Source organism: Ruegeria marina, assembly GCF_900101475.1.
Taxonomy (GTDB): Bacteria; Pseudomonadota; Alphaproteobacteria; order Rhodobacterales; family Rhodobacteraceae; genus Ruegeria_B; species Ruegeria_B marina.
This window is the reverse complement of record NZ_FMZV01000015.1, coordinates 1-57,272: the sequence shown is the minus strand read 5'-3', so window position 1 is coordinate 57,272 and position 57,272 is coordinate 1. Positions and strand designations below refer to the sequence as shown.

Annotated in this window: 49 protein-coding genes (1 of these 49 running past the window's edge); 24 read left to right on the top strand and 25 right to left on the bottom strand. The window is 63.3% G+C overall.

Going from position 1 to position 57,272, the window contains the following annotated elements; all coding sequences use genetic code 11:
* Together cobS and BLT75_RS18050 are read right to left on the bottom strand one after the other, a co-directional pair.
* Window positions 1-274 carry the 5' end (the start) of a cobaltochelatase subunit CobS gene (cobS, locus tag BLT75_RS18055; protein WP_093035108.1) on the bottom strand. Its footprint begins 713 nt before the window's first position, so only the first 274 of its 987 coding nucleotides appear in the window; it begins with the start codon at window positions 272-274; the stop codon falls past the left edge of the window.
* 165 nt (window positions 275-439) lie between these two features.
* Window positions 440-1,444: a helix-turn-helix transcriptional regulator gene (locus BLT75_RS18050; protein WP_093035105.1), complete on the bottom strand. Its 1,005-nt coding sequence runs from the start codon at window positions 1,442-1,444 to the stop codon at window positions 440-442.
* A gap of 257 nt (window positions 1,445-1,701) precedes the next feature.
* Here BLT75_RS18050 and BLT75_RS18045 point away from each other — a divergent pair, with 257 nt between their 5' ends.
* Window positions 1,702-3,156 carry an arylsulfatase gene (locus BLT75_RS18045; protein WP_342727873.1) on the top strand — a complete coding sequence of 485 codons (1,455 nt, stop codon included), beginning with the start codon at window positions 1,702-1,704 and terminating at the stop codon, window positions 3,154-3,156.
* Between the two features lie 67 nt (window positions 3,157-3,223).
* Here BLT75_RS18045 and BLT75_RS18040 read toward each other — a convergent pair whose 3' ends face one another.
* Window positions 3,224-3,832, bottom strand: coding sequence for a methyltransferase family protein (locus BLT75_RS18040; RefSeq protein WP_245706578.1), 609 nt, complete (start codon window positions 3,830-3,832; stop codon window positions 3,224-3,226).
* A gap of 195 nt (window positions 3,833-4,027) precedes the next feature.
* Between BLT75_RS18040 and betC the strand changes: the two genes are divergently transcribed.
* Window positions 4,028-5,482 (top strand): choline-sulfatase, encoded by a 1,455-nt coding sequence (gene betC, locus BLT75_RS18035; protein WP_093035099.1) that lies wholly within the window; start codon window positions 4,028-4,030, stop codon window positions 5,480-5,482.
* Between the two features lie 227 nt (window positions 5,483-5,709).
* On the opposite strand, the gene BLT75_RS18030 is transcribed toward betC, so the two are convergent.
* On the bottom strand, window positions 5,710-6,333 hold the full coding sequence (locus tag BLT75_RS18030; protein WP_093035096.1) for a J domain-containing protein: 624 nt from the start codon (window positions 6,331-6,333) through the stop codon (window positions 5,710-5,712).
* Window positions 6,334-6,477: 144 nt separating this feature from the next.
* Between BLT75_RS18030 and BLT75_RS18025 the strand changes: the two genes are divergently transcribed.
* Window positions 6,478-6,732, top strand: a complete 255-nt coding sequence (locus BLT75_RS18025; protein WP_093035093.1) for a BolA family protein — start codon at window positions 6,478-6,480, stop codon at window positions 6,730-6,732.
* 9 nt (window positions 6,733-6,741) lie between these two features.
* Here the strand turns inward: BLT75_RS18025 and BLT75_RS18020 are convergent, their stop codons facing one another.
* From BLT75_RS18020 to pepN, 6 genes are all read right to left on the bottom strand, one after another.
* Window positions 6,742-7,197, bottom strand: coding sequence for a DUF4177 domain-containing protein (locus tag BLT75_RS18020; protein ID WP_093035090.1), 456 nt, complete (start codon window positions 7,195-7,197; stop codon window positions 6,742-6,744).
* Window positions 7,198-7,524: 327 nt separating this feature from the next.
* Window positions 7,525-9,036 carry an Asp-tRNA(Asn)/Glu-tRNA(Gln) amidotransferase subunit GatB gene (gene gatB / locus BLT75_RS18015; protein WP_093035087.1) on the bottom strand — a complete coding sequence of 504 codons (1,512 nt, stop codon included), beginning with the start codon at window positions 9,034-9,036 and terminating at the stop codon, window positions 7,525-7,527.
* A 140-nt stretch (window positions 9,037-9,176) separates the two neighbouring features.
* Window positions 9,177-10,418, bottom strand: coding sequence for a hypothetical protein (locus BLT75_RS18010; protein ID WP_245706576.1), 1,242 nt, complete (start codon window positions 10,416-10,418; stop codon window positions 9,177-9,179).
* 164 nt (window positions 10,419-10,582) lie between these two features.
* Window positions 10,583-11,014: a hypothetical protein gene (locus BLT75_RS18005; RefSeq protein WP_093035084.1), complete on the bottom strand. Its 432-nt coding sequence runs from the start codon at window positions 11,012-11,014 to the stop codon at window positions 10,583-10,585.
* Window positions 11,011-11,751 carry an SDR family oxidoreductase gene (locus tag BLT75_RS18000; RefSeq protein ID WP_093035080.1) on the bottom strand — a complete coding sequence of 247 codons (741 nt, stop codon included), beginning with the start codon at window positions 11,749-11,751 and terminating at the stop codon, window positions 11,011-11,013. Before BLT75_RS18000 ends, BLT75_RS18005 begins: the two co-directional genes overlap by 4 nt.
* A 3-nt stretch (window positions 11,752-11,754) precedes the next feature.
* The gene (gene pepN / locus BLT75_RS17995; protein WP_093035077.1) at window positions 11,755-14,307 is read right to left on the bottom strand and encodes an aminopeptidase N; all 2,553 of its coding nucleotides are present in this window, start codon (window positions 14,305-14,307) and stop codon (window positions 11,755-11,757) included.
* 221 nt (window positions 14,308-14,528) lie between these two features.
* Between pepN and BLT75_RS17990 the strand changes: the two genes are divergently transcribed.
* From BLT75_RS17990 to BLT75_RS17980, 3 genes are all read left to right on the top strand, one after another.
* On the top strand, window positions 14,529-16,676 hold the full coding sequence (locus BLT75_RS17990; protein ID WP_093035074.1) for a malate synthase G: 2,148 nt from the start codon (window positions 14,529-14,531) through the stop codon (window positions 16,674-16,676).
* Between the two features lie 86 nt (window positions 16,677-16,762).
* Window positions 16,763-17,188 carry a GlcG/HbpS family heme-binding protein gene (locus tag BLT75_RS17985; RefSeq protein WP_093035071.1) on the top strand — a complete coding sequence of 142 codons (426 nt, stop codon included), beginning with the start codon at window positions 16,763-16,765 and terminating at the stop codon, window positions 17,186-17,188.
* A 122-nt stretch (window positions 17,189-17,310) separates the two neighbouring features.
* Entirely contained in the window at window positions 17,311-18,090 is a 780-nt protein-coding gene (locus BLT75_RS17980) for a gamma-glutamyl-gamma-aminobutyrate hydrolase family protein (RefSeq protein WP_093035068.1), read from the top strand.
* Window positions 18,091-18,100: 10 nt separating this feature from the next.
* Here the strand turns inward: BLT75_RS17980 and BLT75_RS17975 are convergent, their stop codons facing one another.
* The 3 genes from BLT75_RS17975 to BLT75_RS17965 all read right to left on the bottom strand — a co-directional run bounded on the left by BLT75_RS17975 (window position 18,101) and on the right by BLT75_RS17965 (window position 23,178).
* Window positions 18,101-20,260, bottom strand: coding sequence for a Hint domain-containing protein (locus BLT75_RS17975; protein WP_143028596.1), 2,160 nt, complete (start codon window positions 20,258-20,260; stop codon window positions 18,101-18,103).
* Between the two features lie 208 nt (window positions 20,261-20,468).
* On the bottom strand, window positions 20,469-22,709 hold the full coding sequence (locus tag BLT75_RS17970; RefSeq protein WP_093035062.1) for a xanthine dehydrogenase family protein molybdopterin-binding subunit: 2,241 nt from the start codon (window positions 22,707-22,709) through the stop codon (window positions 20,469-20,471).
* Window positions 22,710-22,713: 4 nt separating this feature from the next.
* Window positions 22,714-23,178 (bottom strand): (2Fe-2S)-binding protein, encoded by a 465-nt coding sequence (locus BLT75_RS17965; protein ID WP_093035059.1) that lies wholly within the window; start codon window positions 23,176-23,178, stop codon window positions 22,714-22,716.
* A gap of 44 nt (window positions 23,179-23,222) precedes the next feature.
* Between BLT75_RS17965 and BLT75_RS17960 the strand changes: the two genes are divergently transcribed.
* A complete protein-coding gene (locus BLT75_RS17960; RefSeq protein ID WP_245706574.1) occupies window positions 23,223-23,849 on the top strand; it encodes a TetR/AcrR family transcriptional regulator in 627 nt (208 codons plus the stop codon).
* On the opposite strand, the gene kynU is transcribed toward BLT75_RS17960, so the two are convergent.
* Both kynU and BLT75_RS17950 read right to left on the bottom strand, forming a co-directional pair.
* A complete protein-coding gene (kynU, locus tag BLT75_RS17955; RefSeq protein ID WP_093035056.1) occupies window positions 23,846-25,039 on the bottom strand; it encodes a kynureninase in 1,194 nt (397 codons plus the stop codon). The two genes, BLT75_RS17960 and kynU, sit on opposite strands and share 4 nt — an antisense overlap.
* A gap of 123 nt (window positions 25,040-25,162) precedes the next feature.
* Window positions 25,163-25,915, bottom strand: a complete 753-nt coding sequence (locus BLT75_RS17950; RefSeq protein ID WP_093035053.1) for an SDR family NAD(P)-dependent oxidoreductase — start codon at window positions 25,913-25,915, stop codon at window positions 25,163-25,165.
* Between the two features lie 118 nt (window positions 25,916-26,033).
* Here BLT75_RS17950 and BLT75_RS17945 point away from each other — a divergent pair, with 118 nt between their 5' ends.
* From BLT75_RS17945 to BLT75_RS17925, 5 genes are all read left to right on the top strand, one after another.
* Window positions 26,034-26,981 (top strand): MBL fold metallo-hydrolase, encoded by a 948-nt coding sequence (locus BLT75_RS17945; protein WP_093035291.1) that lies wholly within the window; start codon window positions 26,034-26,036, stop codon window positions 26,979-26,981.
* Between the two features lie 188 nt (window positions 26,982-27,169).
* A complete protein-coding gene (locus tag BLT75_RS17940; RefSeq protein WP_093035050.1) occupies window positions 27,170-27,619 on the top strand; it encodes a methyltransferase family protein in 450 nt (149 codons plus the stop codon).
* A gap of 130 nt (window positions 27,620-27,749) precedes the next feature.
* Entirely contained in the window at window positions 27,750-29,321 is a 1,572-nt protein-coding gene (locus tag BLT75_RS17935) for a Re/Si-specific NAD(P)(+) transhydrogenase subunit alpha (protein ID WP_093035047.1), read from the top strand.
* Between the two features lie 13 nt (window positions 29,322-29,334).
* The gene (locus BLT75_RS17930) at window positions 29,335-30,768 is read left to right on the top strand and encodes an NAD(P)(+) transhydrogenase (Re/Si-specific) subunit beta (protein WP_093035044.1); all 1,434 of its coding nucleotides are present in this window, start codon (window positions 29,335-29,337) and stop codon (window positions 30,766-30,768) included.
* A 186-nt stretch (window positions 30,769-30,954) separates the two neighbouring features.
* Complete coding sequence (locus tag BLT75_RS17925) at window positions 30,955-32,232, top strand: DUF3422 family protein (protein ID WP_093035041.1); 1,278 nt, start codon at window positions 30,955-30,957, stop codon at window positions 32,230-32,232.
* Here the strand turns inward: BLT75_RS17925 and BLT75_RS17920 are convergent.
* The 4 genes from BLT75_RS17920 to BLT75_RS17905 form a co-directional block, all read right to left on the bottom strand.
* Window positions 32,168-33,238 carry a YeeE/YedE family protein gene (locus tag BLT75_RS17920; RefSeq protein WP_093035037.1) on the bottom strand — a complete coding sequence of 357 codons (1,071 nt, stop codon included), beginning with the start codon at window positions 33,236-33,238 and terminating at the stop codon, window positions 32,168-32,170. The two genes, BLT75_RS17925 and BLT75_RS17920, sit on opposite strands and share 65 nt — an antisense overlap.
* A 208-nt stretch (window positions 33,239-33,446) precedes the next feature.
* Window positions 33,447-34,358 carry an ABC transporter permease gene (locus tag BLT75_RS17915; RefSeq protein WP_093035034.1) on the bottom strand — a complete coding sequence of 304 codons (912 nt, stop codon included), beginning with the start codon at window positions 34,356-34,358 and terminating at the stop codon, window positions 33,447-33,449.
* Window positions 34,351-35,358: an ABC transporter permease gene (locus tag BLT75_RS17910; RefSeq protein ID WP_093035031.1), complete on the bottom strand. Its 1,008-nt coding sequence runs from the start codon at window positions 35,356-35,358 to the stop codon at window positions 34,351-34,353. The genes BLT75_RS17915 and BLT75_RS17910 overlap by 8 nt, the downstream gene beginning before the upstream one ends.
* Before the next feature lie 95 nt (window positions 35,359-35,453).
* Window positions 35,454-37,160, bottom strand: coding sequence for a peptide ABC transporter substrate-binding protein (locus BLT75_RS17905; protein ID WP_093035028.1), 1,707 nt, complete (start codon window positions 37,158-37,160; stop codon window positions 35,454-35,456).
* 284 nt (window positions 37,161-37,444) lie between these two features.
* Between BLT75_RS17905 and BLT75_RS17900 the strand changes: the two genes are divergently transcribed.
* Window positions 37,445-39,265 (top strand): ABC transporter ATP-binding protein, encoded by a 1,821-nt coding sequence (locus BLT75_RS17900; protein ID WP_093035026.1) that lies wholly within the window; start codon window positions 37,445-37,447, stop codon window positions 39,263-39,265.
* 10 nt (window positions 39,266-39,275) lie between these two features.
* On the opposite strand, the gene BLT75_RS17895 is transcribed toward BLT75_RS17900, so the two are convergent.
* Window positions 39,276-40,337: a hypothetical protein gene (locus tag BLT75_RS17895; protein ID WP_093035023.1), complete on the bottom strand. Its 1,062-nt coding sequence runs from the start codon at window positions 40,335-40,337 to the stop codon at window positions 39,276-39,278.
* 174 nt (window positions 40,338-40,511) lie between these two features.
* Here BLT75_RS17895 and argE point away from each other — a divergent pair, with 174 nt between their 5' ends.
* The 5 genes from argE to BLT75_RS17870 all read left to right on the top strand — a co-directional run bounded on the left by argE (window position 40,512) and on the right by BLT75_RS17870 (window position 46,527).
* Window positions 40,512-41,678, top strand: a complete 1,167-nt coding sequence (argE, locus tag BLT75_RS17890) for an acetylornithine deacetylase (protein WP_093035020.1) — start codon at window positions 40,512-40,514, stop codon at window positions 41,676-41,678.
* Window positions 41,679-41,795: 117 nt separating this feature from the next.
* The gene (locus BLT75_RS17885) at window positions 41,796-42,962 is read left to right on the top strand and encodes a M20 aminoacylase family protein (protein WP_093035017.1); all 1,167 of its coding nucleotides are present in this window, start codon (window positions 41,796-41,798) and stop codon (window positions 42,960-42,962) included.
* Between the two features lie 28 nt (window positions 42,963-42,990).
* Window positions 42,991-44,154, top strand: a complete 1,164-nt coding sequence (locus BLT75_RS17880; RefSeq protein ID WP_093035014.1) for a M20 aminoacylase family protein — start codon at window positions 42,991-42,993, stop codon at window positions 44,152-44,154.
* Between the two features lie 13 nt (window positions 44,155-44,167).
* On the top strand, window positions 44,168-45,343 hold the full coding sequence (locus tag BLT75_RS17875) for a M20 aminoacylase family protein (protein ID WP_093035011.1): 1,176 nt from the start codon (window positions 44,168-44,170) through the stop codon (window positions 45,341-45,343).
* A 20-nt stretch (window positions 45,344-45,363) separates the two neighbouring features.
* The gene (locus BLT75_RS17870; protein WP_093035008.1) at window positions 45,364-46,527 is read left to right on the top strand and encodes a M20 aminoacylase family protein; all 1,164 of its coding nucleotides are present in this window, start codon (window positions 45,364-45,366) and stop codon (window positions 46,525-46,527) included.
* Window positions 46,528-46,616: 89 nt separating this feature from the next.
* On the opposite strand, the gene BLT75_RS17865 is transcribed toward BLT75_RS17870, so the two are convergent.
* From BLT75_RS17865 to moaA, 3 genes are read right to left on the bottom strand one after another with little or no spacing between them, the layout of a single operon-like run.
* Window positions 46,617-47,660, bottom strand: coding sequence for a glycosyltransferase family 4 protein (locus tag BLT75_RS17865; protein WP_093035005.1), 1,044 nt, complete (start codon window positions 47,658-47,660; stop codon window positions 46,617-46,619).
* Window positions 47,660-48,958 (bottom strand): 3-deoxy-D-manno-octulosonic acid transferase, encoded by a 1,299-nt coding sequence (locus BLT75_RS17860; RefSeq protein WP_093035002.1) that lies wholly within the window; start codon window positions 48,956-48,958, stop codon window positions 47,660-47,662. Before BLT75_RS17860 ends, BLT75_RS17865 begins: the two co-directional genes overlap by 1 nt.
* Before the next feature lie 2 nt (window positions 48,959-48,960).
* Window positions 48,961-49,968, bottom strand: coding sequence for a GTP 3',8-cyclase MoaA (gene moaA / locus BLT75_RS17855; RefSeq protein ID WP_093034999.1), 1,008 nt, complete (start codon window positions 49,966-49,968; stop codon window positions 48,961-48,963).
* A 92-nt stretch (window positions 49,969-50,060) separates the two neighbouring features.
* On the opposite strand from moaA, the gene BLT75_RS17850 reads away from it, so the two are divergent.
* Window positions 50,061-50,498 (top strand): hypothetical protein, encoded by a 438-nt coding sequence (locus BLT75_RS17850; RefSeq protein WP_093034996.1) that lies wholly within the window; start codon window positions 50,061-50,063, stop codon window positions 50,496-50,498.
* Here BLT75_RS17850 and BLT75_RS17845 read toward each other — a convergent pair.
* Window positions 50,486-51,172: a DNA alkylation repair protein gene (locus BLT75_RS17845; RefSeq protein ID WP_093034993.1), complete on the bottom strand. Its 687-nt coding sequence runs from the start codon at window positions 51,170-51,172 to the stop codon at window positions 50,486-50,488. The two genes, BLT75_RS17850 and BLT75_RS17845, sit on opposite strands and share 13 nt — an antisense overlap.
* Before the next feature lie 192 nt (window positions 51,173-51,364).
* Window positions 51,365-53,716: an oxidoreductase gene (locus BLT75_RS17840; protein WP_093034990.1), complete on the bottom strand. Its 2,352-nt coding sequence runs from the start codon at window positions 53,714-53,716 to the stop codon at window positions 51,365-51,367.
* 138 nt (window positions 53,717-53,854) lie between these two features.
* Between BLT75_RS17840 and BLT75_RS17835 the strand changes: the two genes are divergently transcribed.
* The 5 genes from BLT75_RS17835 to BLT75_RS17815 all read left to right on the top strand — a co-directional run.
* Window positions 53,855-54,331, top strand: coding sequence for a MarR family winged helix-turn-helix transcriptional regulator (locus BLT75_RS17835; protein WP_093034987.1), 477 nt, complete (start codon window positions 53,855-53,857; stop codon window positions 54,329-54,331).
* Window positions 54,332-54,462: 131 nt separating this feature from the next.
* Window positions 54,463-55,218, top strand: a complete 756-nt coding sequence (locus tag BLT75_RS17830; RefSeq protein ID WP_093034984.1) for an SDR family NAD(P)-dependent oxidoreductase — start codon at window positions 54,463-54,465, stop codon at window positions 55,216-55,218.
* Window positions 55,218-55,685, top strand: coding sequence for a MarR family winged helix-turn-helix transcriptional regulator (locus BLT75_RS17825; RefSeq protein WP_245706573.1), 468 nt, complete (start codon window positions 55,218-55,220; stop codon window positions 55,683-55,685). The genes BLT75_RS17830 and BLT75_RS17825 overlap by 1 nt, the downstream gene beginning before the upstream one ends.
* On the top strand, window positions 55,675-56,475 hold the full coding sequence (locus tag BLT75_RS17820; RefSeq protein WP_093031197.1) for an enoyl-CoA hydratase family protein: 801 nt from the start codon (window positions 55,675-55,677) through the stop codon (window positions 56,473-56,475). Before BLT75_RS17825 ends, BLT75_RS17820 begins: the two co-directional genes overlap by 11 nt.
* A gap of 108 nt (window positions 56,476-56,583) precedes the next feature.
* Window positions 56,584-57,272, top strand: a 689-nt coding sequence (locus BLT75_RS17815) for an acyl-CoA dehydrogenase family protein (RefSeq protein ID WP_176827948.1), incomplete at its 3' end; no start/stop codon positions are given.

The following is a 57,272-nucleotide window of genomic DNA, read 5'->3' as shown; positions in this document are numbered from 1 at the left end:
AGGGCCAGTTCAGCCGGGCCGCGACCTGTTCGATATGTGTCGACTTGCCGGTGCCGTGATAGCCCTGGATCATGACGCGGCGATTGTGGGTGAAACCTGCCAGGATCGCCAGGGTGGTGTCGGGGTCGAACTTGTAGGTCGGGTCGACCTCGGGCACCCGGTCGCTGCGTTCGGCAAACCCCTTGACCACCATCGGCGTGTCGATGCCAAAGACTTCGCGGACGGAAATCTCTTCGGTGGGTTTCGCGTTCGTCAGGGTGTTTCCGTCAGCCATACCTGTGGTCCTTGTCGCCTGCCCGCGCCGCGCGCGGGGCCAATCAGATCGTCGTGCAACATATCGTTCCCAGCCGCAAGGGAAAGGCGAAAAGCGGCCGGAATGGCGGTTTTTGCACCGAAACGCTGCGGCGTTCCCGGAACCGCGACCCGGGTTCGGCCCGGCCTATCCGCGCAACCGCCTGTATTCCTGCGGCGTGCAGCCCATGCGCCCCTTGAAGAACCGGGTGAAATCGCCGGGATTGGCATAACCCAACTCGAAAGCCACCGCGGTGATGTTGGCCGAGCGCCCTGCCAGCATCCTGCGCGCCATATCGAGGCGGGTATTCGACAGAAGGCTGGCATGGCTTGTTCCGATCGTGGCCAGTTTCCGCCGATAGCTGCGTTCGCTCAGACCGAAGGCCGCGGCGACCCGCCGGGCCGAGCAGTCGCCCGGCGTCGAGGTCACGAATTCCCTCATGCAGAGTTCAAGCGTCTCCAGAAACCGGTCGGATATCGGGTTTGCCGCCGCTGACCGGTCCTGACCTCCGGGCGTATGCGCGCCGCTGTCCGCGCAAAGAACCTCGCCAAGATCGAAGGCGATGCCGAAATGCGCGCGGTCCAGAACCACCGGCAGATCGCGCATATCCTCGGGCAGATCCAGCGCAGCCAGGGCGAGGGGCAGCCGCAGGGCGACAGGCAGCAGCGCCGCGCCCATGCTCCGCCGTGCCCCTGACAGCATGATGGCCAGATTGTACTGCAGGACCGACCAGAAGTCCGACCACTCGGTCGCCGCGGCGGTCCGCAGCACCCAGACATGTTTCCCCTTGATCACGCAACTGTACCGTGCGCCCGAAATGAAACCGTTGAACGACTGCACCATGGCCGACAGCGCCTCGGTGCCCGTGATGCCCGAAGGCAGGGGAACACCGACCACCGATTGCGTCTGGCTGCGTTCCGCCGGGTCCAAGGCGAGGCTCTGAAAAAGGAAGTTTCCCTCGCCCGTCTCGCGCAGGACCAGTTCCAGGAAGAATTCGGTCGCGTACAGCGGCACAAAACCCTTGGGCGCCTCAGCGATGCTGCCCGGCAGCCCGGCCCGCTCGGCCAGTCGCTCCAGAATACCGCTGTCCAGACCCGTTGCGCCGAAAACCGGGCTCAGCGCGGGTGCATAAACAAGATCGAGCCGGTTCATCCCGCCGTCCCCTGAACATCCGCCGCAGGTCTTAACCCCTGCGTAAAAATATGCTTCGTAAACTTGTCTTGGCCGGAAATGCTAAGCATCATTCTGCAAAAAACCTACCATCGCAACTCATATTTCCACCAAAGACAAAGGAGATTGCGATGTTGCCTTCCAAGATTTTGAAGAGACTGCGAGGGCCGGTTTCCGCCCTTCTATTGTCCGCCGGCATGGCGATGACGGGACAGGTCGCCGACGCCCAGGACAAGCCTATGAATTTCCTAATCATCTGGGGCGATGATGTCGGTTACTGGAACATCAGCGCCTACAACCAGGGCATGATGGGATACGAGACGCCCAACATCGACCGCATCGCCAACGAGGGCATGCTGTTCACCCATGGCTATGGCGAACAATCCTGCACCGCAGGCCGCGCATCCTTCGTCACCGGCCAGTCGGGCTTCCGCACCGGCCTGCTCAAGGTCGGCCTGCCCGGCGCCAAGGAGGGGATGAGCGAAAAGGATCCCACCATCGCCGAATACATGCGCTCCAAGGGTTACATGACCGGCCAGTACGGCAAGAACCACCTGGGCGACCTGGACGAGCACCTGCCCACCAACCACGGGTTCGACGAATTCTTCGGCAATCTCTACCACCTCAACGCCGAGGAGGAGCCCGAGAATGCCGACTATCCCAAGAACCCCGAGTTCAAGGAGAGATTTGGCCCGCGCGGCGTGATCCGGTCGAATGTCGACGGAACCATCGAGGATACCGGCCCGCTGACCCGCAAGCGGATGGAGACCATCGACGAGGAGGTCACAGCCGGCGCGCTCGACTTCATGCAGCGCGCGCATGACGCCGAAAAGCCCTTCTTCCTGTGGTACAACACCACCCGTATGCACATCTTCACGCATCTCAAGGAAGAGAGTCAGGGCGTTACCGGTCTGGGCGTCTACCCCGACGGCATGGTCGAACATGACAAGATGGTCGGCCAGATGCTCGACAAGCTCGAGGAACTCGGCATCGCCGACAATACCGTGGTGATGTATTCCACCGACAACGGGGCCGAAGTGTTCAGCTGGCCCGATGGCGGCACCACCCCGTTCCGCAACGAGAAGAACTCGAACTGGGACGGCGGCTTCCGCGTTCCGATGATGATCAAGTGGCCCGGCGTGATCGAGCCGGGGCGCAAGTCGAACACCATCATCAGCCATCTCGACTGGTTTCCGACCTTCATGTCGGCGCTGGGTGACGCGGACATGAAAGAGCGGATGCTGACCGAGGCGCCCTTCGGCGAGGGCAACGAGCCCGTGCATCTCGACGGTTACGACTTCATGCCGTATTTCCGGGGCGAGGTCGACAAGGGACCGCGACGCGAGTTCTTCTATTTCTCCGACGGCGGCGACCTGATGAACCTGCGCTATGATCAGTGGAAAGTGGTCTTTGCCGAACAGCGCGCCCACGGGTTCGACGTCTGGCAGGATCCGCTGGTCCCCCTGCGTCTGCCCAAGGTGTTCAACATGTTCTCGGACCCGTTCGAGAAGGCCGATCACGAATCCATCAACTATCCGCAATGGCGTCTGGAACGGGCCTATCTTCTGGTGCCCGCACAGGCTTTCGTGGCGCAGTTTCTCGGCACGTTCGAAAAATACCCGCCGCGTCAGAAGCCGGGCAGTTTCTCGATCGACTCGGTTTTGGAAACGTTGCAAACCAATCAGGGCGGCTAAGTCGTTTCGCCTGATAATCGAAGGGCGCGGCCGTCAGGTCGCGCCCTTTCTACATCCGCCCGGGCGCTCAATCCAGAATGGCCTCGCGCATCCGGTGCAGGCTGCGCTCGTCGAGAAAACGGGGCGTGCTGGCCATGTATTCGCGGAAGGCTGCGCCATAGCCGGCGCTCAGCCAGCGCTCCTCATTCAGCACGAACAGGAAATAAAGCGCGAACAGCACCCCGGCCAGAACCAGCGTCAGAACCGACCCGCTGGCAATGCCCAGCCCCACCGTGGCCAGCACCGAGGTCACGTATTGCGGGTTGCGCGAATAGGCATAAATGCCCCCCGTAACCAGCCCGCCGCTCTCGCAATAGGTATTGTCGATCCCGAGGAACCGGTAACCCCACAGCGTTACGCCAAAGGCCGCCAGCATCAGCGGAACGCCGATTGCGTAGCGCAGACAATGGCCCCAGCCATTTATCCAGACCTCGGACAGGGCGAACACCACCGTCGCCCCGCAGAACAGCCGGAACAGGCCAAAGGCCGTGTGATGCCGCCAGCCTTGCGCGGCGGGCCAAAGGCCCCATTCCGGGCGGAGCAGGCCCAGCGCCAGATAGGCCGCCAACACCAGCGCTCCCGCCAGGGCCAGGGACAGGGAAATGTCAGGAAGCATCGTGGCAAATTCGGGGATCATCGAACTGGTCCATCTTGAGTTTGAACAAGGGCCGCGCATATGCCGACGCGAACCGGGTAACACGCGGATGTAACAGATTTGCCTGCGGCCGGTTCAGACCCGGATCGCCTTCCGGACGCGTCCGCCGTTCCCTGTTTACAGGCCTGCGCGCCGCTTCTAGCCTTGCCGCATTCCCCAGGCCCAGGACATCCCGCCATGCCACAGCGCCATCCCAATATACTGCTGGTCATGGCCGACCAGATGACCCCCTTCATGCTCGAGGCCTGCGGTCACCCGATAGCCCGCACCAGACACATGAAGACGCTTGCCGACCGGGCGGTGAATTTCACCACCGCCTACACACCCAGCCCGATCTGCGTGCCCGCGCGCTCCTGTTTCATGACCGGGCTGCACACCTCGACCACCGGCTGCTACGACAACGGCGACCCCTATCACAGCTTCATCCCCACCTTCGCCCATTACCTGACCAACGCGGGCTACGACACCGTGCTCTCGGGCAAGATGCATTTCATCGGCGCCGACCAGTTGCACGGCTTCCGCCGTCGCCTCAACACCGACATCTACCCCTCGGGCTTTCTCTGGTCCTATCCGCTGCTCGATGAAAACGACCCCACGGCGATGGCCTTCGACTTCGCCCCCCAGTACCAGGCCCGCAACATCGGCGCGGGCTGGAGCCCGGAGCTGCAATATGACGAGGAAACCCATTTCCGCGCGCTCGAATATCTGCGCCACGTGCCCGACCGCCCGTTCATGCTGACGGTCTCCTACACCAACCCGCACCCGCCCTATATCGTGCCCCGCAAATACTGGGAGATGTACAAGGACGCCGACCTGCCGCTGCCGCACTACCCGGCGGATATGGACGCGCGCTATTCCGATTTCGACCGCGCCTTCCTGCGCTGGTACGGGCTCGACCGCAAAAGCATCCGCAACGAGGCCGACCTGCTGGCGATGCGCCGCGGCTTTGCCGCGCTCGCCCATTACATCGACGACAAGCTGGGCGAGTTGCTCGACGTGCTTGACGAGCAGGGCCTGCGCGACAACACGATGGTGATCCTGACCTCGGACCATGGCGAGATGCTGGGCGAAAAAGGGCTGATCCAGAAACGCAGCCACTACGAATGGTCCGCCCGCATCCCGCTGATCATTGACCATCCCGGCGCCGGGCACCGCCGCGTGGACACGCCGGTGTCGCTGATAGACCTGCCCGCCACCTTCCTCGATCTGGTCGGCGCCACCCCGGCCCGCCCGATGGACGGCCGCTCGCTCATGCCCGCCCTGCGCGGCGAGGCGCTTGACGTGGTGCCGGTGATCTCGGAATACCACGGCGAGGGGATCATGCGCCCCAGCTTCATGATCCGCCAGGGCGCGTGGAAATACCTCTATTGCCACCGCTCCAGCCCGCAGCTCTTCAACCTCGAAATCGACCCCGGTGAATGGAACAACCTGGCGGGAACCCCAAAGGCCGCCGATATCGAACGCGGCTTCGCGGCACTGATCGCCGAACGCTTCGATCTCGACGCGATCGAAGCCGAGGTCTGGACCCGGCTGGCGCAGAAACAGGTGGTCAACGCCGCAATGGCTGCAAACGGCACGAAATGGGACTACCGACCCGATCCCGAAGGAACCACCGCCTACATCCGCAGCTGATCGGGGTCCTGCCGCTGCTTCTTTCTGGTCGAAAATATTCTCGGGGGAGCGCGAGGGGGCAGACAGCCCCCTCGCTCCGCCCGAAGCCCGCCCCGCGGTGAGGTCTGGACCAAAGAAGACAACGGTGGCGTTGGATGCACCGGCGGGATATGAGTATTTGTGACCAGAAAGAAGCCGGAAGCCGGCGCGCGGCCGGGACTGCCGGGGCGTGTGTCAGGTACAGGCGGTCACTTGAAGTTGCGGCTGTCCTTGATCTGGTCCCAGGCCCAGACAACTTCCTGCAACTGCTCTTCCTGGCTGCGGTCCCCGCCGTTTATGTCAGGGTGCAGCACCTTGATCAGCTTCTTGTAGGCCGCGCGCACCTCGGCCTTGGTCCAGCTGTCCTTGGCCTCAAGGATCTCGATGGCGCGCCTTTCGGTTGGCGGCAGCTTCCGCCCCCCTGCCGCCGAACGGCCCGGGTTCTGCGTCGCATTCGCCCCCAGCACCTGGTGCGGATCCTCGATCCCCAGCCGCGCCCAGGCCCGCGCCTCGGGGTCGCCCATCGGCCGAGTCTTGCGCTCCCAGACCTTGTCCTTGGACATTTGCGCGTTCATTTCTGCCTCGGTGGTGCCGTCGAAGAAGTTCCACTTCTGGTTGTATTCACGCACATGCTGCTGGCAGAACCAGAAATAGTCGTCCAGCACGTCGGGGGCCTTGGGGGCGCGGAACTTGCCTGCCTCGGTGCAGCCCTCGTGCTCGCAGACCCGGACCGAGGTTTCGGATGCACCCGACATACCACGCCGCCCGCGCGGGTTCTTCTTCTTTGCGGAAGAGACGGACATATCGAATCCGAAGGGGTCTGGCTTGCTCATTTCGGGCCCTTTCGCTTGGCGCTTCTCGACTCGGAGGCAGGAGTTTAGTCTATGTGCTGACAGATAGAAGAGGGCGGCGGCAAAAAAACCGCGGCCGGGCGGAAAAACAGCAAAAATCCGCAATCCAGAGGAGTATCGCCGGACATGCCCATCGCCGAGGAAATGCGCGCGCGCCTTCAGGCTGCCTTTGCCCCGACCGAACTGGAAATCACCGACGACAGCGAACGCCACCGTGGCCATGCGGGGTACCGGGAAGGCGGGGAAAGCCATTTTACGGTGCGCATCCGCGCCGCCGGATTTGCCGGCATGGGGCGGGTCGCGCGGCATCGCGCGGTGCATGCGGCGCTTGGCGATATCGTGCCGCGCATCCACGCGCTGGCGCTCGATATCGGTGACTGAGGCGCGCGGTCAGTCCGTGCCGGGCTCCGGCTTGACCACCCGCAAGGGCGGGTCGTTCACCGGGGACGAGATCGGCGCAGGCGCACGCAACTGGTTCTTCATCGTATCCGGGCCGGGGATCGGGCGCGCTTGCGGGGTGCCGTCATCCGCCTCTTCCTGCCCGGCGGTTGCGGGTTCGGCCATCGCTTCCGGCCGGGCTTGGGGGACGGCGACCGGTGCAACGGCCCCTTCGGCCCGAGCGCGGCGGAACACCAGTACATTGCGCCAGTTGGTCACAGACCCGGTCAGCCCGGTACGCTCCTCGCTGGGCAAGAGTTCGGCCCGCTGGTATTCCCAGCCCTCTGCGCCCATTTCGTTGAGCAGGCTTTCCACCGACAGCGCGAACCGTCCCTCGGGCGTCTTGACCCCCTTGGCCTTGGTGCCGCGGGCGGGGGCGGGAACGACCTTGTATTCGTAGCGGATCATGCAGGGGCCTCTTGGATGACTTGGCCCGCATATAACCAAGGAGATGACGCATTGGCCAGAGGGTCAGGGCTCCGGTTTCATCCTGCGCAATCGGATCGGAAGGGACCGTCTCAACCCGCGCTTTGTGTCCCGCTTGCGGGGAGGCCCGCCAGAGGCAAAGATTTTTCGACGAAAAATCTGGGCCCGGCCCGGGCGTGGCGCGGGATATCCCGCAAGGAACCTCCGCAGGCAGCGTTTTGCCACCTGTGAAGGGGCTCCTGAACACCGCTACAAATCGGTCAATCCGGGTCCGGGGCCGCGTACAAAACGGTCAAAACCCGGTACAGGTCACAGCCCCAGCTTGGCCGCGACCAGGTCGTTGACCGCCTTGGGATTGGCCTTGCCGCCGGTCGCCTTCATCACCTGGCCCACGAACCAGCCCGCCAGTTTCGGGTTCACCCTGGCCTTTTCCACCTGGGCCGGGTTGGCGGAGATGATCTCGTCAAGCGCCGCTTCGATGGCGCCCGTGTCGGTGACCTGTTTCATGCCGCGCGCCTCGACGATCTCGGCCGGGTCGCCGCCTTCGGTATAGACGATCTCGAACAGGTCCTTGGCGATCTTGCCCGAGATCGCATCCGAGGCGATCAGGTCGATGATGCCGCCCAACTGGGCCGGGCTGACCGGGCTTTCGGTGATGTCGTGGTCTTCCTTCTTGAGCCGCCCGAACAGTTCGTTGATGACCCAGTTCGCCGCCAGTTTGCCATTGCGCCCCCTGGCCACGTCCTCGAAATAGGCGGCCGATTCCACTTCGGCGGTCAGCACCGAGGCGTCATAGTCTGTCAGGCCGAACTCGTTGATGAAGCGCGCCTTCTTTTCATCGGGCAGTTCCGGAAGGCTGGCCTTGATGCCGTCCACCCAGGCCTGTTCGATCTCCAGCGGCAAGAGGTCGGGATCGGGGAAATAGCGGTAGTCATGCGCCTCTTCCTTGGAGCGCATCGAGCGGGTCTCGCCCTTGTCCGGGTCATAGAGCCGGGTTTCCTGATCGACCTTGCCGCCCGCCTCGACGATGGCGATCTGGCGGCGCGCCTCGTATTCGATAGCCTGTTGAATGAACCGCATCGAGTTCATGTTCTTGATCTCGCAGCGCGTGCCCAGGTGCGAAAAGTCCTGTGTCTCCTGATACTTCTCATAGGCGCCGGGACGGCAGATCGACACGTTCACATCGGCCCGCAGGTTGCCGTTCTGCATGTTGCCGTCGCAGGTGCCGAGATAGCGCAGGATCTGGCGCAGCTTGGCGATATAGGCGGCGGCCTCTTCGGGGCCGCGGATGTCGGGGCGGCTGACGATCTCCATCAGGCAGACGCCGGTGCGGTTGAGATCGACAAAGGACATGTTCGGATCCATGTCATGGATTGACTTGCCCGCGTCCTGTTCCATGTGGATACGCTCGATCCGGACCCGGCGCGCGGTGCCGTCGCCCATCTCGACCAGCACTTCGCCTTCACCAACGATCGGGTGATAGAGCTGCGAGATCTGATAGCCCTGCGGCAGGTCGGGGTAGAAATAGTTCTTGCGGTCGAAGGCGGATTTCAGGTTGATCTCGGCCTTCAGCCCCAGACCGGTGCGCACCGCCTGCTCGACGCAGAACTCGTTGATGACCGGCAGCATTCCCGGCATCGCCGCATCCACGAAGGCCACGTTCGAATTCGGCTCGGCGCCGAAAGCGGTCGAGGCGCCCGAGAAGAGCTTGGCGTTCGAACTGACCTGGGCATGCACCTCCATCCCGATCACCAGCTCCCAGTCGTGCTTGGCGCCGGCGATGATTTTGGGTTTGGGGGTGTCGAAGGTCAAATCCAGCATGGGTGCGCCTCTTATCCGCTTTGTACAAACCGCCTTCTAGGCCCGCACGCGCCCATGAGCAAGGGGGAGCAGGCCAGCCAGCGCTCGGGCGCAGTCAGATTTGGGCAAGCAGGGCGCCCTTCGCGGCTGTGCAAATCAGGTTACGCGGTGTGCACTTGCGGCCCGTCGGGCGTGAAAACCACGCGATTGCCACGCCGGATCTCGTCCCGGAACAGATGGGCGATGGCCTGAAGCGCATTGGCGCGCCCGCGCGCGGCAAACCGGCTTGGAGAGGATATGCGCATGTTGTTTGCAAACCCGTCCGCCGCATGTGCCCAGATCAGCGGGTGAATCTCGGTCAGATGGTCACGGATCAGCCAATCGGCCGCGTTACAGATCTGAACCCGCGCCATATCCGCCTTTTCATTGATGCCAAAGCCGGACAACAAGGTGACCGTGCAATAGGCGGCCAGAAGGTTGATCGTTTCCTGCCCCGGACAGACGCGCACGATATCGCGCAGTCCGTCGACGAAGAATTCGATGTCGACCCCTGCACAGGCCTCTTCGTCCAGAGCGATCGCGTCGAAACAGACCCAGGTGTAACCGCCAGCGCCCCAGATATCATGTGTCCGTGCGGCGGTGCGGCGGGCTTCGAGTTCCAGTGCCTGATAGGTTCCGAACCATCGCGGCAGCAGGTGGTTTCCAAGTGCACGCATGTGCCTCGGGTTACGGGGGTCCAGGTCAATCAGGTCTTCGTATGTATCGGCGACATTGCGCGAGGCAGCCGGAACGCCGGCGAGCATGGCGCAACAGGTCGATTGCAGCAACGGGCTGTCCAGCTCTATGCCGCACCACGGATGCAACAGATCCCGAGCCCGGTCGAAATGGGCTGCGCATTTTTCACGGTTCATCCGGGGAATGATGGTTTCGCGCACCGTGCCACGCCAGGTCCAGGCCATGTCGATATGGGCCAAGGCCACGACCATGTTGACATAGGGGTCGTGGGGTTGCTCCTGCCGGACGAATTCCAGCCCCCGGATCCCGTCGGACAGAAATGTTTCGGATCCGCAACGACCGTCATTCAAGGCGTCTTCGAAGGCGGCAACCACGTCGCAACGCGCGCCATAGGCCAGAAGGTCGGCGACCGCGGTGCCGCCGATGGTGCGATGGCGTCCGTTGTCGGCGGTTCGTATCTCGTCGCTCAACTCGCTCCACCGGTCCTGACGCGCGAGAAACTGCCCCCTCTCACGGGCGGCGCGGCATTCCTCCTCGTCGCGGCTGCATTCCGCGACCGGAATCGTCAGGGCATCCTCGAGTTTCAGAGGTGAAACCGGTGTCTTGCACTTGGGGAAATCGACTGCGCGGCCGGAAAACCGCGCAGTCAGTCCAGGCAGTGAACTCATGAAGGTGCGGGTAAAGTGCAGCATACTTGGAAACGACCGGCCTGTAAGTTGTTGATTGGTCGAAATCTGCCGTTGGTTTGAGGCACAAACATGGCTGGCTGAGGGTGTTTCGTGACAGGTTTTGCGGCCAAGGCGGGGATTGCCTTCAAATCGGCATCAAACTGCTACCTTCCGGCAAAATGGTGCCGAACCACGGTCAATTCACGGTCTTTCAACACAGTTTCAAAGTCGCGGTGCGGCGGTGTGCACTCCTGCGGAAGGCGCAGTTGCCTGTCCGATTTCAGGCAGAGCGTGGCACGTACCGAGAAATCCCAGCGCGTGTCCAGCCGGACATGGTCGATCTCTCCCAGTTCGGCCACGCCGGTCATGCGGCCCGAAAACCAGCTGATGCGGCTGTCGTCCAGATCCAGCCCCGCCTGGCGGTCGGCGACGATATCCCAAAGCAGCGGCAGTGTGGGCAAAGCGCCAAGTGCAATAATCCACCAGGCGGCGCCGAAAAAGACAGCCAGTGCCGACAGTCCGGCCCACACCGCGATCAGAATGGCGATGTTGCGGGGGCTGCGGGCATGGCGCACATATCGGACGGGGCTGCTCACCGCCCGCCGGTCACGTCAAGCGTGGTCGAGGTGATATAGGATGCGGCATCCGACAGCAGATAGAGGATGGCCTCGGCCACTTCCTCCGCCGATCCGGTGCGTTTCATCGGCACCATATGGGCCAGCCGCTGCGCCCGGTCCGGTTCGCCGCCCTTGCCGTGAATATCGGTCTCGATCAGCCCCGGACGGATGGCGTTGACGCGGATATTCTGCGCTGCCACCTCATCGCCCAGTCCCTTGGTAAAGGTGTCGATCGCGGCTTTGGATGCCGCGTAGTCGACATATTGGTTGGCCGAGCCCAGCCGCGCCGCTGCCGAAGAGACATTGACGATGGCGCCGCCATGTCCATGCGCCTGCATGCGCAGCACCGCCTCTCTGGCGACCAGGATGGCGCCGATCACGTTGACGTCGAACATGCGCCGCAGGCGGGCGTGCGTCAGGTCGGTGACCTTGGCGGTCATGTCGACGATACCGGCATTGTTGACCAGCGCGTCGAGCCGGGGAAAAGCCGCGTCGACAGCGGCAAAGATATTGGTGATCTGGTCCGGCTCGGCCACGTCGCCGGGGCACAGGATCACCTGCGCGCCGGCGGTGCGGGCGGCTTCGGCCACGGCCTCGGCTCCGGCATGGTCGCTGCGGTAATTGAGTGCCAGATTATAGCCGCGGGCGGCGGCCATGCGGGCGGTCGCAGCACCAATGCCGGCGCTGGCACCGGTGATGAGAAGGGTCTTGCGCATGGCTCAGGCTCCTTTGATACGGGTCAGCATTTCGGTCGTGTCGCGGCTCAGGCCAGGCTGGGCAAGGATTCGGTCCAGCTGTGCGCCGATCAGCGCCTGACGTTCGCCGTCATAGCGCCGCCAGGTCTGGAAGGCAGAGCACATGCGCGCCGTGGTCTGCGGATTTACCGGGTCGAGCCGGATCAGCCAGTCGGCAAGCAGTTCATAGGCCGCGCCCCCGGCAAAATGGAACCCGGCGTGATGCATGGCGAGGGGGCCGAACAGGGCCCGGAACCGGTTGGGATTCTTCCAGTTGAAATCTGGGTGTCCGGTAAGCGCCCGGGCGGTGTCCGCCGCCTTTTCGGGGGCAGCAAGACCCACCTGCAAGCCGAACCACTTGTCGATCACCAGCCGGTCATGCCGCCACTGGTCGTAGAAAGCGGCAAGCTCCGTCTGTCCCTTGCCCGCCTTGAGCAGGCAGGACAGGGCCGAAAGTTGCAGGGTCATGTTGTCGGCCCGGCCATAGTCGCTTGTTGCCTGTGCGCCGCCGTCGAGGCGCGTGAGCAGCGCCAGCGCCGCGCCACCAAGCGCGCGCTTGCCCGATTGCTCGGCATCCGGGGCAAAGGGCTGGTCCACCTGCGTTTCCGCGCGCAGGCGCGGCAGCAGGTCTTGCAGGTACTGGGCGGTGGACTGGCGCAGCGTTTCGGTCGCGTCCCAGATCGCCTGCGGGTCCGGGGTCACGCCGCACCGGTGCAGGGTTGCGGCCATTTCCGACTGGCTGGGCAGGCCGAGCATGAGCGCGCGATAGGCCGGGTCCAACGTGTCGTCCCGCACCACCGCCAGCAGACCGTTCAGGTAGTCGGCGTCCGGCGCCGCCCCTTTGGTGATCATTGCCAGCAGGCATTCCTCGGCCAGGGTGCGGCCCGCCTCCCAGCGGTTGAACGGATCGGTGTCATGGGCCAGCAGAAAGGCGCGTTGAGCAGGGGTGGTTTCCTGCTCCAGCACCACGGGGGCGGAAAACTCGCGCAGGATCGACGGGACCGGGCGCGCGGCCAGCCCGTCGAAGGTGAAGCTTTGCCGGTCTTGCGTGAGTTCCAGCACCTGCGTCGGCCGCACCTCGTCGCCGTTCGGCCCCAGGAGGCCCACCGCGACCGGGATCACCTGCGGCAGTTTCTCGGGCTGGCCGGGGGTGGGGGGTGTGGTTTGTGACAGGGTGAGCGTATAGGTGCCGTCCTGCCAGTCTTCCTCGACCGTGATGCGCGGTGTGCCGGCCTGGCTGTACCATCGCTTGAACTGAGACAGGTCGCGGTCGGTCACGTCCTCGAAAACCTTGAGCCAGTCCTCGATGGTGCAGGCCTGTCCGTCGTGGCGGGCGAAATAAAGGTCCAGCGCCTCGGCATAGGCGCGATCCCCCACCAGCCGTTTCAGCATGCCGATCACCTCGGCGCCCTTTTCATAGACGGTGGCGGTGTAGAAGTTGTTGATCTCCTGAAAGCTCTCGGGCCGGACCGGGTGGCTGAGTGGCCCCTGATCCTCGGGGAATTGGCGGCCACGCAGGTCGATCACGTCGCGGATGCGTTTGACCGGCGCGCTGCGCAGGTCGGCCGTGAACTGCGCATCGCGGAACACGGTCAGCCCCTCTTTCAGGCAGAGCTGGAACCAGTCGCGGCAGGTGATGCGGTTGCCGGTCCAGTTGTGGAAATACTCATGCGCAATGATTGCCTCGATCCGTTCGAAATTGTCGTCGGTCGAAGTCTCGGGGCTGGCCAGCACGGCGGCCGAGTTGAAGATGTTCAGCCCCTTGTTCTCCATCGCGCCCATGTTGAAATCGTCGACCGCCACGATGTTGAAAACGTCGAGATCGTACTCGCGGCCATAGACCTCTTCATCCCAGCGCATGGATTTCTTCAGCGCCTCCATGCCGAAGGCGCATTTGCCTTCGTCGCCGGGGCGGACCCAGAGGTTCAGGTCCACTTCGCGGCCCGAGACGGTGGTGAACCTGTCGGAATGGGCTACTAGGTCGCCTGCCACCAGCGCAAAGAGATAGGCGGGTTTGGGCCACGGATCATGCCATTCGGCAAAGCCTTCGCCGCTGGCGACCGGGTTGCCATTGGACAGCAGCAGGGGGTGTGGGCCGTTGATGCGTACGGTAAAGGTGCTCATCACGTCCGGTCTGTCCGGGTAATAGGTGATCTTGCGAAATCCCTCGGCCTCGCATTGGGTGCAATACATCCCGTTGGACAGGTAGAGCCCTTCGAGAGCGGTATTCGCGGCCGGGTCGATCTCGACCTCGGCCTCCCAGACAAAGGGTGCGTCGGGGACCGGGCAAGTCAGGCCGGTATCGGTGAGCTGTGGCGCGATCTCGATACCGTCGATGGCCGCTCGGATCAGGCTCAGTTTTTCACCATGCAGGAAAAAGCTACGATCGTCGGTCTCGGGGTTGGGGCGGAAGTCGATGCGCGCGTGAACTCGGGTAGCCTTCGGATCGAGATCGAAGGTCAGGTGGACCGCGTCGGCCACATAGCCGAATGGGGCGTAGTCCTTGAGATAGATCGTGGCGGGGGCGGCGTCGCGCATGGGAACCTCGGGCTGTGGCGGATTGTTCGCGACGTTAGGAAGAACCGGGCGAGGGTGCAAGGCGGCGCGCGGGGCGCTGGCGGGTGGCTTTCCGAAAAGGCAAAAAACAGTATTCGAAAAAATTGGTAAAAGAAACTTACCGAAAAGTTGCGTATCGGAAACTTTCGTTCTAACTGGAAGCGGCATACGGTTGTACACGAATTATCAGGCGGGAGACTCGGATGACGGGCAGGGTTGATCGAAACGGGTTGCAGGTGGCGGATGAACTGGCCGCCTTCATCGAAGAGCGGGCCTTGCCCGGAACCGGGGTCGAGGCGGAAAGCTTCTGGGCGGGTCTCTTCCGGATGGTGGCCGAACTGGGGCCGAAGAACCGGGCGCTGCTGGCCCGGCGCGAAGAGCTTCAGGCCCGGATCGACGACTGGCACATAGCGCATCGCGACCAGCCGCATGATCACGAAGCCTACAAGACGTTCCTGAGCGAAATCGGTTATCTTCTGCCCGAAGGCGAGGCATTCGAGATCGAAACGGCGAATGTCGATCCGGAGATCGCGACCGTTCCGGGACCGCAACTCGTGGTTCCGATCACCAACGCGCGCTATGCGCTGAACGCTGCCAATGCGCGTTGGGGCAGCCTGTATGACGCTTTCTACGGTACGGACGCGATGGGTGGTCCGGCCCCGGCGGGTGGTTACGACCGTGGCCGCGGCGCACGGGTCGTGGCGCGGGCACGGGTGTTCCTGGACGAGGCCTTTCCGATCAAGGGCACCAGCCATGCGGATGCGCGCCGCTATTACGTGCATGAAGGGGCTCTGCTGGTCGACGACCAGCCGCTGGTCAGCCCCGAGAAATTCGTGGGCTTCCGCGGCCATCCCAAGGCACCTTCCGCAGTACTGTTGCGCAACAACGGCCTGCATGTGGAACTGGTGTTCGACCGGACGCATCCGGTGGGCAGCCGCGACCAGGCCGGACTGGCCGATGTCGTGTTGGAAAGTGCCGTTTCAGCCATCATGGATTGCGAGGACTCGGTCGCCTGTGTCGATGCCGAGGACAAGGTCCTGGCCTATTCCAACTGGCTGGGCCTGATGCGCGGCGACCTGACCGAGGAGGTCAGCAAGGGCGGCGGAACCTTTACCCGCGCCCTCAATGCCGACCGCAGCTATACCGCGCCGGACGGCTCTGACCTGACGGTCAAGGGCCGGGCGCTGATGCTGGTGCGCAATGTCGGTCACCTGATGACCAACCCGGCGGTGCTGGACGGCGAAGGTGGCGAGATCGGTGAGGGTCTGATGGACGCGCTCTGCACCACGCTGATTGCCATGCATGACCTGAAACGCGACGGCGGCAACTCGGTCAAGGGCTCGGTCTATGTGGTCAAGCCCAAGATGCACGGGCCGGAAGAGGTGGCCTTTGCCGTCGAGATCTTCGACATGGTCGAGGATATTCTCGGGCTGCCGCGCAATACGGTGAAGATCGGCATCATGGACGAGGAGCGGCGCACCAGCGTCAACCTCAAGGAATGCATCCGCGCGGCGAAGTCGCGTGTCTGTTTCATCAACACCGGCTTCCTTGACCGCACCGGCGACGAGATCCACACGTCCATGGAGGCGGGGCCGTTCAGCCGCAAGGATTTCATCAAGCGCAAGTCCTGGATCACCGCCTACGAGAACCTCAATGTCGATATTGGCCTGGAATGCGGCCTGTCGGGCAAGGCGCAGATCGGCAAGGGCATGTGGGCGATGCCGGACAAGATGGCGGCGATGATCGAGACCAAGATCGAACATCCCAAGGCCGGGGCAAACTGCGCCTGGGTGCCGAGCCCCACGGCAGCCACCCTGCATGCACTGCACTATCACAAGGTCGATGTCTTTGCGGTACAAAAGGCGCTCAAAGCCGGCGGGCGGCGGGCGCATGTGGATGGCATCCTGGAAATCCCGCTGGCCAGTTTCCGCAAGTGGTCGCCCGAGCAGATCCGCCGCGAGGTCGAGAACAATGCGCAGGGCATCCTGGGCTATGTCGTGCGCTGGGTCGACCAGGGTGTGGGCTGTTCCAAGGTGCCCGACATCAACAACGTCGGCCTGATGGAGGACCGCGCCACCTGCCGCATCTCGGCCCAGCATGTCGCCAACTGGCTGCATCATGGCGTGGTCGACGCGCAGGAGGTCATGGCCGCGATGCGCAAGATGGCCGAGGTGGTGGATGGCCAGAACGCGGACGACCCGGCCTATCGCCCGATGGCGCCGGGGTTCGACGGCATCGCCTTTCAGGCGGCCTGCGATCTGGTGTTCAAGGGGCGGGTGCAGCCTTCGGGCTATACCGAGCCGGTGTTGCATGCGCGGCGGTTGGAGCTGAAGGCCAGCCTCGGAGCGTGATCGAGGATGCGGGAGCGAGGGGGCTGTCTGCCCCCTCGCGCTCCCCCGAGAGTATTTTTGACCAGAAAGAAACAGGGAGCGAAAAGATGGCAATCAGTTTGCGACGCGCGCGGGTGATCATTCGCAAGGCACTCGAAAAAGGGCGCGAGATGCAGCTCAAGCCGCTGTCGGTGGTGGTGCTGGATGCCGGAGGCCATGTGATCGCATTCGAGCGCGAGGACGGGGCATCGCCGGGCCGTTTCGGCATCGCGCAGGGCAAGGCCTATGGCTCCGTCATGCTGGGCATGGCCGGCACGGCGCAGATGGCGCGGGCCGAGGCGCAGGCCTATTTCATGGCGGCGGTCAATGGCGTCTACGGCGGCAAGGTGATCCCGGTGCCGGGCGGTGTGCTGGTCCGCGACAAGAAGGGTGCCGTGATCGGAGCCGTGGGCGTGACCGGCGATACCTCGGACAATGACGCCATCGCGGCGATGGCTGGGATCGAGGCTGCCGGGCTTACCGGTGAAATCTGAGGCATTGCAGCGAATGTGCGCATTTGAACAGGGGCTTGCGCCCCTGTAGTTCCGCCATTGATGTTGCGGGTCGACAGGCGGCGGGATAACCTGTGTGTCACGCATGTGACAAGAGGGGAAACATGGCGCGGCCTGTCGTCGGGATCATCGGAAACTCCTATCTCATCAACGATCAGTATCCGACCCATGCGGGCGGGACGATGAATTCCGACGCCGTGGCGAATGTGGCGGGTTGCCTGCCGCTGCTGATCCCTGCCGATCCCCGGTTTGTCTCGGTCGAGGAGCTTCTGGAAACCTGTGACGGATTTCTGCTGACCGGTGGCCGGCCCAATGTGCATCCGGCTGAATATGGCGAGGACGCAACCGAGGCGCATGGCCAGTTCGACCGGGCGCGCGATGCGATCACGCTGCCGCTGGTACGGGCCTGCGTTGCGCGGGGGCAGCCGTTTCTGGGCATCTGCCGCGGTTTCCAGGAGGTCAATGTCGCCTTGGGCGGCACGTTGCATCCCGAGATCCGCGACTTGCCGGGGCGAATGAACCACCGGATGCCGCCGGACGGGACGCTCGAGGAGAAATTTGCCCTGCGCCACGTGGTTACGGTGACTGAAGGCGGGGTGTTCAATCGTCTGTTCGGCGCGACGGAAGTGATGACCAACACCCTGCACGGACAGGGGATCAAGTGCCCGGGATGTCGCGTGGTCGTCGATGGCGTGGCACCCGATGGTACGCCCGAGGCGATCTATGTGAAGGATGCTCCGGGCTTTACCCTGTCGGTTCAGTGGCACCCGGAATGGGATGCGGCGAACGACCCGGTTTCGCGCCCCCTTTTCACGGCATTTGGCGAGGCGGTGCGCGCATGGGCGGCCGGGCGGGCCGTGCCGTTGGTGCAGAGGTCGGCCTGACAGCGGCGTATCAGGCGGCCAGGAGTCTGGCTTCGTGCGCCTTCAGGCACAATCGTGCGGTGTCGCCGAATCCGCCCTGATGGCTGCGCAGTTCCGGAAAGAGCTGGAACATCTCGTCCCGGGCGCGGTCGCAAAGCGCGGCGAGGGCTTCGTCGCCGGGAAAGAAGCTCTCGGTCGCGGCATCGTTGGCATAGATGATCTCGTGGCGGTCCAGCATCAGGTGGATGTAAGTGACCTGCCCGCCCTCGACCCGCCGGGCGGCGGGATTTTCCAGCAGGTGGCTGGCCGCGATCAGGACTTCGGGTTCGCCGAAATACATCTGGGCGCGCGATCCCGTCCACAGCATCCGGTGTTGCGGGGACACCAGCAGCGGCGCGCTTGCGCCCTGCAACAGGGCCGGGTCAAGTTGAACCGGTGCGTGCCTGCCCTGGGCCGCCACGGTTCGGCTGCCGATCCAGCGTAGCGGCTGCAAACCGTTGTCGCGGGTCACGATCAGTTCGCCCGGGCTCAGCGTTTCGATGCGGCGCTGCCCGTGCGCGGTCGCGATCAGCGTGCCGGGCGTGAAGCAGATGATGCTTTCGATGTTTGAAAACGTGACCAGCGTGCCGTCAAGAAGTTCGACTGTGCCCGCCTTTTCACCAAGTAGATTTGTCGTCAGGTTGATGGTGCCAAGGTTGACGACCCCGCCAAGGTCGAGAGTGTCACCACCAGTTTCGTCGCTTTCACCGCCAACGATCTCGATACTGCCGCCACCGGCTTCCCCCAGATCGGTCAAAACGAACAAATCGTCGTTATCGCCACCATGGACAGTGTCGCCGTGGGACACTGAAATCGTATCCTGACCGCCGTCGCCGAAGATCAGGTCTGGCCCTTCGCCGCCAGACAGCAGGTCATTACCCGCGCCGCCCGAGAGAGTGTCGGATCCGTCATTGCCGCTGAGTTCGTCGTCGCCTTCGCCACCCAGAAGCGAGTCGTCGCCACCCTGGCCGTCGATCGTGTCATTGCCAAGGCCGCCATCGATCGTGTCGTTCCCGTCCGGCAGAGTGCGGGTGTCAAAGTAGACATCGCTGATCCAGACGGCCTGGGTGCCGCTGAGCGCGTTTGAGTAGATGATTTCAATGGACTGTACCGGCCCGGCAATCTCGACCAGAACCGACCCGGATTCATCCAGTGCACTGTCGGACTGGTCGCCGGCTGTGATCGTGTTGCCGGATACCGTGTCGGGATTTGTGCCGGCTCCCGTGGGGGTCAGGGTGACGGCGACCGGGTTGCCGTTGGCGTCATAGGCATTGATCTCGAGTATGTCGCGATGGTTGCGGCTGGCCCAGTCGATGTCGTTGATGCGGAACATGACGTTCTCGACTTCGCCTGCGACATCGAAGTCGGAGCGGGCCGAGAACTCTATCCGGGTTGTCGAGGTTGCTCCCCGACCCTGGCCCGCGAGGTAGAGGGATGAGAATTCCGATTGTATGTCACCGCTGTCAACATAGGTTTCCTGAGCCGTATCCACCTCGAAAACGGGTCTGTTGTTGCCGTCGTCAGTAAAGCTGACGCTTACATTCATGCTGCCGGTCGTCTGGGTAAAGCCGCCGGAAAGGTCGGTGCCGTCAGTGCCTTCGGCGAACCAGTTCAGGGATTCGGTGCTGCTGCCCTGACCGTCGCCATACAGGAGATCATCTCCGTCGCCGCCCTGGATGTCATCATTCCCTGAGCCACCATAGACCAGATCATCGCCCAACCCGGCGTCGACGGTGTCGTTTCCCTGGCCGGCAAAGACCTGATCGCCGTTGCCGTCGGGGCCGGATCCTTGCCCGCTGTCGACCGAGTTGCCGTTGTTGTCGGCATAGGTATCGTCGATCAGGTCGTCGTTGCTGGTGCCCTGAACCTTGTTGAAAGGTGAAAAGTAGGGGGCGGACACGGCTTGGGCTTCGGACAAGGTGCTGACCGGTCCCAGGTCCGGCACGAAGTACAGGTTCCCATCCGTCGCCTGAAAGTATTGGCCGGTTTCCAGTTGGTTGTTGTAGGTTGTCCCGCCGAAGGTTCCCGACCACGCCCATTCGCCGGAGCCGATCAGTTCCGCAGTAGTGAAATTGACCAGGGCGCCGCCGATACTGGCTGCGAGCGACAGGTCCTGATCGACCCCGAGGGTTACAAGATAACCACTGGGCATGTGTTCCACCTTCCGCGCGTTTCTGCGCTGAAATCTCATTGCTTCTGGGGCGGGAGGGGGACATGCCTGTTCCGCCAGTGTCGTCCCTAGATGACGACAGTGGCAACACAGCGGTTGGATTGGGGCCGATCGGGAAACATTTGTGTCGTTTTTGTGAACGGCAGGCCCGCGCCGGTTGGCGCGGGTTGCCGATACGGTTGAGGCCGGTTCACGTCAGAAGATCGAAGTGCTCGGACAGCGGCAGGCTGCGGGCCCGTCTGCCGGTAAGATCGAACAGGGCATTGCCGAGGGCCGGCATCGAAGGCGGTGTTCCGGGCTCGCCGATGCCACTGAGCCGATGCTTCGTTTCGAGAACGCGAACGTCGAATTCTGGTGTGTTGTGGATGCGCAAGGCGTCGTAGTCGGGAAAGTTCATCTGTTCGACTTCGCCGCCCGAAAAGGTGATCTTGCCGAAACAGGCCGCCGACAGGCCATAGATCATGCCGCCGACCAGTTGCGCCTCGACCGTGCCCGGATCCAGCGCCAGGCCGACGTCGGCCGCGATCCAGGCCTTTGCAATGCGGATGCCGTCATTCTGCTGGTGGACTTCGACCACCTGGGCGACCGGTGTACCGAAGGAATAGGTAAAGGCCACACCGCGGCCGATGCCATCCGGCGTCTTTCCTGTCCAGCCCGACATGTCGCGCACGGCCTCCAGCACGGCGGCGGCGGGCGCCCATTCGGCCTGCGCGAGTTCCAGTCGGAAATCGAGCGGATCACGCCCGGCGGCATGGGCCAATTCATCCATGAACGTGTCGAACACGAACCCGTTGATCGACGCTCCGACCGAACGCCAGAATCCGACGGGCACCTGGAGATCGGCCAGATAACCGCGAATGCGGAAGTTGGGTATGGCATACGGGGCGTTGAACGCGCCATCGACAGTGGCCTTGTCGGGTCCGCCCATCGCCATCCCCAGCCAGCGGCCCATGGCCTGCTGTGCGCAGGATTGTGCGGCAATCGAACCGTCCACCAGCACCGGCTTGCCGTCCTGAACGGCGCCGCGCAGGCGTGCAACAGCGCCGGGGCGGTAGAAGTCGTGCCGCATGTCCTCTTCGCGCGACCAGGTAAGCTGAACCGGCGTTCCCTGCATCTCGCGGGCAACCCGCGCAGCCAGGACCGCGAAATCCACCTCGCCGCGGCGACCGAACCCGCCACCCAAATAAGGTGTGTGAACCTCGACCTGTTCGGGATCCAGGCCGACGGCCTCGGCGCTGTGCTTCTGTACCAGGAGCGGCGCCTGGTTGCCGGACCAGAGTTCCAGCCGGTCTCCGGTATGGAGCGCGGTCGTGTTCATCGGTTCCATCGTTGCGTGGGCAAGGTAGGGTACGGTGTACTCCGCCTCGACTAGGGTCGCACCTGCGGGCAGGCTCTCCACGTCGCCATCATCGCGCATGGTCGAGTTCGGCTCACCATCCAGGGCGGCAGCGATCGCGGCAAAAATCTGATCCGTTTCGGGGGGATAGGGCGCGTCTTCCCAGTCGATCTCGATGGCGTCCAGTGCCTGCATGGCGAGCCAGGTGTTGTTGGCCACCACGGCAACGCCAGTGCCGAGGTCGATGACCCGTTCGACGCCCGGCATTGTCCTGGCCGCGCTGTCGTCAAAGGATTTCATGCCGGCCCCAAGTCGCGGGGACATGCGCAGGCTGGCGAATTTCATGCCCGGCAGGCGAATGTCGATCCCGAATTCTGCTGTGCCGGTGGCTTTGGCCACCATGTCGACACGCGGCAGGTTGCGGCCCAGCAACCGCCAGTCGGAGGGGCTGCGCAGTGCGCCTTCGACCGGGTCGATCCGGGCCGCCTCTTCGGCGAGTTCCGTGTAGCCGATCTCGGTTCCGTCGGGTGCGATGACCTTGCCGCCTTTCGTGCTCAGCCGGTCACGCGGCACGCCGAGCCTTTGGGCCGCCGCCTCTTTCAAGGTTTCGCGGGCGGCAGCGCCTGCTTCACGCATCCGCTCGAACCCGTCCACCATCGACGTCGAACCGCCGGTGACCTGCATGCCGAGGACTTTTCCAACCACGCCGGCGGCTTCGGCCAGGCTGTGCATGAAGTTCGACTGGTCGTAGCCCTTGCCCGGCAGGGCCTCGCCCAACAAGGCCGTGTTGTAATATGCCGCGGCCGCCGGCCCGTGCAGGACCCTGACCTGGTCGAGTTCGACATCCAGTTCTTCCGCGATCAGCGCTGCCCAGGTCGTATGCACGCCCTGGCCCATTTCGGCACGCGGGGCAAAAAGCGTTATGCCTTCGGCGTCGATCAGCACGAAGGGATTCAGGGCGGCTTGCCCCGGTCCGGGCGTCAGGGGGTTGGGCGCCGGACGGGACAGGTAGTAGGCGCCGAAGGCGACCCCGCCGACAATGGCGGCGGACCCGACAAGGAAGGTGCGGCGGACGATCTTTCCGATATTGGCCATCCTCTTATGCCTCCTTCATCTTGTCTGCTGCCGTACGGATCGCGGCCCGAATACGGGGATAGGTGCCGCACCGGCACAGGTTCCCCTGCATCGCTTCATCGATCTCGGCGTCGGTTGGTTCGGGATTGGCGCTCAGCAGGGCGGCCGCCTGCATGATCTGACCGGACTGGCAATAGCCGCATTGCGCAACCTGATGGTCAGCCCAGGCTTGCTGTACTGCGGACATCGCCTTTGGAGAACCAAGGCCCTCGACCGTGGTTACTTCGCCCCAGACATCGCTGAGCGCCACCTGGCAACTGCGCACCGCCTCGCCGTCGATATGAACCGTGCAGGCGCCACAGGCGGCGACTCCACAGCCGAATTTGGTTCCGGTCAGCCCGATCTCGTCGCGAAGTACCCAGAGAAGGGGCACGTTGTCAGGCAGATCGACCCGATGCGTCTTGCCGTTGATGGTCAGGGAAGTTGGCATGATGACCTCATTGCTTTAGTCGATCCTGACAAAATATGGCTATAATGTCAATTTTGTCAATTGACATTTTTTGTCGATATTGTCTAATGAGTATCATGAAAGATGCGGGCATTGATCCAAGGGTGAAGGCGATACTGGAGTCGGCGTGGCATGCTTTTGCCACCTATGGATTTCGCAAGACATCCATGGATGACATAGCGCGCGGCGCGAAAATGTCCCGCGCGGCCATCTATCTCCACTACAAGAACAAGGAAGCGATCTTCAGAAGCCTGGTCGAGATGCACTATGCCGACAAGATCCAGACACTGACGGAAGCGTTGAATGCTGATGCACCGGTGGAAGTTCGTCTGGGCAGGGCCATTGCAGCGCAAGGCGACGAAGTCGCGGCGCTGCTGAATTCACCGCATGGCATGGAATTGCTGGATGCGGGGACGTCCACCGCGCCGGATATCGTGGAGGCTGGAGAGGCCGGATTGCAAAAGGTCTATTCCGACTGGTTGCGGCGGGAAGCCGAGGCGGGCCGCGTTCGATTGTCAGGCGATCCCGCAGCGGTCGCGGCGACGATTGCCGCCGCCCTCAAGGGCATCAAGATGACAGCGCCCGATTACGATACCTACACCGCGCACGCCGCCCAGCTTGCGGCACTGCTTGCGGCAGGTTTGAAAATTTAGGTGACGCGCGCGCGGACCTTGTACTCGTTACGGTCCCACAGGCGATTGTTCATCACATCCGCCAGGATATCGACGGCGGCGCGGACATCGCCCTCGTCTATATAGAGAGGGGTGAATCCGAAACGCATTATGTCGGGCGCGCGGAAATCTCCGATCACACCGCGGGCGATCAGGGCCTGCATCGCGGCATAGCCGTCGGCGAAGCGGAAGGAGACCTGGCTGCCGCGCAGGTTCGGGTCGCGCGGGCTTGCCAGTTCCAGCTCGGGGCAGGCGGCTTCGACCTCGGCGATGAAAAGCTCGGTCAGTTCGACCGACTTTGCGCGTACATCGGTCATATCCGCCATGTCCCAGACATCCATCGCGGCGGCCAGCGCCGTCAACTGAATAACCGGGGGGGTGCCGACACGCATTCGTTCGATGCCGGACCCCGGACGATAATCCAGATCGAAGGCAAACGGTGCCTCGTGCCCCAGCCAGCCAGAAAGCGCCGGGCGTACATTGTCCGCATGGCGCGGCGCGACATAGATGAAGGCGGGCGCACCGGGGCCGCCATTGAGGTACTTGTAGGTGCACCCCACTGCGAAATCGGCCCCGCATCCGGCCAGATCGACCTGCAGCGCGCCGGCGGAGTGCGCGAGATCCCAGACCGTGAGCGCGCCCTTGGCATGTGCCTTGGCTGTCAATGCCTTCATGTCGTGCTTGCGGCCCGTGCGATAGTCGACCTCGGTCAGCATCAGCACCGCGACCTCTTCGGTGATGGCGCCTTCGACCGCCTCGGGGTCGACGATGCGTAACTCGTACCCTGCGCCCAGCGATCGCAGCAGCCCGTCGACCATGTAGAGATCGGTCGGGAAGTTCCCGTTGTCGGACAGCACGACCTTGCGCCCCGGAATGAGCTCAAGTGCAGAGGCAACCGCCTGATACACCTTGATCGACAGGGTGTCGCCCATCACGACCTGACCGGGCTCTGCGCCGATCAGGCGCCCGATCCGGTCGCCGAGATCGGTGGGCAGGGCCATCCAGCCGGCCTTGTTCCAGCCAGTGATCAGCATCTGCCCCCATTCGGCGGCCATCATCTCGCCGACCCGCGCCACTGCGGCGCTGGGCAACGGTCCAAGGGAGTTGCCATCGAGATAGAGCACACCTTTGGGCAGGTCGAACATCGCCTTGGTGGCGGTAAAATCGGTCATGGTGGCCTCCGCATGGTATTTTAAGCCTAAAGCATATTGCCTCACTGATAGGGGCTGGCGCGGGGGCTGTCCAGAGCTTGTTTGCCGAGGCCGGCGGGTGTGCGCGATGCCCGCCCCGCGGTATCAGGTCTGGCCACCGGCGATTTCGATACACTGGCCGTTGATGCTTTGCGAACCGGGCCCGACCAGCCAGAGCGCCGCTGCGGCGACCTCTTCCGGTTCGATCAGGCGTTTGTGCCTGTTCTGGTTGACCATCAGCTTCAGCGCCTCTTCTGACGCCAAGCCGGTCCGTTGCGAGATCGAGGCGGTATTGCGCTCCACGATCGGAGTGTCGACATAACCGGGGCACAGCGCGTTGAACGTATAGGGCGTTCCCATGAATTCTTCTGAATAGGTGCGGGTCAGCCCGATCATCCCGTGTTTCGAAGCCGAATAGGCGCCTGCGCCCGGTGCGCCGCGCAGTCCGGCGATCGAGGCAACGGTGATCACCCGGCCCCAGTCGGTTTCCAGCATCGAGCGCAGGCTTTCCCGGATCGTCAGGAAGGCGCCGTCAAGATTGGTGGCCATGATGTCCCGCCAGAAGGCCATATCTGTCTTCTGCAGGGTCTTGCCGACCGCTATGCCGGCATTGGCGACACAGATCTGGATCGGCCCGCGCGCCTGGACTGCCCGGGAGATACCGGCGGCGACATCCTCCTCGTCACGCACATCCATCACCATCCCGATCAGGCCATCACCGGCCACCTGCTCCAGAACCTCGGCCCGCCGTCCGGTTATGGTGACCGTGGCGCCCCCGGCTGCCAGCCCGCGCGCGATCGCCAGGCCAATGCCCGTGCCGCCACCCGTGACCAGCGCATGTTTTCCCTGCAAGCTCATTGCGCTTCCTCCATGTTTGCGCACAGACTATCGGCCGGTGGCCCTGTGACAAGACGTTCCGTATCGTTCCGTTTCGTCTTATGCACAAATATGAATGATTCATTCGGAGGAGAGTGTCATGCAGAAATATCTTGGGGCGGCGGCGATCCTGGCGGCCAGTACCGCCGGGGCGAGCGAGGATATCCCGGACCAGTATCCGCAGTCTGAACTCTATTCGAAACCGGTCGAGGTGATTCCGCATGTGTTCTCGGCCATCGGAGCTACGGCACCGCCGACCTACGAGAACGCGGGGCATAACAACAACCTGTCCTTCATCGTGACCGACGAGGGCGTTGTGGTGGTCAATGCCGGCGCCTCGGCCCGGCTGGCTGCCGCCCTGCACGAGGAGATCAAGCTGGTAACCGACCAGCCCGTTGTGATGGTCATCAACGAGAACGGGCAGGGCCATGCCATGCTGGGCAACAGTTATTGGCGCGATTTGGGGGTCGATGTTCTGGCCCATGTGGACGCGGTCGAGGAAACCACCGAAAATGGCGATTTCATCCTCATGGGCATGGAGCGCTACAACGGCGACCGGGCCGAAGGCACGCGGGTCGAACATGCGAATGTGACATTCGAGGATCGGTACGACCTGACGCTGGGCGGAGTAGCGATCGAGGTGATGCATATGGGGCCGGCGCATGATCCGGGCGATATCCAGGTCTGGATCCCCGAGTGGAAGATCCTCATTGCGGGCGACATCGCCTTTCACGAGCGGATGCTGCCAATCTTTGAGCATACCTGCACCAGTTGCTGGCTGGAGACCTGGGAGACCAAGATGGAGCCGCTGGCCCCCACCTATGTGATCCCGGGCCATGGGCACCCGACCAATCTGGATCAGGTGCGGCGCTATACCTATGACTATCTTGTTGATCTGCGCGAGAAGATCGGCGCCCATATCGAAGAGGGCGGCGATCTGGCGGGCGCCTATTACGTCGATCAGGAACGCTGGCGCAATCTGGATACGTTCGAGGAACTGGCGACCAAGAATGCAGGTCGCGTCTTTGCCGAGATGGAATGGGAGTAAGGGGCGGAACAAGCGTTCCGATCCGGCGTGAAAACAGGAAAATCTGCCCGGGCTGTGGCATGACTGCCGCCGCCGCCTCCCTTATTGTCGCAGCATGGTCGGTTTTTTTGCAAATCCTGTCGCAACCGGTTAGAGGTGCGCCATGAACGCTTGGGGATATTCGGGCGGATGCCCGGAAAGGAACGGCCATGCAACGCATTGACCTGCCGCCGATATGGCTGGCGGCCTTCATTGCCGTGGCCTGGGCCCAGCAGCGCTATTTCTCTTTCGGCCTGTCGCTGGATAGCGGGTTGAGTGATCTGATCGCCGGTCTGTTGATCGGAGGCGGGGTGGTGTTGCTGTTGCTGGCGGCGGTCGAGTTTCGCCGTCATCGAACCACCATCATCCCCCATCGGGCACCGTCCGCCATGGTGCAGAGTGGCATCTACAAGCGCAGCCGCAACCCGATCTATCTGGGTGACGTGCTGATTCTGACCGGTGTGATTCTGCATCTCGACGCGGTGCTCTCGCTGGTTCTGGTGCCGGTCTTTGCCTGGCTGCTGGAAAAACGCTTTATCCTGCCCGAGGAGAACCGCCTCCGACGGCAATTCCGGGCGGATTTTGCCCGATACGAACAAAAAACGCGGCGTTGGATATAGGACATGACAGGACTGGACCCAACGTCGCGCATGCTGCGCTTGCGAGAAAAAATTGCGCAAGATACATGTTTGCTTTGCAAACCTAACCGTGACGCGTCCGATCTCCGGGCCGAATAGGGGGACCTGACTGGTGAAAATAGGCACACCAAAAGAAATATTCGAGGGCGAGAACCGCGTCGCGATGACACCGGAGTCTGCCTTGCAGTTGCAGAAACTGGGCTATGACTGCGCGATCGAGAGCGGGGCCGGTGCCGCTGCGGGCTTTGCGGATGCGCTATACGAGGCGGCTGGCGTCGAGATCGTCAAGACCGCCGCGGCGCTCTGGAAAGAGATCGACATCGTCGCCAAGGTGCGGCAACCCACCGAGACCGAACTGAAGCGGCTGACCAAGGGCAAGACGCTGATTTCCTTCTTCAATCCGGCCGGAAACGCGGAAGGGATGGAACTGGCCAAGGCCAAGGGCGCCAACGTGATCGCCATGGAGATGGTGCCGCGCATCAGCCGGGCGCAGAAAATGGACGCGCTGTCGTCCATGGCCAATATCGCCGGTTACCGCGCCGTGATCGAGGCGGGCAACAACTTTGGCCGTTTCTTCACCGGGCAGGTGACCGCAGCGGGCAAGGTGCCGCCGGCAAAGGTGCTGATCGTCGGCGCCGGTGTGGCGGGGCTTGCCGCCATCGGCACCTCGACCAGCCTCGGCGCGATCACCTATGCGTTCGACGTCCGGCCCGAGGTGGCCGAGCAGGTCGAATCGATGGGCGCCGAATTCGTCTATCTCGATTTCGAGGAACAGCAGCAGGATGGTGCGGCCACCGGCGGATACGCCTCGGTGTCGAGCCCCGAATTCCACGCCGCGCAGCTCAAGAAGTTCCGCGAGCTGGCCCCGGAGATGGACATCGTGATCACCACCGCGCTGATCCCGAACCGCCCGGCGCCGGTCCTCTGGACCAAGGACATGGTCGCGGCGATGAAACCGGGGTCGGTGATCGTCGACCTGGCCGCCGAGCGTGGCGGCAACGTCGAAGGCACGGTCAAGGACGAGAAGGTCGTGACCGAGAATGGCGTGACCATCATCGGCTATACCGACTTCCCCAGCCGGATGGCGGCGCAGGCCTCGAGCCTCTATGCCACCAACATCCGTCACATGATGACTGACCTGACCCCCGACAAGGATGGCAAGGTCAACCACAACATGGAAGACGACGTGATCCGGGGCGCGACGGTGACCTACGAGGGTGAGATCACCTTCCCGCCGCCGCCGCCCAAGATCCAGGCCATCGCGGCCAAGCCCAAGGAAAAGACGAAGGAACTGACCCCCGAGGAGAAGCGCGCCAAGGAAGTGGCAGCCTTCAAGGCGCAGACCAAGAACCAGGTCACGCTGCTGACGGTGGGCGGCCTGCTGATGCTTCTGGTGGGGCTGGTGGCTCCGGCCAGCTTCATGCAGCATTTCATCGTCTTCGTACTGGCGGTGTTTGTCGGTTTCCAGGTGATCTGGAACGTCTCGCACAGCCTGCACACACCGCTGATGGCGATCACCAACGCCATTTCGTCGATCATCATCGTGGGTGCGCTGATGCAGATCGGATCGGGGTCGTTCCTGGTGATCCTGCTGGCCGGCCTGTCGGTCTTCATGGCCGGGATCAACATCTTCGGCGGTTTCCTCGTCACCCGGCGCATGCTCGCCATGTTCCAGAAATCGTAAGGAGGCCGGGCAAATGGAATTCGGTTTCACCACTGCCGCCTATGTGGTCGCGGCTGTTCTGTTCATCCTCTCCCTTGGCGGGCTTTCGGGCCAGGAAAGCGCCAAGCGCGCGGTCTGGTACGGCATTGTGGGGATGGCGCTGGCGGTTTTCGCCACCCTGATCGGCCCCGGTTCCGGCCTGTGGCTCTTGTCACTGGTGCTGATCGCCGCCGGTGGCATCATCGGTACCTATGTCGCCAAGCGCGTACAGATGACCGAGATGCCGCAATTGGTCGCCGCGATGCACAGCCTGGTTGGTCTTGCAGCCGTGTTCGTCGGCTACAACGCCCATTTCGAACTGGGCAATGTCCTGTCGATGAGCGAGGAAGCCCGCCACGGTCTGGAAGGCTTTGCCGCATTGCTGGCACACAAGAGCCCGGTCGAGCAGAACATTCTGCGCGTCGAGCTGTTCCTGGGCGTGTTCATCGGGGCCGTGACCTTCACCGGATCGGTCGTCGCTTACGGCAAGCTGGCGGGCAAGGTCACCTCGGCTGCAACCAAGCTGCCCGGCGGCCATATGCTGAACGCCGGTGCGGCCGCGCTGTCGGTGATCTGCCTCATCTGGTACTTCAACTCGGGTGGCTTCGTGCCGCTCCTGATCATGACGCTGGCGGCCTTCTTCATCGGCTACCACCTGATCATGGGGATCGGCGGCGCCGACATGCCGGTGGTTGTGTCGATGCTGAACAGCTATTCGGGCTGGGCTGCGGCGGCGATCGGTTTCAGTCTCGGCAACGACCTCTTGATCGTGGTCGGCGCGCTGGTCGGCTCTTCGGGTGCGATCCTCAGCTACATCATGTGCAAGGCGATGAACCGGTCGTTCATCTCGGTGATCCTGGGCGGCTTTGGCGGCACCACGGGCCCGGCGATGGAGGTCGAGGGCGAGCAGATCGCCATCGACGCCGAAGGCGTGGCGGCGGCTCTGAACGATGCCGACTCGGTCATCATCATCCCCGGCTACGGCATGGCGGTGGCGCAGGCGCAGCAATCGGTCAGCGAACTGACCCGCAAGCTGCGCGCCAAGGGCAAGAACGTCCGCTTCGCCATTCACCCGGTGGCGGGCCGTCTGCCCGGGCATATGAACGTGCTGCTGGCCGAGGCCAAGGTGCCTTATGACATCGTGCTGGAGATGGACGAGATCAACGAGGACTTCCCGGACACGGATGTCGCCATCGTCATCGGCTCGAACGACATCGTGAACCCGGCGGCGCAGGAAGATCCCAACAGCCCCATCGCCGGCATGCCGGTTCTGGAGTGCTGGAAAGCCAAACAGGTCTTCGTGTCCAAGCGGGGCCAGGGTACTGGCTATTCGGGCATCGAGAACCCGCTGTTCTACAAGGAGAACACCCGGATGTTCTACGGCGACGCCAAGCAATCGCTGGACAGGCTGCTGCCGATGATCGACTGATCCGGACCCATCGCAAAGCAAAGGGGCGCCCAGGTGGCGCCCCTTTTCCATTTGGGGGCACCAATTGGCTCCGCTATCGGGCGCTTGAGGGGATGTATGCGAATGTATCCAGTAACTTACTGAAATAAATAAATATTTGCTGAAATCTGGCGGACGTATATAGTGCCTCGAAACCGGAGAGCTCCGATGACGCCCATAGAGGACCACCCCCTGCGCTTTGCGCTTGCAAACGAGTTGCATGCGCGGCCGTTTCCAATTTCCGACGCGCCCTGCACGGTGGCCTATCTGGCGATCAAGCAACCGGGCATCGCGGCGGCACGCGACCGTGCGCTGGATCGGGCGCATCTGATCGACCTGCTTGACCGCCACGGTGCCCTCCACCCGCAACCGGATGCGACGCATTACGCGGGCCGGATCGGGCGACACTGGCTGAAATGGGAAAGCCACACCGAATTCGTGACCTATACCGCCTTTGCCCAGGGGGTAAGCGATCGTGCGTTCAACCCTGCGGATTTCGAGGTGTTTCCCCCGGATTGGCTGCATGCAGCACCCGGGCAACGGGTGACCTCCGCCTTGCTGCGCGTCGTTCATCGCCCCCCGGAGGACGAGATACGTGAAGCGCTGGCGGAATGGTTCGTTCCCGAAAGCCTGGCTGTGGCACATGTGCTCGACCGTGCTGCGGTCGCTGCTGGCGATTTTCGCATCGACCCGGCCGGCCACATGCGATTTGCGGTTTTCGTTGCGCCCGAAACAGGTGAGCGCAGGATCGGACGGGTGATCCAACGGCTCTGCGAGATCGAGACCTACAAGGCGATGTCGATGCTGGGATTTGCCCGCGTCAAGGATCTGGCGCCGCAACTGGGGCAGCTCGACGCCAGGTTGACCGAGTTGATGGTCGAAATGACCGATGGCAAGCACCAGGCCGAGGAACTGTTGCCGCAGCTTCTGTCCACATCGGCTGAGCTGGAAACCATGGCGGCGCGCTCGGAGTTCCGCTTTGGTGCAACCGGCGCCTATGAGGCCATTGTCGCGCAGCGGATCCAGTCGCTGAGAGAGGAACGCTTTGGCGGGCGCCAGACCTTCGCGGATTTCATGCTGCGCCGGTACGAACCGGCGATGCGAACGGTCAAGTCTGCCGAACAGCGATTGAAACGCCTGTCGGACCGGGCAATCCGGGCCGGCGATCTGCTGCGCACCCGGGTCGACGTTGAGCGGAGCGCCCAGAACCAGGCGCTGCTGGAAAGCATGGATCGCCGGGCCGACCTGGCCCTGCGCCTGCAACACACGGTCGAAGGGCTGTCAGTGGTGGCGATCAGCTATTACGCCGTGTCGCTGGTCGGATATCTGCTGTATCCCTTGACGGAATTTGGGGTCAGCAAGGGCATGCTGACCGCGCTTGTCACTCTGCCGGTTGTGGCTGGCGTCTGGTGGTCGATCCGGAGAATCCGGCGCCGTCTCGAATGATGGCATCCGCCAGCCGGGCGCCTGCCGCGATCGAGCCCAAAGCCAACAGCGCGGCGACGCTCAGCGTCGGCACTCCGCTCAGGCCGGCGCCCAATGTACAGCCGCCGGCGAGAACTCCGCCCATGCCCATCAGCGCAGCCCCGGCCATGTAACGCCCTGTCTGGCGCGGGTTTTCGAAACTCTGCCAGCGGAAGCTGCCAAACAGCAGGGAAGCAGCCAGCGCGCCCAGCAGCACACCGCCAACCAGACCCACGCCGAAACCGGGCGCGATCGAGGTCGAAGCGATCGAGTAGAACAGCGTATCGGCAGAGGGTGACGTAAAGGACAGGGTTTCCATCGCGATCGGGTCGAACTCGTCCAGCAGGATATACCCGGTACCAACCCAGCCGAGCGGAACCAGCAGACCGATGAGAACTGCGCCACCCAACGGCAGCAGACGGTTGCCGGAACGCAGTGCCACCGCCAGCGCCGAAACGGCCAGCAGCGCAGACCACAAGGCGCCGCCTCCGGGCAGGCCCGCCAACGATGCTGCCTCGCCGAGGTCAAGCGTGACCGCGCCAAGCGTGGTGCGCAGCGGAGACAGGACACCCTTCAGCATCGCATGCGCGACCACCGCAATGACCAGAACGACGGTCAACGCCCTCAGGTTTCCGGTGCCGCCCAGTACCGTCAGGCGGGAAATGCATCCGCGTGTCAGAACCATTCCGGCACCAAAAATGAGCCCGCCAAACGTGATTGCGAGGATAGGAAGATCGGCGCTAAGCAGTCTGTGGTCTGCAAAGGAAATCAATCCGGCAGACACCGCGGCTTGAGTTCCGGCGATGGCCACCGCCAGCGCCATGAACCAGATCCCGGCAGCCTGACGCGTATCCTGGCCCACGACAGCCCGGCGAAAGCAGAAACGGGTACGCTCGGCCAAAAGGCCGAACAGGACGCCCAGACCTATTCCGAACAGAACGCTGATCTCTTTCGCGGTGGTTTCTTGGAAGCCGAGGGACTCGAACATGCTGGACTCTTGTCGGTTGGAGAACTTTTTTCCAATTGAAGCCGGAAATCCCAACAATCAAGTGCATATGAATGTGTGGTTTTATCCTTTGGCGGGATGAAATTCCGGATCATCCGCATATCCCGGGACGCCCTTCGTCGCCCTGTATTTTGGCAAGACAAAAAGGCCGCCCCGAAGTGGGGCGGCCTTTCTTTCGTTCTTTTTTGCCTCAACGCCCGCGAATGCGCGGATCAAGCGCGTCGCGCAGGCCATCGCCAAGATAATTGACGCTGAGCACTGTGAGCGAGATGGCAAGTCCCGGCCAGATCACACGCTCGGGGAATTGTTGCAGATAGTCGGTGCCGTCCTGCAACAGCCGCCCCCAGGTCGGGAAATCGGGCGGAAATCCGAGCCCCAGGAAGCTGAGCGCGCTTTCGGTGATGATCGCGGTGGCGATGCCGAGGGTCGCGGATACCATGATCGGCGACAGGACGTTGGGCAGGATGTGCCGGGTGATCAGCCGCGTGTTGGTCGTGCCGATGGAACGGGCGGCCAGCACGAATTCCCGCTCCTTCAGGGCCAGAACATCCCCACGCACGATTCGCGCGGTCGGCATCCACGAGGTGATGCCGATGGCGGAAACGATCAGGATGAATATCCCGCGTTCCAGCCCGAAGGCTGCGTTCAGCGGTTCACGGAACAGCAGCATCATGACCAGCAGCAGCGGCAGCAGGGGCAGGGCAAGAAACAGGTCGGTCAGGCGCATCAGCGGCCCGTCGAGCTTGCGGAAGAAACCGGCCAGAACGCCGACGAACGAACCGAGGAACAGCGACAGCAGCATCGCGGTGATTCCGACCGAAACGGATGTCGCGCCGCCCGCCATCATCCGGGCCAGCAGGTCACGGCCCAGCTGATCGGTGCCGAACGGATGCGCCCAGCTGGGCCCCTGGTTCCGCTCGCGGATCGCCGTCTTGGTCGGGTCGATGTCCCACAGGTAGGGGCCCAGATATACTGTTGCCACGATCAGGATGAAGAGCGTCGCCCCCATCATCGCGCCCTTGTGCTGGCGGAACTGCTCCCACACGTCCAGCCACTGGCTGCGCGGCGGTTTGGTCGGTTGCGGTTGGCTCAACTCAGTCATAGCGGATCCGGGGGTCGAGGATGCCATACAGGACGTCGGCGATCAGGTTGAAGAGAACGATCAGTACGGCAAAGATGAAGGTCAGGGTCTGAACCATCGGCAGGTCGTTGGCCTGCAACGCGCCGATCAGCAGCTGGCCGATACCGTTCACCTTGAACACCTGTTCGGTGATGATGGCTCCGCCGAAGATCGACGGAATGCCAAGCGCGATGACGGTGACAACCGGGATCATCGAGTTGCGCAGCACATGCACCATCACGACGACATATTCGCTGAGGCCCTTGGCGCGGGCCGTGCGCACATAGTCCTGGTTGAGGTTGTCGAGCATGGAGGCGCGCATGAACCGGCTCAGCTGCGCGGTGATCTGCAGCGCCAGCACCATCACGGGCATGACCATCTGCTTGAGCTGCTGGACGAAGCTATCCCAGCTGTTCACCACCAGGGTCGTGTCATAGATCGAGGGGAACCAGCCCAACTGCACCGAGAAGATCACGATCACCAGCACGCCCGAGAAAAAGGGCGGCACCGAAAACCCCACCATCGAGACAAAGGTGCCCAACTGGTCGAACCAGCTGTACTGGCGATAGGCCGAGTAGATGCCGATGGGCAGGGCGATGATGATGGCGACCACATAGGCGGTGCCGACCACCCACAGGGTCTGGGGAATGCGCTGCACCACGATGTCCATCACCGGCGAGCGGGTCTGCCACGAGATCACACGCAGGTCGCCTGCGGAAAAGGTGGTGCCGAACATGTGGTCGATCAGCACCTGCGGCTCGATCCAGAAGAATTGCACGATCCATTTCCAGAACCGGATATGCATCGGCTGGCCGAGGCCGAGCGCCTCGCGCATCTTCTCCTTCACTTCCGGCGGCACCGTCAGAGGCACCTGCGCCATCGGGTCGCCGGGCGCCAGTTCGAGAAGCAGGAATATGACAAGACTGATGAACAAAAGCGTCGGGATTGCCAGAACCAGACGACGGATGGTGAAGGTCAGCATTCGGGTGCGCCTTTGTTTAAGAGTCTTTTTGTTGGGTTTTATACCGATTGCCGCGCCCCGGGCATCACCGGGGCGCGGCTGTTCTGGTTACCGGATCAGGAACCGGTCTTGCGGTACCAGTCGGCCGCGTTCCACAGTTCGCTGTCCCACACGTTCAGGACGACTCCGCCCAGCGTGTTCGAATGGGCGGACAGACGGCCACGATGCACCAGCGGGATCATTGCGCCGCCTTCGATGGCCATGTCATTGAGCTTGCGGGCAATGGCTGCGCGCTCGGCTGCGTCGGCGGTCTTGGTCAGTTCCGCGTGCAGCGCGTCATACTCTTCGCTGCACCAGCGCGAGATGTTCTCGCCCTGCCACTGGCTTTCCGGCTTGGGCGCCTTGTCGCACAGCAGGTTGGCCAGGTAGGACTGCGGGTCGGTGCCGTTGAAGGTGTTGGCGTACATCTCGACGTCGGCATAGAACTTCTGGAAGGTATCCGGCGAACCCGGGTCACCACCGAAGAAGACCGATGCGTTGATGTTGCGCAGTTCGGATTCGATACCGATTTCCGCCCACCATTCCTTGATCAGCGCCTGGAAGTCCTGACGAACCGCGTTGGTCGAGGTCTGGTACACGACTTTCAGCGGCACGCCGTCCTTTTCGCGGATGCCGTCGCCGTCGGTGTCGACGATCCCGGCATCATCCAGCAGCTTCTTGGCGCCTTCGATGTCCTGGGTGTCGCACTTGAAGGTATCCGAGTTCACCGCGGCAGGTGCCGGCACCCAGTTGCAGGTGACCTGGCCGGCCTGGCCATAGCCGATTTCCACCAGCAGCGGCCGGTCGATGGCCATAGACATCGCCTTGTAGACGGCCGGGTCCTTCAGGAACGGATGCGGATGCTTGGCTGTCGAACGCTCGCCTTCGGGCAGGTCGGGCGAGGGGTTGGTCTGGTTCAGCATGATACGCTCGACCAGCGGGCCGAAGCCTGCGATCGGGGTGCCCTTGCCGCCTGCCTGCATCTGCTGGATCACTTCGGGGGCCAGCTGGAGGTTCCAGGCATAGTCGAACTCGCCGGTTTCCATGACCGCGCGGCCCGCAGCGGTCGCATCGCCGCCGCCCTTGAAGGTCAGCGTGGCAAAGGCCGGCTTGTTCGGGTCACGATAGTTCTCGTTGGCCTTCATCGTGATCACGTCGTTCGGCTTGAACTCGGTAACGACAAACGGGCCGGTGCCGATCGGGCCAAAGTTCTGCTCGGTGCATTCCGGGGCCTTGGCGCCCATGCAGTTCTCGAACTGGGCTTTCTGGATGATCGGGCTTTCACCGCCGACAAACGGGCCATAGGGGAACGGGGTCGGCTTGTCGAAGGTCACCTTGACGGTCAGGTCGTCGATCACTTCGACCGAGGTGACGCCTTCGAACTTGGTCAGCTGCGCGCAGCCGCCCTCGGGATGCATGCAGTAATCGGCAGTGAACTTGACGTCATGCGCGGTAAAGGCGCTGCCGTCCGACCACTTGATGCCGGGTGCGATTTTCCAGGTGATCGTGGTCAGATCCTCGCTGACGCCGCCGTTTGCGACGGTCGGGATTTCGGTCGCCAGAAAAGGAACCATTCCGCCGTTTTCGTCGTAGCGGGCCAGCGGTTCGATAATCAGGGACGAGGACTCGACGTCCTTGGTGCCGCCGGACAGGAAGGGGTTCAGGATCGAAGGAGCCTGCCAGTAGATGATGCTGACATTGCCGTCCTTACCGCGCTCTGCAAAGGCTGCCGGGGCCATTGCGGTGCAGGCGATCGCCCCCATGAGAAGGGTCTTGAGTTTCATTTTACACTCCTTGTTGGACACGGATGTGTCATGATTTTCCCGCATTTGCTGCGGTTCTGGTGTTGCCGTTGGTAGGGCAAGTTGTTGAAATCAATTCCTGAAATCATTCGCGCTACGCGAAAGTTCCAGAAGCCCCTCCAAGCGGTTACAAGGCGTATCGAAACAGAGTTTTGAAAAATTGCAAGCCTTGCCGTCGGGAAAAGAGCCAATGCGTTTGACTCTCACCCGGCGCCCGCCTTAGCGTTCGGCTAACAATACCAAAGGCGACCTAGGGGAGCGCGCGCGTGCTGGATCAGCCTATTGCCCAGATCAAGAAGCTCAGAGTCGAGTTCCAGACCAAGGATGGCCCGGTCGTGGGTGTCGAGGATGTTTCCTTCGAGGTGCGTCCGGGCGAAACGGTCTGCATCGTTGGCGAATCGGGATCGGGCAAGTCCGTTTCCTCGTTGTCTCTGATGCGTCTGGTCGAATTCGGTGGCGGCGAGATTGCCGGCGGTCAGTTGCTGTTCGACCGTCGGAATGGCGGTGAGCTGGATCTGGCCAAGGCAAATCAGGATTTGATGCGGGATATTCGCGGCAACGAGATCGGCATGATCTTTCAGGAGCCGATGACTGCGCTGAACCCGGTGTTCACGGTTGGCCGGCAATTGACCGAAGGGCTCCGCGTGCATCGCGGCCTGAGCCAGTCCGCGGCCGAGAAACGGGCATTGGAGCTGTTGCGCGAAGTGCGCATCCCAGAACCCGAACGCCGGTTGAAGCAATACCCGCACGAGTTGTCAGGGGGGATGCGGCAACGCGTGGTGATCGCCATGGCGATGGCCTGCCGCCCGCGTCTGCTGATCGCCGACGAACCCACGACGGCGCTCGACGTGACGATCCAGGCCGAAATCCTGGCGCTGATGGACCGGCTCAAGCGCGAGACCGGAACGGCGGTCATGTTCATCACCCATGACATGGCGGTGGTCGCCCAGATGGCTGATCGCGTCGTGGTCATGTTCCGTGGCAACAAGGTAGAGGAAGGAACGGTCGAGGAGATCTTCGAGAACCCGCGGCACGAATACACCAAGGCGCTTCTGGCGGCGGTGCCGAAGCTGGGCGAAATGCGCGGCAAGGTGGCTCCCGAACCGATGAAGCTGATGGGCGTCGCCGACCAGAAGATCGAGCCAATTCTCGGAACCGACAAGCCGCTCTTGCGGGTCAAGGGGCTGACGACCCGGTTTCCGGTCAAGGGCGGGTTCTTTCGCCGGACAATCGCGAATGTGCACGCGGTCGAGGACGTTTCCTTCACGCTCAACAAGGGCCAGACCCTCAGCCTCGTGGGGGAATCCGGATGTGGCAAGTCGTCGGCCGGCCGTTCGATCCTGCGCCTGGTCGAGCCCATGGCGGGTGAGATCAACCTGGACGGCGTCGATGTGGTGAAGCTCGACCAGTCGGGCCTGCGCAAGGCGCGGCTCGACATGCAGATGATCTTTCAGGATCCCTTTGCGTCGCTGAACCCGCAGATGCAGTTGCTGGAGCAGGTGGCGGAGCCGATGCGCAACTACGGCGTGGCCTCGGGGTCGGAACTGGTGGACCGGGTCGCGTCGCTGTTCGACCGGGTCCAGCTGCCGCGCAGCTTCATGCGCCGTTACCCGCACGAGATGTCGGGCGGTCAGCGGCAGCGGATCGCCATCGCCCGTGCGCTGGCGCTGAACCCCAAGCTGATCGTCGCGGACGAGGCGGTCTCGGCGCTCGATGTGTCGGTGCAGGCGCAGGTGCTGAACCTGATGATGGAATTGCAGGCCGATCTGGGCCTCAGCTACCTGTTCATCAGTCATGACATGGCTGTGGTCGAGCGGGTCAGCCATCATGTGGGCGTGATGTACCTGGGTCGTATCGTCGAGCTGGGGCCGCGTGCGCGCGTTTTTGAAAACCCGCAGCACCCCTATACGCAGGCGCTGATGAAGGCGGTTCCCATCGCCGATCCCAGAATGCGCAAGTCGGAAAAGGACCTGAACTTCAAACCGATCCCGTCGCCGATCCATCCGATTGGCTACCAGCCCGAGCCCTCGCGCTATGACGAGGTAGAGCCGGGGCATTATGTCTTGACGACGGATAGCGGGTATTGACGCCGGGCTCTTATCGGCGAAGCCCGCCCAGGTACTCTCTCAAGGCAGCGATCTGGCCCTCGACGCTGGTCAACTGACCTCGGTACATGTCCCGGATTTCCAATGTCGGCGACGCCTCCTGGAAAGCGCGAAGCTGTGCGGCCAGTTCCTCGAACCGCGATATGGCGCGCTCTGCGTCCTGCATCGCGGTTTCGGTATCGGTCGGGCTCTCGTCCACCTCCAGCTCCAGGATGATGTGCTTGACCTCGACGATGACCGTATCCGACCAGGTCAGCGCGCTGACCGTGGCAAACGCATTCACCGTCGTCTGATCGCGGTCGATCGGCGCCTCTGCCTCCAACAGCCAACTGGCGGGGTTGGTGCTGTTCTGGGTCATCATCGCCCCGACCCGGTCCCGGCGCCCGCCGGAATTCAGGAAGGAACGGCCGGAATGCGTTCCCGTCGGGAACGACACGGTAGGGTCCCAGTCGTCGACATCGTAGGTGGGAGGGTTGGCATGGAAGGTTGCCCCGGTGCCGATCTTCAGGCGTTCGATCTCGATCCAGGCCTTGTTGTCGGACGAAGTCGGATCATCCGTCGCCCATCGCGCGTCGATCGCAATCCGCGCCTTGAGCGTCACGGTGCGGCCTTGCCGGTTGCGCAGGGCGACCTTGAGCTGGTCGATGGACAGCGAACGGTCGACCTGGGTTTCGTCGAGGATGTCGTCGATGTCGCCGACGGTGTTGATCGCGATATTGACCGCCGCCTCGGCATCGGCCGGCACAAGTCCGGTGCCCGTGGCCACAAGCCCGCCCAGGCCATTGGCGGCCCGGAGCAGGGCGCCGACAATGCGTTGGAATTTCTTGCGCGTCCCTTCCTCCGACACCGAGACGAGCATGTTCATGTTCCAGGTTATCGTGCGGCTTGGGCTCGGCGTCGCCGGCGCGGGGTCGATGGTGATGTCGGGAAGCATGGCGCGAAAACCTGTCTGAGGGTCCGCTGCCCCCATCTTCAGTCCGATCAGCTTGCGGATGCTTTCATCCTTCAGGGCGTTGCGGACGTCTTCATAGGTAATGCCGAGGTCGATTGCCATGGTGCCAATCCTTATGTGAAAACGACTGTGGGAGCCGCAAAAGGCGCGCCGATACTGGAAACAGGATACCACAACTCGCCCGGAACGCGAAATTCCGGCCTGTCGGCGACCTTTCTCTATGTGCATCGCTGCCGGATGCCGCTAGCCTGGAGGCAGACAATGAAGGGAGCTTCCATGACCGACTGCCTGTCTGCCCGGGACATCCTCGACCGGCTGGTTTCCTTCCCGACGGTCAGCCGGGATACGAACCTGCCGCTGGTGCACTGGCTTCAGGACTATCTCGAAGGCCATGGGATCGAAGTGCATCGCTGGATCGACCCGGACCAGCCGCACAAGGCCGCGCTGATGGCGCATGCCGGTCCCCGCGTCGAAGGCGCCGTGGTGCTGTCGGGCCATTCGGATGTGGTGCCGGTCGACGGGCAGGACTGGGACAGCGACCCGTTCACCGTTGTCGAGCGCGACGGGAAATATTTCGGCCGTGGCACGTGCGACATGAAAGGTTTCGATGCGCTGGCGATCTGGGCACTGGTCGAGGGACACCACCGCGGGTTGCGGCGTCCGCTGCAACTGGCGCTGAGTTTCGACGAGGAACTGGGCTGCACCGGTGCGCCACCGATGATCGTCGAAATGCAGAAAGTGCTGCCCAAGGGCAGCGCCGTGATCGTGGGTGAACCGTCGATGATGCAGACAGTGACCGGGCACAAGGGCGGGCAAACCTTCGCGATCGAGGTCTGGGGCCACGAGGTGCACAGTTCGATCATGCACACAGGCGTGAGCGCGGTGATGGAGGCGGCGCGTCTGATCCAATGGGCGAACGAGGTCAACGAGACGGAAGCCGCGCGCGCTCCTTCCGAGATGGCGGCGATGTTCGATCCGCCGTTCACGACCCTGCACACGGGGATGATCGAGGGCGGCACCGCGCAGAACATCACGGCGCGGCAGTGCCGCTTCGATCTGGGGTTCCGTGCGGTGCCCGATCAACCGCACGACCTGTGGCGCCAGCGTATCCTGGGGCGCATTGCCGAGGTGGAACAGGCCATGCAGACCATCCATCCCGAAACGCGTATCGACGTCGATACCCGGTTCGGTGTGCCTGGCTTGCGGCCAGAGACAGAAGGCGAGGCCGAGGCACTGGTGCGTGCGCTCACGGGTGACAACGGCAGTCATGTCGTCAGCTACGGCACCGAAGCCGGCCAGTTCCAGCAAGCGGGATATTCCGCGGTGGTCTGCGGGCCGGGGGACATTGCCCAGGCGCATCAGGCCAATGAGTTCATCACCGTGGCGCAATTCGAAGCCGGTCATGCCTTCATGCGGAGGTTGATCGAGCGCTTGGTGGCATGATGCGGATGGGTTTCGGAACGCAATTGCCCGATATCGCGGGTTCCGGAAAAATCGTCGGGGGGCATTGCGGCACGTTTTGCCGGCGGCCCCGAACATGAGTTGCAAGGAGTAGCGAGAATGCCCATCAAGAACCGTTTGGCCGATCTTCACCCGGAAATCACCGGCTGGCGCCGCCACCTGCATGCGCATCCCGAACTGATGTATGATGTGCAGGAAACCGCGGCCTATGTCGTCGAGCGCCTCAAGGAGTTCGGCGTCGACGACATTACCACCGGCATCGGTCGTACTGGCGTTGTGGCGACGATCAAGGGCAAGAGCGACTCCAAGGGCCGCGTGATCGGCCTGAGGGCCGATATGGATGCGCTCCCGATCACCGAGATCACGGGGCTTGACTACGCTTCGACCGTTCCGGGCAAGATGCACGCCTGCGGCCATGACGGCCACACCGCGATGCTGTTGGGGGCAGCCAAGTATCTGGCCGAGACCCGAAACTTTGACGGCACCGTCGTGCTGATCTTTCAGCCGGCCGAAGAGGGCGGCGCCGGGGGCAAGGCCATGTGCGAGGACGGGCTGATGGACCGCTGGGGCATTCAGGAGGTCTATGGCATGCACAACGCGCCGGGCGTTCCGGTCGGCCAGTTCGCCATTCGCCCCGGTGCGCTCATGGCCTCGTCAGATGAATTCGAGATCGTGGTCACGGGCAAGGGCGGTCACGCGGCCTCGCCGCACGACGCGATCGACACCACTCTTGTCGCCGCGCAGATCGTGGTCTCGCTGCATTCGATCGTGTCGCGCAACGTCGACCCCCTGAAATCCGTGGTGCTGACCGTGGGCACGTTCGAGACGGACAGCGATGCCTCGAACATCATCCCGCATACCGCGCGGATGACGGGGACGGTTCGCACGCTGGACAAGGAATATCGCGCCATCGCCGAAGACCGGGTCCGCCGGGTCGCGACCGATATCGCCAGCGCCTATGGTGCGACCGCCACGGTGAACTGGACGCCGGGTTATCCGGTTACGGTGAACTCGGAGGCCGAGACGCGACACGCGGTGGATGCCGCCCGTGCCGTATCCGGGAATGTCGATGATGATGCGCCTCCGATCATGCCCAGCGAAGATTTCTCCTATATGCTGGAACAACGGCCCGGAGCGTATATCTTCCTTGGCAACGGGGATACCGCGCAATGCCATCACCCCGCCTATGTCTTCGACGACGAGGCTATTCCGCTGGGATGCAGCTGGTTTGCAGAAATCGTCGAACGACGCATGCCCGCCGCCTGAGCGGGCCAAATGGACAGGAAGGACCAGGATGCCGATCAAGAACCGCCTTGCCGAGATGCACGCCGAAATTACCGAATGGCGGCGCGATATCCACAGGCATCCGGAAATCCTGTATGAAACGCACCGGACCTCGGCCATGGTTGCGGACAAGCTGCGCGATTTCGGTTGCGACGAGGTTGTGACCGGCATCGGCCGCACCGGCGTCGTCGGGGTTATCCGGGGCAAGACCGACACGGCGGGGCGGGTCGTGGGCCTGCGCGCCGACATGGACGCGTTGCCGATGCAGGAACAGACCGGGCTCGACTATGCCTCTGCCATTCCGGGCGCGATGCATGCCTGCGGTCATGACGGTCATACCGCGATGCTACTGGGAGCAGCAAAATACCTGGCCGAAACCCGGAATTTCGATGGCACTGCGGTGGTGATCTTCCAGCCCGCCGAAGAGGGCGGCAACGGCGCCGAGGCGATGGTGAAGGACGGGCTGATGGATCGGTTCGGGGTGCAGGAGGTCTATGCCATGCATAACAATCCCGGTCTGGCCGCCGGGAAGTTCAAGATCCGGCCCGGTCCGCTGCTGGCTGCTGCCGATACGTTCGAGATCCATCTCGAAGGGCGCGGCGGCCATGCGGCCAAGCCGCACGATACTGTCGATACAACGGTGATGCTGTCGCAGACGATCGTGGCGCTGCAAACGGTGGTGTCGCGCAACACCGATCCGGTGCTTCAGGCCGTGCTGTCTGTCACTTCGGTCGAAACCTCGTCGAAGGCGTTCAATGTGATCCCGCAGGCAGCCACTCTGCGGGGTACGGTCCGCACCCATTCGGGCGAGATGCGTGACCTGCTCGAGAAACGCCTGGTCGCAGTGGTGCAGGGAATTGCGGCAACATTCGGCGGCAAGGCCGAGGTCAACTACGAGCGGGGCGTTCCGGTGACGGTAAATGCCGAGGAACAGACCCGCCATGCCGCCGAGGTGGCCGAACTGGTGTCTGGCGGCTGTGGTGAGGCTGCCATGGTCATGGGGGGAGAGGATTTCTCCTTCATGCTCGAGGCGCGTCCGGGCGCCTTCATCATGATCGGCAATGGGCCGAGTGCCGGGTTGCATCACCCGGAATACAATTTCAACGACGAGATCATCCCAGCCGGTTGTTCCTGGTTCGCGGAGATGGTCGAACGCCGGATGCCGGCGGCTTAGGGGGAGACTGCTGATGCCCGTCAAGAACAGGTTTGCCGAGTTGCAGGACCAGATCGCCCAATGGCGGCGTGATATTCATGCCCATCCCGAGATCCGGTTTGAGGAACACCGCACCTCGGCGCTGGTGGCCGACCGGTTGCGGGCGTTTGGCTGCGACAGCGTGGAAACCGGCGTCGGGCAAACCGGGGTCGTGGGCGTCATTCACGGCCGCGATACCGGCTCGGGCCGGGTCGTGGCCTTTCGCGCCGATATGGATGCGCTGCCGATCGCCGAGGCGACCGGGCTGCCGCATGCCTCGACCCATGCGGGCAAAATGCATGCCTGCGGCCATGACGGACATACGGCCATGCTGCTGGGCGCGGCGCAGTACCTGTGCGAGACGCGCAATTTCGACGGTACGGTGGTGCTGCTGTTCCAGCCCGCCGAAGAGGGCGGCGGCGGCGCCAAGGCAATGCTGGCCGATGGCGTGATGGACCGGTACGGCGTCCAGGAAGTCTATGGCATGCACAACTGGCCGGGCCTGCCGGTGGGCGAATTCGCCCTGCGCGAAGGCCCCCTGATGGCGGCGACGGATTTCTTCGAGATCAGGGTGAAAGGCCGGGGCGGGCACGGGGCGATGCCGCATCTGACGGTGGACGCGACCCTTGCGGCCGCACAACTGACCGTCGCCTTGCAACAGGTGGTGGCGCGCAATGTCGATCCGCTGAAGCCGGCGGTCCTGTCGGTCTGCTCGCTGCGCACCGACAGCGATGCGCATAACGTGATCGCGGACGAGGCGCTGATCAAGGGCACCGTGCGCTATCTGCACCCGGAGGTGCAGGACCTGATCCGCAGCCGGATCGAGGCGGTGGCCCGTGCCACCGCCGAGGCGCATGGGGCACGCGCGGACCTGAACTACATGGCGCTGGTGCCCGCAACGATCAATCCGCCAGCCGAGACCGAACATGCAGCCGCTGCGGCGCAGGCTGTGGCCGGGCGCATCCGAACGGATATCGACGCGGTCATGGGGGGCGAGGATTTCGCCGACATGCTGGCGGAGCGTCCGGGGGCCTTTGTCTTCATCGGCAATGGCGACAGCGCCGACCTGCATCACCCCGCCTATGAATTCAACGACGCGGCGATTCCCGCCGGATGCAGCTGGTTCGCCACGTTGGCGGAAACCCGCATGCCGATCGTTGCAGCAAAGTAAGAGAAAGAGGAAACGTACCAATGCCAGTCAAGAACCGTTTTGCAGAATTGCAGGCTGAAATCACCGAATGGCGGCGGGATATCCATGAAAATCCGGAAATCCTGTTCGAAACCCACCGCACCAGCGCGCTGGTTGCACAAAAGCTGCAAGAGTTCGGCTGTGACGAGGTGGTGACCGGTATCGGCCGCACCGGTGTTGTCGGTGTCATCAGGGGCAAGAGCGACAGCAAGGGCAAGGTGATAGGCCTGCGTGCCGATATGGACGCGCTGCCGATCCATGAGCAGACCGGGCTCGGCTATGCTTCGAAGACGCCCAATGCCATGCATGCCTGCGGCCATGACGGCCATACCGCGATGCTTTTGGGCGCCGCCAAGTACCTGTCCGAGACCCGCAATTTCGACGGCACCGTGGTGGTGATCTTCCAGCCTGCCGAAGAGGGCGGCGGCGGGGGGCGCGAGATGTGCGAGGATGGCATGATGGACCGCTGGAACATCCAGGAGGTTTACGGCATGCATAACTGGCCCGGCGTCCCTGTGGGCCGCTTCGCGATCCGGCCCGGTGCCTTCTTCGCGGCCACCGACCAGTTCGACATCACCTTCGAAGGGCGCGGCGGCCATGCGGCCAAGCCGCATGAGACGGTCGATACCACGGTGATGACCGCCCAGGCGGTGCTGGCGCTGCAGACCATCGCCAGCCGCAACGCCGACCCGGTCGACCAGGTGGTGGTCTCGGTCACTTCGTTCGAGACCTCGTCGAAGGCGTTCAACGTGATCCCGCAGCGGGTGCAGATCAAGGGCACGGTGCGCACCATGTCGAAGGCGATGCGGGACCTGGCCGAGAAACGCATTCACGAGATCTGTTCGGGCATCGCCACCACCTTTGGTGGTACCGCCGATATCCGCTATATCCGGGGTTATCCGGTGATGGTGAATTCCGAGGAACAGACCGAATTCGCCGCCAAGGTGGCGCGCGACGTGTCGGGGTCTTGCGACGAGGCGGCGCTGGTCATGGGGGGCGAGGATTTCGCCTACATGCTCGAGGAGCGCCCCGGAGCCTATATCCTTGTGGGCAATGGCGACACGGCGATGGTCCATCACCCCGAATACAACTTCAACGACGAGGCGATCCCTGCGGGATGCAGCTGGTGGGCGGGGATTGTCGAACAGAGGATGCCTGCCGCCTGATCGGGCGGAGGGGAGGGGGCGTCTGCCCCCTCTTGGCCCTGCGCGCCAATTCACCCCCGAGAGTATTTCGGACCAGAAAGAAGCAGCAGTCAGCCCTCTGCCCAGAGCTGCTGATAGACCGTTTCGATGCCGGAGGCTTCGCGCGCGGCGCTGAAATCCGACATTGCAAGATCGCGGGCGGCGGCTGCGCAAGCGGCGTATCGCGCCGGGTCGGCCAGCAGGGTGCGCGCAGCATCCGCACCCTGGGCAGCGGCTTCGCGCGGGACCACGAGGCCGGTACTTCCCTGCGCCGAGAATTCCCTGAAATAGCCAGTATCCGATCCGACGAAAGGAACGCCCGAGGCCATCGCTTCGAGCGGGACCATCCCGTAGCCTTCGTAACGGGGCAGTTGCACCACCAGCGAAAGCGCCCGCATCAGGCCCGGCAACCGCTGTGCCGGAACCTCGTTGATGAACCGGATACGGTCGATCATGCCGGCGCGCTGCACCTTGTCCTTGAGATCAAGGTCGAACTTGTGGTGTTCCCTGGTGGCGCGTCCCACGACAAGCGCCACGGCGCCGGGCAGATCGGGCAGCAGGCGAAGCATTGCCTCGACAAAGAGATCGGTACCCTTCTCCGGCCGGACGCGCCCGATTGTCGCGATGCCAAGCGCTCCGCCATAGCCGAGTGCGGTCCAGGCGGCGGCACGGTTTTCCGACGGGTGGAACAGGTCGGTGTCGACCCCATGCGGCACCACGGCGCGGACGTTGGGGACGAAGCGCGCGGCTTCGCCCGATGTGGCGATCACCGCGTCCATCCGGCTGATCAGCCAGCGTGGAAAGGCCGAATGCCGGCGGATCGCGGCGGAGGTGAAAACGATGCGGATCGGCAGGCGCAGCACGTCGCGCGCCCAGATCGCCGTCTGCATTTCGGGATTGCGGCGCACGTGCCAGATGGCAAAGGGTTTGCCGGCCGGGGCGCTGCGGGACATGGCGCGGGCGGCGCGGGCCGAAATCGGCTCGGGGCAGCCGGGCAGGGGATGGCCCACCAGGGCCATGTCATGGGTCCTGACCTGCTGGCGAACGACATTGGCGGCGGTGGCCGAGACGCCGGTGAAATTGCGGTTGAAATTGGTGACGAAAAGCTCGGGCATCAGGCCAGGTCCAGATGCCGTGCGAGCGTGTCGATCACCTGATCGAGCGCCGCCTCCTGCGCGGCCACCAGTTTCCGGGCCTCGTCTCTTGCGGCGGCAAGGGCGTCTGGATTTTCGATCCAGCCACGCACGGCATGTGCCAGTGTTTCGGCATCCGAAACCTCGATCGCGCCGCCGGCGGCGATAAGCGGCCTGTAGGTTTCGGCAAAGTTGAAATACCCCGGTCCGGTGATCACGGCGGCGCCGGCCTGGGCCGGTTCGAACGGGTTGTGCCCGCCTATCGGCAGGAGCGAGCCGCCCAGGAACACCAGAGGGCAAAAGAAATACCAGGTGCCGGTTTCACCAAGGGTATCGGCGAGATAGACTTGGGTCGACGGGTCGATCCGCTGGTGGGCGGTGCGTCGTGCGCAACTGAGCCCGGCGCGGGTGATCAGCGCGGATACCGCTTCCCCCCGGTCGGGATGACGGGGGATCAACAGGAGAAGAAGGTCGGGATGGGTGACGAGAAGTGACCGGTGCGCCGCCAGAACCACCTCTTCCTCGCCGGGATGGGTCGAGCTTGCGACCCAGACCGGGCGACCGGCGCACTGGGTGCGCAGATCGGTCAGCGTGGCCTGGTCCACCGGGAGCGGGCCTGCCATGGCCTTGAGGTTGGTGCCCGGCATCACCCGTTCCGGGTCCGCCCCCATCGCGATCAGGTTGTCGGCCGTCTGGCGGTTCTGCGTCAGAAACAGGCGGAACCGTCCCAGAAGGAAACGGGCGGTTGCCGGAAACCGCTGCCAGTTGCGCACCGATTTGTCGGACAGGCGCGCGTTGAGCAGGGCGAGCGGAACGCCTGCGTTTTCGCCCTCGACGATCATGCGGGGCCAAAGCTCGCTTTCGACAAAAACCCCGGCATCCGGGCGCCAGTGGCGGTAGAAGCGTGCGACTGGCCCCCCTCCGTCGATGGGGGCGAACTGGTGCCTGCAGCGGGGGGGCATCCGGCGGGCGATCAGCTCGGCAGAGGTCGGTGTCCCCGACGTGATCAGGAATTCCAGGTTCGGCAGATGCTCTCCCAGCCGGGTGATCAGCCGAAGAACCGATAGGCTTTCACCGACGCTGGCGGCATGGAACCATACCAGCTGGCCGGGGGGGCGCGGCAGACTGGCGTGTCCAAGCCGTTCGTGCTGACGTTCCAGCGGGACGTTGGCGCGCCTGAGCTTCTTTTGGACCGCGGCCCATGCAAAAGGCAGAAGCGCCGCAGATGCGGCGCGGTAGGCATGGTAGAGGAAGGTCGGCGACGGGCCGGGGGCGGACATCGTCAGCCGCCCGTATGACTCATATGGCGCGACATCCGGCCGTCGACCGTCTGGCGGGAATAGTCGAAATCGTGCCCCTTGGGCTTCAGGCCGATGGCGGCGCGAATGGCATCCTCGAGCGGCTTTTCGCTCTCCGGATGATCGCGCAGCGGCTTGCGCAGATCGGCCATGTCCTCCTGGCCAAGGCACATGTAGAGCTCGCCCGTGCAGGTCAGCCGGACCCGGTTGCAGCTTTCGCAGAAATTATGGCTGAGCGGTGTGATGAAGCCGATCTTCTGCCCGGTCTCTTCCAGCCGGACATAACGCGCCGGCCCGCCCGTACGTTCCGCAAGATCGGAGACGCGATAATGTTTTTCGTACTCGGCCCGCACATCCTTGAGCGACCAGTATTGGCCCAGACGGTTTTCATTCCCGATGTCGCCCATCGGCATGACCTCGATCCAGGTCAGATCCATGCCGCGCTCGGCGCACCATTCGGTGATACGGGGAAGCTCTTCCTCGTTGAAGCCCTTGAGCGCGACGGCGTTGATCTTGATGCGCAGCCCTGCGCGCTGGGCCGCGTCAATGCCGCGCAGGACCTGGGGCAGCCGGCCCCAGCGGGTGATGTCGGCAAATTTCTGGTCGTCCAGCGTATCAAGGGACACGTTCACCCGCCGCACGCCGGCTGCAAAAAGCTGGTCGGCAAAGCGTTCCAGCTGCGAGCCATTGGTGGTCAGCGTCAATTCCCTGAGCGCGCCGCTTTCCAGATGGCGGGTCATGCCGTTGAAAAAGGTCATTATGTCGCGGCGCACCAGAGGTTCGCCGCCGGTTATGCGCAGCTTTTCCACCCCCATCCGGACAAAGGTCGAGCACATTCGGTCCAGCTCTTCCAGTGTCAGCAGGTCTTTCTTGGGCAGAAAGGTCATGTTTTCCGACATGCAATAGACGCAGCGGAAATCGCAACGGTCGGTCACGGAAACGCGCAGGTAGGTGATCGCGCGCGCGAAGGGGTCGATAAGCGGAGCTGTCATGTGCACATAGGTAAAGCGGCAAGGCGCTTGCGACAAGTGTCCTTGTGGGTTGGGGCTGGCGAGTCACCTCTGCCCGCGGTTAGGGTGAAGACATGAGGTACATACTGCTGATTTCCCTGATCCTTGTGGCCGGCTGTGACCGGGTGCGGTCGACCACCGACAAACTGTTCAGCCGATCCGAGCCGGTGGTGCAGGCCGAAACGCCCGAATCCGGGACACAGGCGGAGCCTGAAGCCGCCCCGGAGCCCGTAGAGGCGGCCGCAGATTTCCAGCCTGGCTGGGACGGTGCGCGCCAGACGATTGCCGGGCTGGGTGATCCGACCGTGCCCGGGCGCTGGATGGAGACCTCTCTGGTCAGTCAGGAGCGTAACGGACGTGTTGTCCTGCGCAAGACCGGAGCAATGGCAAATGTCACGCTGATCCCTGTCGCTGGCGATCCGGGGGCCGGCAGCCGACTGTCTCTGGAGGCGATGCGAGCCCTTCTGGCGCCCATAGATCAACTGGTGGAACTGGACGTCTATTCCAACTGACCCTTCAGATATTTACCCGCTTCCTTGCGGGCAAAGGGCTTCATCGCGGCGCCATGTTCGGCCAGAAAGGCGCGCACGGCATCGGGGTCGTGCTTGGAATGGTCGCGCAGCCACCACGCGATGACCTTTTGCATGAACCAGTCGCGCTCGGGCACGTATCCGGCGGCCCAGCCCAGGATTCGGTCGCGGGCGGCCGTATCGGCGGGCTTGGGGTTGTTCATCTTGGCCCAGGGCAAGGTGGCGACCAGTGCCGCGCGCCGGGTCCACATGTGATCGGAGCGCGTCCATGTCTCTACCTCGTCCAGTCGTGCGGGATCGGCAACCAGGCGTTTCTGCATCGCCATGGCCACATGGTCGGACACCGCCCAGGCATCGAGATCCGGCAGCCAACTGGTCAGCAGCGCCCAGACCGCGCCATCCGGGCGGATGCGCGCCTGAGTGAGGAGTTTCGCGGCAGCCAGGCGCGCCTCGTGAATGTCGGTCTGCCAGAGAGCATCGGCCAGGTTGACGCGGGAGGGGAGATCCAGCGATTGTCGCCAGACTTTTGTCAGATCGTTCAGGACCGGGTTGGCAACGCCCAGATATCGGCGCGGCGCCTTGTGGTAGGCGGCCATTTCGACGGCGCGTGTCGGGTCGGACTGCGCGGTGATCTGTTCGAGATAGGTGGCGTGCATCAGGAGGTTCCTTCTTGCGAAGCTCCATAGAGCATGCCGCTTGGAAAATCGATCCGGATATCGGCGTCGGGGCCACGGGAATTCAACGGGACAGACTAGCGACGAAGGAGATCGGGCTGTGCGCCCTCTCCCCTTTTGTCATTGTCCTGCCGTGGTGCTGCCCCGGATCGCGCATTGATCCGGGTCCGCCGGTCAGTCGGTGCGGACGTGGCGTCCGGGTTTGGCCTTTCGTTGCAGTTCCAGCATCCGCTCACGGGTCTTTTCGGCCTCCCGGAAGGCCTGGGCGGCGCCGCTTTCGTACTGCCGGGGCCAGGCGCGCTTGTTGACAGCACCGTACCATGCGGCCGCCTGATGCGTGAAATAGGGGTTCCACATGTGCGGACGTCCCAAAGCAACCAGATCGGCCCGGCGGGTATGCAGGATGGTGTTGACCTGCGCGGGTTCGGTGATGGCGCCGACCGCCATGGTGGCGATGCCGGGCACATTGCGCACCGCCTCGGCCAGGTGAGTCTGGAACATGCGCCCGTAGACCGGCTCCTGATCGGGGACAGTCTGGCCGGCAGAGACGTCGATCAGGTCGCACCCCGCCGCAGCGAAGGCTTCGGAGATCGTGAACAGGTCGGCCTCGCTCAGACCACCCTCCTTCCAGTCGGATCCAGAGACGCGCACGGACATCGGGCGTTCGGCGGGCCAGACCGCGCGCATCGCCGCGAATACCTCAAGGGGAAAACGCAGGCGGTTTTCCACGGGGCCGCCATAGTCGTCGGTCCGCCTGTTGGTCAGGGGCGACAGGAAAGACGCCAGCAGATAGCCGTGCGCGCAATGCAGTTCCAGCAAGTCGAAGCCGGCGCGGGCGGCGCGCTGCGCGGCCTGAACGAAATCATCGCGCACCCGGTCCATGTCGGCGCGGGTCATCTCGCGCGGGGTCTCTGACACGCCCGGTTCCCACGGCAGGGCCGAGGCCGACATCAGCGGCCAGCGCCTGGCCGGATCGGCAATCGGCACGTCCGGGCTCTCCCAGCCAAGCTGGGTGGCTCCCTTGCGACCGGAATGCCCGAGTTGCATGGCGATCCGCGCATCGGAATGCGTGTGCACGAAATCCACGATTTCCTTCCACTGCGCCTCGTGTGCGTCGGTCCACATGCCGGGGCACCCCAGCGAGATCCGCGCGTCGGGCGAAGGGCAGGTCATTTCGCAGAACAAAAGCCCCATGCCGCCGGTGGCGTGACTGCAGTAATGCACCTTGTGCCAGTCGGTCAGGTTTCCGTCCTCGTCGGCCGAGTACTGCGCCATCGGCGACATCACCACACGGTTGGGCAGCACCATGTCGCGCAGCCTGAACGATGAGAACATCGGCGTCGGGCGGCTCTTGCGCAGGTCCTCACCGGTTTCGCGGAAATGACGCTCGTACCATTCGCTGTCGACCTTTTCGACAAAGCTCGGGTCGCGGATGATCAGGTTGTCGTAGGTAATCGACTTTGCCCGGCACATCACCACCATTGCGAACTGGTAGGGGTCCATGTCCCAGGACCGGTTCATGTGCTCGAACCAGGCCAGGGATACGTCGGCATTGTGCTGGATGACCTGGCAGGGGGTACGGCGTGCGGCGTCATAGGCGCGGAACGCGGCCTGAACATCGGTTTCGGCATGGGCGAGCAGCGCGTCCGAAAGGGCGATGGCGCATTCCATGGCCAGTTTGGTGCCCGAGCCGATGGAAAAGTGGGCGCTGGCCTTTGCATCGCCAAGGATGACGATATTGCCGGTGTACCAGTTCTCGCAGAAGATACGCGGGAAGTTGCGCCAGTTCGACCGGTTCAGAAGCAGCGGATGGCCTTGAAGTTCCTCGGCAAAGATCGCCTCCAGCTTGGCCTTGGAATCCTCTTCGTCGAATTCCCGGAACCCGTGGCCCTGCCAGGTTTCCTCGTCCATTTCGAAGACCCAGGTGGAGTGGTCCTTTTCGTACTGGTAGCAATGCGCCACCATCCGGCCGTGTTCGGTTTCGCGGAAGAAATAGTTGAACTCGTCCATCGGACGTGTCGATCCCATCCAGCAGAACCGGTTCGATTTCCAGACGGTCGAGGGGCGGAACCCTTCGGTGTTCGCTGCCCGGATCGCCGAGTTGATTCCGTCGCTTGCGACGATGACATCCGAATCTGCGAACTGGACCTTGAGATTGGCTGCGTCGATTTCGACGCCGAAATGCATCCTGACACCCAGTTCGCTGCAACGATCTTGCAGGATGGTCAGCAGGGTCTGGCGCGAGGTGCCGCAAAACCCGTTGCCGGCGCAGCGCATTTCCTGACCCTTGAAGTGGATGGCGATGTCGTCCCAGTAGGCGAATTCGTCCCGTATCCGTTCAAAGACCGGTTTGTCGCGGCTGAGAAACTCGTCCAGCGTTTCATCCGAGAACACCACGCCGAACCCGAATGTATCGTCGGCCCGGTTGCGCTCGTAGACCTCGATGTCCCAATCGGGCCGCGCTTTTTTGGTCAGCAGCGCCATATAAAGCCCGCCGGGGCCGCCGCCGATAACGCTGATCTTCATGGTCACTTCTCCGTTGCGACTTTTCGCGAGTCGGGATTTCCTGTATGTGTGCAATAACACATAATGTGAATTAGTTTAAGCATAAAGTTTCTCTCGATCTGGAACCGCTTGGGAAACTGACGCAAAAGAGGGCGCATCATGGGGATCGAAAATCAGGACCCGCCAGAGTTTCACCTCTCGGTGCTCAACATGCAGATCCGCGAGATGATGAATGCCGTTCTGCGACCGCATGGGCTGAAGCTGGTCGAGTGGCGGCTGCTTCAATGTCTGGCGGATCAAGGCGCCCTCTCGATTTGCGATCTGGCGACGCTGGCGGTGATCGAGCGCACCGCCACCAGCCGACTGGTGGACCGCATGCTCGAGAGGGGGCTGGTCTCGAAAGAGCAGATGGAGGATGACCGTCGGTTCTCCAGGGTGTCGCTGTGCGACGCCGGCCGGGTCAAGCTGGAGGCTTGTACGGAAGATGTGCATGCCGTGCGGCAGAAATTGTTCGAGGGGCTGGAACAGGTCGAGATCGCCTCGCTTCTCACGATTCTCAAACGTCTTCAGCGCGGCTGTGCCGCGGTGATGGCGGATCGTGTGGCCATTCCGATACCGGCCCGCAAAAAAAGATGACGTGCAGGGACTGTCCCCGATCGGGGCAATTTTGCAGGTTTGGGCGGCAAAATAAATTTTCAGTTTAAAATATTTCCTCTTGAAATTAATTTTGCGGTCAACTTAGGATCGACGGAAGCAGGGAGGTCAGGGTGGATATCGGCGGAAAACATGTCGTTATTTCCGGCGGCGGATCAGGTGTCGGCAAGGAATTGGCGGTTCTGTTCGCGCAAGCGGGCGCCCGCGTTTCGATCCTTGGGCGTCGCCCCGAGCCGCTGAAAATGGTTTCAGACGAAATCGGCGGCTTCGGAATTTCCTGCGACGTGACTGACGAGGCCGCGGTTCAAGCCGCGATTTCGGCCTGCCGCGCGGCTTTCGGTCCGGTGGATGTGGCAATCGCCAATGCCGGTGCCGCGCCGACCAAGCCCTTCGCTCGCATGGGGGCGGCGGATCTTCAGGCCGCGATCGCAGTCAATCTGGGAGGGGTGTTCCATCTTTGGCAGGCGTGTCTGGCCGATATGCAGGCGCGGGGCGCGGGGCGGCTGATTGCAATCGCATCGACGGCAGGGCTCAAGGGATATCCTTACGTTTCGGCCTATTGTGCCGCCAAGCACGGGGTGGTGGGACTGACACGCGCGCTGGCGCTCGAACTTGCCGCCAGCGGGATCACGGTGAACGCCATCTGCCCCGGTTTTGTCGAGACGCCTCTTCTTGATCGGTCGGTGGCGACCATCGTCGACAAGACCGGGATGACTCCGCAAGAGGCGAGGCAATCGCTGTGCAGCCACAATCCGCAAAGGCGATTTGTTCAGACCGACGAAGTCGCCGGAGCCGCGCTGTGGCTGTGTTCCGGCGCGGCGCGTTCCGTGAACGGGCATGTACTGGCGTTGTCAGGTGGAGAGGTATGATGGTGTCACCTGGAGGGACGGGATCCGGCGATGGGAAATCGCGGTTGCGGTTGTGGTTGCGGCTGCTGAAGGTGACGCGGGGCATCGAGGCGGAGTTGCGGGAACGGCTCCGGTCGGAATTCGGTTCGACGCTGCCACGGTTTGACGTGATGGCGGCGCTCAGCCGGCATCGAGAGGGTCTGAAGATGAGCCAGATTTCCGAACTTCTGCGGGTGTCGAACGGCAATGTCACGGGGATCGTGGATCGTCTTGTCGAGGACGGGATCGCGCAGCGCGAGGCGGTTCCGGGGGACCGGCGGGCCAGCCTTGTTCGGCTGACGCGCAAGGGTGAAGAAGAGTTCGTCCGCCAGGCCTCGGCGCATGAGGTCTGGGTCGGCGAGCTTCTTGGAGCGCTGGGGCGTGAGGAGGCTGCGGCGATGACGGATCATTTGACACGCATTCTGAAGGAGGGTCGCGATGCGGTTTGAGCCCGAACATTTTCTGTGCCGGATCGAGGAGGGGGTGGCGACGGTTTCGCTGGACCGGCCCGAGCGCAAGAACCCGCTGACCTTCGCCAGCTATGCCGAGTTGCGCGACTGGTTCCGGGCGCTGCAGTACGAGGATGATGTCCGGGCGGTGATCTTTGCGCCCAACGGGGGCAATTTCAGCTCGGGCGGGGATGTGCATGACATCATCGGGCCGCTGACGCGGATGAACATGAAGGAGCTGCTGGCCTTTACCCGGATGACGGGGGACCTGGTCAAGGCGATGGTGGGCTGCGGCAAGCCGGTGATCGCGGCGGTTGACGGGGTCTGCGCGGGGGCCGGGGCGATCATCGCGATGGCCTCGGACCTGCGGATCGCGACGCCGGAGGCGAAGGTGGCCTTCCTGTTCAACCGGGTGGGGCTGGCGGGCTGCGACATGGGCGCCTGCGCGATGCTGCCGCGGATCGTCGGTCAGGGGCGGGCGGCGGAACTGCTCTATCTGGGCCGGTCGCTGGGCGCCGAGGAGGGGCTGTCCTGGGGGTTCTTCAACCGGGTGGTGCCGCAGGCGGAACTGCTGGCGCAGGCCGGGGAGATGGCGGGCCGGATCGCGGCGGGGCCGGCCTTTGCCAACATGATGACCAAGACGATGCTGGCGCAGGAATGGTCGATGTCGCTTGAGCAGGCGATCGAGGCCGAGGCGCAGGCACAGGCGATCTGCATGCAGGGCCAGGATTTCCACCGGGCCTATCATGCGTTCGTGGCGCGCGAGACGCCGGTGTTCATGGGCGACTGAGGCCGGGCCGGGGCGCTGCCCGTCGCCATTGTCGCTCGGACCGATGGCGCACCGATGGCAGCCCGGAGTATTTGGGACCAGAAAGAAGCAGGGGCGGGGAGGAGAGAGATGGCGGACCGGAGTTTCCTGAGCTGGCCGTTTTTCGAGGAGGGCCATCGCGCCCGCGCCGCCGGGCTGGAGGCCTGGTGCGCCGGGCTGCGGGTGGATCACGGCGATGTGGACGCGGCCTGCCGCAGGCTGGTGGCGGAGCTGGGCGCGGGCGGCTGGTTGCAGGCCACGGGCGCGGCGGCGGGCGAGCGGCTGGATGTGCGCAGCCTGTGCCTGAGCCGCGAGATCCTGGCGCGCCATGACGGGCTGGCGGATTTCGCCTTTGCCATGCAGGGGCTGGGGACCGGGGCGATCTCGCTTTTCGGGACGCCGGCGCAGCAGGCCGAGTGGCTGCCGCTGACGCGCAGCGGCCGGGCGATTGCCGCCTTTGCGCTGACCGAGCCGCAATCGGGCTCGGACGTGGCCAATTCCACCATGACCGCCACGGTCGATGGCGACGGGTATGTGCTGAACGGCGAGAAGACCTGGATCTCGAACGGGGGGATCGCCGATGTCTACACGCTGTTTGCGCGCACCGGCGAGGGGCCGGGGGCGAAAGGGCTGAGCGCTTTCGTGCTGCCGGCGGGGCTGCCGGGGTTCGAGGTGGCCGAGCGGCTGGAGGTGATGGCGCCGCATCCGCTGGCGCGGCTGAGGTTTTCGGATGTGCGGGTGCCGCGCGCGGCGCTGCTGGGCGCGCCAGGGGCGGGGTT

Bases quoted from the DNA above. Each gene is read 5' to 3' on its own strand.
- BLT75_RS17945 (WP_093035291.1), top strand. From the start codon at position 26,034: ATGCAGAAATATCTTGGGGCGGCGGCGATCCTGGCGGCCAGTACCGCC.
- BLT75_RS18040 (WP_245706578.1), bottom strand. From the start codon at position 3,832: ATGATCCCCGAATTTGCCACGATGCTTCCTGACATTTCCCTGTCCCTG.
- BLT75_RS17970 (WP_093035062.1), bottom strand. From the start codon at position 22,709: ATGGCCAATATCGGAAAGATCGTCCGCCGCACCTTCCTTGTCGGGTCC.
- kynU (WP_093035056.1), bottom strand. From the start codon at position 25,039: ATGACCGATTTTACCGCCACCAAGGCGATGTTCGACCTGCCCAAAGGT.
- pepN (WP_093035077.1), bottom strand. From the start codon at position 14,307: ATGCGCGACGCCGCCCCCGCCACGATCTATCTCAAGGACTACGCCCCA.
- moaA (WP_093034999.1), bottom strand. From the start codon at position 49,968: ATGACAGCTCCGCTTATCGACCCCTTCGCGCGCGCGATCACCTACCTG.
- BLT75_RS18045 (WP_342727873.1), top strand. From the start codon at position 1,702: ATGAATTTCCTAATCATCTGGGGCGATGATGTCGGTTACTGGAACATC.
- BLT75_RS17915 (WP_093035034.1), bottom strand. From the start codon at position 34,358: ATGACTGAGTTGAGCCAACCGCAACCGACCAAACCGCCGCGCAGCCAG.
- BLT75_RS17880 (WP_093035014.1), top strand. From the start codon at position 42,991: ATGCCGATCAAGAACCGCCTTGCCGAGATGCACGCCGAAATTACCGAA.
- betC (WP_093035099.1), top strand. From the start codon at position 4,028: ATGCCACAGCGCCATCCCAATATACTGCTGGTCATGGCCGACCAGATG.
- BLT75_RS17925 (WP_093035041.1), top strand. From the start codon at position 30,955: ATGACGCCCATAGAGGACCACCCCCTGCGCTTTGCGCTTGCAAACGAG.
- BLT75_RS18020 (WP_093035090.1), bottom strand. From the start codon at position 7,197: ATGATCCGCTACGAATACAAGGTCGTTCCCGCCCCCGCCCGCGGCACC.
- BLT75_RS18000 (WP_093035080.1), bottom strand. From the start codon at position 11,751: ATGCGCAAGACCCTTCTCATCACCGGTGCCAGCGCCGGCATTGGTGCT.
- BLT75_RS17875 (WP_093035011.1), top strand. From the start codon at position 44,168: ATGCCCGTCAAGAACAGGTTTGCCGAGTTGCAGGACCAGATCGCCCAA.
- BLT75_RS17910 (WP_093035031.1), bottom strand. From the start codon at position 35,358: ATGCTGACCTTCACCATCCGTCGTCTGGTTCTGGCAATCCCGACGCTT.
- BLT75_RS17950 (WP_093035053.1), bottom strand. From the start codon at position 25,915: ATGAGCTTGCAGGGAAAACATGCGCTGGTCACGGGTGGCGGCACGGGC.
- BLT75_RS17835 (WP_093034987.1), top strand. From the start codon at position 53,855: ATGGGGATCGAAAATCAGGACCCGCCAGAGTTTCACCTCTCGGTGCTC.
- BLT75_RS17845 (WP_093034993.1), bottom strand. From the start codon at position 51,172: ATGCACGCCACCTATCTCGAACAGATCACCGCGCAGTCCGACCCGACA.
- BLT75_RS17930 (WP_093035044.1), top strand. From the start codon at position 29,335: ATGGAATTCGGTTTCACCACTGCCGCCTATGTGGTCGCGGCTGTTCTG.
- BLT75_RS17975 (WP_143028596.1), bottom strand. From the start codon at position 20,260: ATGCCCAGTGGTTATCTTGTAACCCTCGGGGTCGATCAGGACCTGTCG.
- BLT75_RS17850 (WP_093034996.1), top strand. From the start codon at position 50,061: ATGAGGTACATACTGCTGATTTCCCTGATCCTTGTGGCCGGCTGTGAC.
- argE (WP_093035020.1), top strand. From the start codon at position 40,512: ATGACCGACTGCCTGTCTGCCCGGGACATCCTCGACCGGCTGGTTTCC.
- BLT75_RS18050 (WP_093035105.1), bottom strand. From the start codon at position 1,444: ATGAACCGGCTCGATCTTGTTTATGCACCCGCGCTGAGCCCGGTTTTC.
- BLT75_RS17820 (WP_093031197.1), top strand. From the start codon at position 55,675: ATGCGGTTTGAGCCCGAACATTTTCTGTGCCGGATCGAGGAGGGGGTG.
- BLT75_RS17940 (WP_093035050.1), top strand. From the start codon at position 27,170: ATGCAACGCATTGACCTGCCGCCGATATGGCTGGCGGCCTTCATTGCC.
- gatB (WP_093035087.1), bottom strand. From the start codon at position 9,036: ATGCTGGATTTGACCTTCGACACCCCCAAACCCAAAATCATCGCCGGC.
- BLT75_RS17865 (WP_093035005.1), bottom strand. From the start codon at position 47,660: ATGCCCGAGCTTTTCGTCACCAATTTCAACCGCAATTTCACCGGCGTC.
- BLT75_RS17980 (WP_093035068.1), top strand. From the start codon at position 17,311: ATGGCGCGGCCTGTCGTCGGGATCATCGGAAACTCCTATCTCATCAAC.
- BLT75_RS17960 (WP_245706574.1), top strand. From the start codon at position 23,223: ATGTCAATTTTGTCAATTGACATTTTTTGTCGATATTGTCTAATGAGT.
- BLT75_RS18025 (WP_093035093.1), top strand. From the start codon at position 6,478: ATGCCCATCGCCGAGGAAATGCGCGCGCGCCTTCAGGCTGCCTTTGCC.
- BLT75_RS17920 (WP_093035037.1), bottom strand. From the start codon at position 33,238: ATGTTCGAGTCCCTCGGCTTCCAAGAAACCACCGCGAAAGAGATCAGC.
- BLT75_RS17965 (WP_093035059.1), bottom strand. From the start codon at position 23,178: ATGCCAACTTCCCTGACCATCAACGGCAAGACGCATCGGGTCGATCTG.
- BLT75_RS17870 (WP_093035008.1), top strand. From the start codon at position 45,364: ATGCCAGTCAAGAACCGTTTTGCAGAATTGCAGGCTGAAATCACCGAA.
- BLT75_RS18010 (WP_245706576.1), bottom strand. From the start codon at position 10,418: ATGAGTTCACTGCCTGGACTGACTGCGCGGTTTTCCGGCCGCGCAGTC.
- BLT75_RS17985 (WP_093035071.1), top strand. From the start codon at position 16,763: ATGGCAATCAGTTTGCGACGCGCGCGGGTGATCATTCGCAAGGCACTC.
- BLT75_RS17840 (WP_093034990.1), bottom strand. From the start codon at position 53,716: ATGAAGATCAGCGTTATCGGCGGCGGCCCCGGCGGGCTTTATATGGCG.
- BLT75_RS17895 (WP_093035023.1), bottom strand. From the start codon at position 40,337: ATGGCAATCGACCTCGGCATTACCTATGAAGACGTCCGCAACGCCCTG.
- BLT75_RS17990 (WP_093035074.1), top strand. From the start codon at position 14,529: ATGACGGGCAGGGTTGATCGAAACGGGTTGCAGGTGGCGGATGAACTG.
- BLT75_RS17905 (WP_093035028.1), bottom strand. From the start codon at position 37,160: ATGAAACTCAAGACCCTTCTCATGGGGGCGATCGCCTGCACCGCAATG.
- BLT75_RS17860 (WP_093035002.1), bottom strand. From the start codon at position 48,958: ATGTCCGCCCCCGGCCCGTCGCCGACCTTCCTCTACCATGCCTACCGC.
- BLT75_RS17825 (WP_245706573.1), top strand. From the start codon at position 55,218: ATGGTGTCACCTGGAGGGACGGGATCCGGCGATGGGAAATCGCGGTTG.
- BLT75_RS17885 (WP_093035017.1), top strand. From the start codon at position 41,796: ATGCCCATCAAGAACCGTTTGGCCGATCTTCACCCGGAAATCACCGGC.
- BLT75_RS18030 (WP_093035096.1), bottom strand. From the start codon at position 6,333: ATGAGCAAGCCAGACCCCTTCGGATTCGATATGTCCGTCTCTTCCGCA.